Annotated in this window: 52 protein-coding genes and 1 pseudogene; 29 read left to right on the top strand and 24 right to left on the bottom strand. The window is 46.0% G+C overall.

Annotated elements, in window-relative coordinates; translation table 11 throughout:
* Positions 1 to 124 precede the first annotated feature (124 nt).
* From QUA77_RS09705 to QUA77_RS09685, 6 genes and pseudogenes are all read right to left on the bottom strand, one after another.
* Entirely contained in the window at positions 125 to 4,684 is a 4,560-nt protein-coding gene (locus QUA77_RS09705) for a PAS domain S-box protein (protein ID WP_333449991.1), read from the bottom strand.
* A gap of 933 nt (positions 4,685 to 5,617) precedes the next feature.
* Positions 5,618 to 5,827 (bottom strand): annotated as a pseudogene (locus QUA77_RS29285) (hypothetical protein); the annotation flags it as partial.
* Positions 5,828 to 6,088: 261 nt separating this feature from the next.
* Positions 6,089 to 7,042, bottom strand: a complete 954-nt coding sequence (mdh, locus tag QUA77_RS09700; protein WP_333449990.1) for a malate dehydrogenase — start codon at positions 7,040 to 7,042, stop codon at positions 6,089 to 6,091.
* Between the two features lie 130 nt (positions 7,043 to 7,172).
* Positions 7,173 to 7,388, bottom strand: coding sequence for an NAD(P)H-quinone oxidoreductase subunit O (locus tag QUA77_RS09695; RefSeq protein ID WP_015178120.1), 216 nt, complete (start codon positions 7,386 to 7,388; stop codon positions 7,173 to 7,175).
* Positions 7,389 to 7,699: 311 nt separating this feature from the next.
* Positions 7,700 to 8,632, bottom strand: coding sequence for a DNA-formamidopyrimidine glycosylase (locus QUA77_RS09690; protein WP_333185243.1), 933 nt, complete (start codon positions 8,630 to 8,632; stop codon positions 7,700 to 7,702).
* Positions 8,633 to 8,634: 2 nt separating this feature from the next.
* Entirely contained in the window at positions 8,635 to 9,018 is a 384-nt protein-coding gene (locus QUA77_RS09685) for a photosystem I reaction center subunit IV (protein ID WP_333037683.1), read from the bottom strand.
* Positions 9,019 to 9,304: 286 nt separating this feature from the next.
* On the opposite strand from QUA77_RS09685, the gene QUA77_RS09680 reads away from it, so the two are divergent.
* On the top strand, positions 9,305 to 10,006 hold the full coding sequence (locus QUA77_RS09680) for a RibD family protein (protein ID WP_333449989.1): 702 nt from the start codon (positions 9,305 to 9,307) through the stop codon (positions 10,004 to 10,006).
* Between the two features lie 257 nt (positions 10,007 to 10,263).
* A complete protein-coding gene (locus QUA77_RS09675; RefSeq protein ID WP_333449988.1) occupies positions 10,264 to 11,460 on the top strand; it encodes a GNAT family N-acetyltransferase in 1,197 nt (398 codons plus the stop codon).
* Positions 11,461 to 11,771: 311 nt separating this feature from the next.
* On the opposite strand, the gene QUA77_RS09670 is transcribed toward QUA77_RS09675, so the two are convergent.
* Together QUA77_RS09670 and QUA77_RS09665 are read right to left on the bottom strand one after the other, a co-directional pair.
* Positions 11,772 to 12,338 carry a hypothetical protein gene (locus QUA77_RS09670; protein ID WP_333037677.1) on the bottom strand — a complete coding sequence of 189 codons (567 nt, stop codon included), beginning with the start codon at positions 12,336 to 12,338 and terminating at the stop codon, positions 11,772 to 11,774.
* Positions 12,339 to 12,509: 171 nt separating this feature from the next.
* Positions 12,510 to 14,117 (bottom strand): HAMP domain-containing sensor histidine kinase, encoded by a 1,608-nt coding sequence (locus QUA77_RS09665; protein WP_333449987.1) that lies wholly within the window; start codon positions 14,115 to 14,117, stop codon positions 12,510 to 12,512.
* 260 nt (positions 14,118 to 14,377) lie between these two features.
* On the opposite strand from QUA77_RS09665, the gene QUA77_RS09660 reads away from it, so the two are divergent.
* From QUA77_RS09660 to QUA77_RS09635, 6 genes are all read left to right on the top strand, one after another.
* Positions 14,378 to 15,223 carry a M48 family metalloprotease gene (locus tag QUA77_RS09660; protein ID WP_333037674.1) on the top strand — a complete coding sequence of 282 codons (846 nt, stop codon included), beginning with the start codon at positions 14,378 to 14,380 and terminating at the stop codon, positions 15,221 to 15,223.
* A gap of 112 nt (positions 15,224 to 15,335) precedes the next feature.
* Entirely contained in the window at positions 15,336 to 15,809 is a 474-nt protein-coding gene (locus QUA77_RS09655) for a tryptophan-rich sensory protein (protein WP_333449986.1), read from the top strand.
* 231 nt (positions 15,810 to 16,040) lie between these two features.
* Positions 16,041 to 17,909, top strand: coding sequence for an ATP-dependent zinc metalloprotease FtsH4 (ftsH4, locus tag QUA77_RS09650; protein WP_333449985.1), 1,869 nt, complete (start codon positions 16,041 to 16,043; stop codon positions 17,907 to 17,909).
* Positions 17,910 to 18,214: 305 nt separating this feature from the next.
* Positions 18,215 to 19,768: an HNH endonuclease gene (locus tag QUA77_RS09645; RefSeq protein ID WP_333449984.1), complete on the top strand. Its 1,554-nt coding sequence runs from the start codon at positions 18,215 to 18,217 to the stop codon at positions 19,766 to 19,768.
* Between the two features lie 82 nt (positions 19,769 to 19,850).
* Positions 19,851 to 20,294, top strand: a complete 444-nt coding sequence (locus QUA77_RS09640; RefSeq protein WP_333449983.1) for a Tse2 family ADP-ribosyltransferase toxin — start codon at positions 19,851 to 19,853, stop codon at positions 20,292 to 20,294.
* Between the two features lie 30 nt (positions 20,295 to 20,324).
* Positions 20,325 to 20,966: a hypothetical protein gene (locus tag QUA77_RS09635; protein ID WP_333449982.1), complete on the top strand. Its 642-nt coding sequence runs from the start codon at positions 20,325 to 20,327 to the stop codon at positions 20,964 to 20,966.
* Positions 20,967 to 21,032: 66 nt separating this feature from the next.
* Here QUA77_RS09635 and QUA77_RS09630 read toward each other — a convergent pair whose 3' ends face one another.
* The 5 genes from QUA77_RS09630 to QUA77_RS09610 all read right to left on the bottom strand — a co-directional run bounded on the left by QUA77_RS09630 (position 21,033) and on the right by QUA77_RS09610 (position 27,670).
* Complete coding sequence (locus QUA77_RS09630; RefSeq protein WP_333449981.1) at positions 21,033 to 21,932, bottom strand: M48 family metalloprotease; 900 nt, start codon at positions 21,930 to 21,932, stop codon at positions 21,033 to 21,035.
* A gap of 304 nt (positions 21,933 to 22,236) precedes the next feature.
* Positions 22,237 to 23,829 carry a B12-binding domain-containing radical SAM protein gene (locus QUA77_RS09625; protein ID WP_333449980.1) on the bottom strand — a complete coding sequence of 531 codons (1,593 nt, stop codon included), beginning with the start codon at positions 23,827 to 23,829 and terminating at the stop codon, positions 22,237 to 22,239.
* Between the two features lie 377 nt (positions 23,830 to 24,206).
* Complete coding sequence (locus tag QUA77_RS09620; RefSeq protein ID WP_333449979.1) at positions 24,207 to 25,172, bottom strand: NAD(P)-dependent oxidoreductase; 966 nt, start codon at positions 25,170 to 25,172, stop codon at positions 24,207 to 24,209.
* A gap of 410 nt (positions 25,173 to 25,582) precedes the next feature.
* The gene (gene hemE / locus QUA77_RS09615; protein ID WP_172190091.1) at positions 25,583 to 26,647 is read right to left on the bottom strand and encodes a uroporphyrinogen decarboxylase; all 1,065 of its coding nucleotides are present in this window, start codon (positions 26,645 to 26,647) and stop codon (positions 25,583 to 25,585) included.
* A 240-nt stretch (positions 26,648 to 26,887) separates the two neighbouring features.
* Positions 26,888 to 27,670 (bottom strand): hypothetical protein, encoded by a 783-nt coding sequence (locus QUA77_RS09610; protein WP_333449978.1) that lies wholly within the window; start codon positions 27,668 to 27,670, stop codon positions 26,888 to 26,890.
* Between the two features lie 319 nt (positions 27,671 to 27,989).
* On the opposite strand from QUA77_RS09610, the gene QUA77_RS09605 reads away from it, so the two are divergent.
* Positions 27,990 to 28,535: a hypothetical protein gene (locus tag QUA77_RS09605; protein WP_333449977.1), complete on the top strand. Its 546-nt coding sequence runs from the start codon at positions 27,990 to 27,992 to the stop codon at positions 28,533 to 28,535.
* A 26-nt stretch (positions 28,536 to 28,561) separates the two neighbouring features.
* Here the strand turns inward: QUA77_RS09605 and QUA77_RS09600 are convergent, their stop codons facing one another.
* The 4 genes from QUA77_RS09600 to QUA77_RS09585 form a co-directional block, all read right to left on the bottom strand.
* The gene (locus tag QUA77_RS09600) at positions 28,562 to 29,476 is read right to left on the bottom strand and encodes an LD-carboxypeptidase (protein ID WP_333449976.1); all 915 of its coding nucleotides are present in this window, start codon (positions 29,474 to 29,476) and stop codon (positions 28,562 to 28,564) included.
* 305 nt (positions 29,477 to 29,781) lie between these two features.
* Entirely contained in the window at positions 29,782 to 30,543 is a 762-nt protein-coding gene (gene map, locus QUA77_RS09595; protein WP_006635181.1) for a type I methionyl aminopeptidase, read from the bottom strand.
* 135 nt (positions 30,544 to 30,678) lie between these two features.
* Positions 30,679 to 31,764, bottom strand: coding sequence for a glycosyltransferase family 4 protein (locus QUA77_RS09590; RefSeq protein WP_333449975.1), 1,086 nt, complete (start codon positions 31,762 to 31,764; stop codon positions 30,679 to 30,681).
* 105 nt (positions 31,765 to 31,869) lie between these two features.
* A complete protein-coding gene (locus tag QUA77_RS09585; RefSeq protein ID WP_333039789.1) occupies positions 31,870 to 33,063 on the bottom strand; it encodes a HEAT repeat domain-containing protein in 1,194 nt (397 codons plus the stop codon).
* 220 nt (positions 33,064 to 33,283) lie between these two features.
* Between QUA77_RS09585 and QUA77_RS09580 the strand changes: the two genes are divergently transcribed.
* Together QUA77_RS09580 and QUA77_RS09575 are read left to right on the top strand one after the other, a co-directional pair.
* On the top strand, positions 33,284 to 33,427 hold the full coding sequence (locus QUA77_RS09580) for a hypothetical protein (protein WP_333039792.1): 144 nt from the start codon (positions 33,284 to 33,286) through the stop codon (positions 33,425 to 33,427).
* 561 nt (positions 33,428 to 33,988) lie between these two features.
* The gene (locus QUA77_RS09575) at positions 33,989 to 35,737 is read left to right on the top strand and encodes a CapA family protein (protein ID WP_333449974.1); all 1,749 of its coding nucleotides are present in this window, start codon (positions 33,989 to 33,991) and stop codon (positions 35,735 to 35,737) included.
* 157 nt (positions 35,738 to 35,894) lie between these two features.
* On the opposite strand, the gene QUA77_RS09570 is transcribed toward QUA77_RS09575, so the two are convergent.
* Both QUA77_RS09570 and QUA77_RS09565 read right to left on the bottom strand, forming a co-directional pair.
* The gene (locus tag QUA77_RS09570; protein ID WP_333449973.1) at positions 35,895 to 36,986 is read right to left on the bottom strand and encodes a PfkB family carbohydrate kinase; all 1,092 of its coding nucleotides are present in this window, start codon (positions 36,984 to 36,986) and stop codon (positions 35,895 to 35,897) included.
* A gap of 286 nt (positions 36,987 to 37,272) precedes the next feature.
* Positions 37,273 to 37,824: a response regulator gene (locus QUA77_RS09565; protein WP_190659700.1), complete on the bottom strand. Its 552-nt coding sequence runs from the start codon at positions 37,822 to 37,824 to the stop codon at positions 37,273 to 37,275.
* A gap of 198 nt (positions 37,825 to 38,022) precedes the next feature.
* Between QUA77_RS09565 and QUA77_RS09560 the strand changes: the two genes are divergently transcribed.
* On the top strand, positions 38,023 to 38,997 hold the full coding sequence (locus QUA77_RS09560; protein WP_333449972.1) for a lipoyl synthase: 975 nt from the start codon (positions 38,023 to 38,025) through the stop codon (positions 38,995 to 38,997).
* 126 nt (positions 38,998 to 39,123) lie between these two features.
* On the top strand, positions 39,124 to 39,270 hold the full coding sequence (locus tag QUA77_RS09555; RefSeq protein ID WP_333062195.1) for a photosystem I protein PsaX: 147 nt from the start codon (positions 39,124 to 39,126) through the stop codon (positions 39,268 to 39,270).
* Positions 39,271 to 39,496: 226 nt separating this feature from the next.
* On the opposite strand, the gene QUA77_RS09550 is transcribed toward QUA77_RS09555, so the two are convergent.
* The gene (locus tag QUA77_RS09550; protein WP_333449971.1) at positions 39,497 to 39,862 is read right to left on the bottom strand and encodes a hypothetical protein; all 366 of its coding nucleotides are present in this window, start codon (positions 39,860 to 39,862) and stop codon (positions 39,497 to 39,499) included.
* Between the two features lie 77 nt (positions 39,863 to 39,939).
* Here QUA77_RS09550 and QUA77_RS09545 point away from each other — a divergent pair, with 77 nt between their 5' ends.
* A complete protein-coding gene (locus QUA77_RS09545; RefSeq protein ID WP_333449970.1) occupies positions 39,940 to 40,554 on the top strand; it encodes a DJ-1/PfpI family protein in 615 nt (204 codons plus the stop codon).
* 160 nt (positions 40,555 to 40,714) lie between these two features.
* Here QUA77_RS09545 and QUA77_RS09540 read toward each other — a convergent pair whose 3' ends face one another.
* Positions 40,715 to 41,605, bottom strand: a complete 891-nt coding sequence (locus QUA77_RS09540; RefSeq protein WP_333449969.1) for a sugar ABC transporter permease — start codon at positions 41,603 to 41,605, stop codon at positions 40,715 to 40,717.
* A gap of 59 nt (positions 41,606 to 41,664) precedes the next feature.
* Between QUA77_RS09540 and QUA77_RS09535 the strand changes: the two genes are divergently transcribed.
* From QUA77_RS09535 to QUA77_RS09525, 3 genes are all read left to right on the top strand, one after another.
* Positions 41,665 to 42,240, top strand: a complete 576-nt coding sequence (locus QUA77_RS09535; protein ID WP_333340618.1) for a GNAT family protein — start codon at positions 41,665 to 41,667, stop codon at positions 42,238 to 42,240.
* A 270-nt stretch (positions 42,241 to 42,510) separates the two neighbouring features.
* Positions 42,511 to 43,182, top strand: a complete 672-nt coding sequence (gene purN, locus QUA77_RS09530; RefSeq protein WP_333449968.1) for a phosphoribosylglycinamide formyltransferase — start codon at positions 42,511 to 42,513, stop codon at positions 43,180 to 43,182.
* Positions 43,175 to 44,284: a class I SAM-dependent methyltransferase gene (locus QUA77_RS09525; RefSeq protein WP_333449967.1), complete on the top strand. Its 1,110-nt coding sequence runs from the start codon at positions 43,175 to 43,177 to the stop codon at positions 44,282 to 44,284. The genes purN and QUA77_RS09525 overlap by 8 nt, the downstream gene beginning before the upstream one ends.
* Positions 44,285 to 44,384: 100 nt before the next feature.
* Here QUA77_RS09525 and rlmN read toward each other — a convergent pair whose 3' ends face one another.
* Positions 44,385 to 45,494, bottom strand: a complete 1,110-nt coding sequence (gene rlmN / locus QUA77_RS09520; protein ID WP_333449966.1) for a 23S rRNA (adenine(2503)-C(2))-methyltransferase RlmN — start codon at positions 45,492 to 45,494, stop codon at positions 44,385 to 44,387.
* 346 nt (positions 45,495 to 45,840) lie between these two features.
* Between rlmN and lgt the strand changes: the two genes are divergently transcribed.
* The 4 genes from lgt to QUA77_RS09500 all read left to right on the top strand — a co-directional run bounded on the left by lgt (position 45,841) and on the right by QUA77_RS09500 (position 49,306).
* Positions 45,841 to 46,734, top strand: coding sequence for a prolipoprotein diacylglyceryl transferase (gene lgt, locus QUA77_RS09515; RefSeq protein WP_333185284.1), 894 nt, complete (start codon positions 45,841 to 45,843; stop codon positions 46,732 to 46,734).
* A 120-nt stretch (positions 46,735 to 46,854) separates the two neighbouring features.
* Positions 46,855 to 47,661 (top strand): precorrin-4 C(11)-methyltransferase, encoded by an 807-nt coding sequence (gene cobM / locus QUA77_RS09510; protein WP_333449965.1) that lies wholly within the window; start codon positions 46,855 to 46,857, stop codon positions 47,659 to 47,661.
* A gap of 173 nt (positions 47,662 to 47,834) precedes the next feature.
* On the top strand, positions 47,835 to 48,671 hold the full coding sequence (locus tag QUA77_RS09505) for a dienelactone hydrolase family protein (RefSeq protein ID WP_333449964.1): 837 nt from the start codon (positions 47,835 to 47,837) through the stop codon (positions 48,669 to 48,671).
* Positions 48,672 to 48,823: 152 nt separating this feature from the next.
* The gene (locus tag QUA77_RS09500) at positions 48,824 to 49,306 is read left to right on the top strand and encodes a flavin reductase family protein (RefSeq protein ID WP_333039820.1); all 483 of its coding nucleotides are present in this window, start codon (positions 48,824 to 48,826) and stop codon (positions 49,304 to 49,306) included.
* Positions 49,307 to 49,419: 113 nt separating this feature from the next.
* Here the strand turns inward: QUA77_RS09500 and QUA77_RS09495 are convergent, their stop codons facing one another.
* The gene (locus tag QUA77_RS09495; protein WP_445242228.1) at positions 49,420 to 49,998 is read right to left on the bottom strand and encodes a pyroglutamyl-peptidase I family protein; all 579 of its coding nucleotides are present in this window, start codon (positions 49,996 to 49,998) and stop codon (positions 49,420 to 49,422) included.
* Between QUA77_RS09495 and hisH the strand changes: the two genes are divergently transcribed.
* The 8 genes from hisH (at position 49,988) to hpsP (ending at position 57,140) form a co-directional block, all read left to right on the top strand.
* Positions 49,988 to 50,623 (top strand): imidazole glycerol phosphate synthase subunit HisH, encoded by a 636-nt coding sequence (gene hisH, locus QUA77_RS09490; protein WP_333449963.1) that lies wholly within the window; start codon positions 49,988 to 49,990, stop codon positions 50,621 to 50,623. The genes QUA77_RS09495 and hisH overlap by 11 nt on opposite strands.
* Positions 50,624 to 50,723: 100 nt before the next feature.
* Positions 50,724 to 51,266 carry a 16S rRNA (guanine(966)-N(2))-methyltransferase RsmD gene (gene rsmD / locus QUA77_RS09485; RefSeq protein ID WP_333449962.1) on the top strand — a complete coding sequence of 181 codons (543 nt, stop codon included), beginning with the start codon at positions 50,724 to 50,726 and terminating at the stop codon, positions 51,264 to 51,266.
* 258 nt (positions 51,267 to 51,524) lie between these two features.
* Entirely contained in the window at positions 51,525 to 52,985 is a 1,461-nt protein-coding gene (gene glmM / locus QUA77_RS09480) for a phosphoglucosamine mutase (protein WP_333449961.1), read from the top strand.
* Positions 52,986 to 53,171: 186 nt separating this feature from the next.
* Positions 53,172 to 54,146 (top strand): hormogonium polysaccharide biosynthesis glycosyltransferase HpsN, encoded by a 975-nt coding sequence (hpsN, locus tag QUA77_RS09475; protein ID WP_333449960.1) that lies wholly within the window; start codon positions 53,172 to 53,174, stop codon positions 54,144 to 54,146.
* Between the two features lie 31 nt (positions 54,147 to 54,177).
* Complete coding sequence (gene hpsO / locus QUA77_RS09470) at positions 54,178 to 55,347, top strand: hormogonium polysaccharide biosynthesis glycosyltransferase HpsO (RefSeq protein WP_333039828.1); 1,170 nt, start codon at positions 54,178 to 54,180, stop codon at positions 55,345 to 55,347.
* A 43-nt stretch (positions 55,348 to 55,390) separates the two neighbouring features.
* Positions 55,391 to 55,738, top strand: coding sequence for a hypothetical protein (locus tag QUA77_RS09465; protein WP_333039830.1), 348 nt, complete (start codon positions 55,391 to 55,393; stop codon positions 55,736 to 55,738).
* Positions 55,735 to 55,914: a hypothetical protein gene (locus QUA77_RS09460; RefSeq protein ID WP_332977946.1), complete on the top strand. Its 180-nt coding sequence runs from the start codon at positions 55,735 to 55,737 to the stop codon at positions 55,912 to 55,914. The genes QUA77_RS09465 and QUA77_RS09460 overlap by 4 nt, the downstream gene beginning before the upstream one ends.
* Positions 55,915 to 55,961: 47 nt before the next feature.
* Entirely contained in the window at positions 55,962 to 57,140 is a 1,179-nt protein-coding gene (gene hpsP / locus QUA77_RS09455) for a hormogonium polysaccharide biosynthesis glycosyltransferase HpsP (protein ID WP_333039832.1), read from the top strand.
* On the opposite strand, the gene QUA77_RS09450 is transcribed toward hpsP, so the two are convergent.
* Positions 57,137 to 57,268, bottom strand: a complete 132-nt coding sequence (locus QUA77_RS09450; RefSeq protein WP_333039834.1) for a hypothetical protein — start codon at positions 57,266 to 57,268, stop codon at positions 57,137 to 57,139. The two genes, hpsP and QUA77_RS09450, sit on opposite strands and share 4 nt — an antisense overlap.
* Positions 57,269 to 57,671 lie beyond the last annotated feature (403 nt).

Below are 57,671 nucleotides of genomic sequence, written 5' to 3'. Positions count from 1 at the left end.
TAAATTTTACGTCCGACGACGATGCTACCGGAATTTATCTGGTTGAGAATTACAAAGCTGATGCACAGTAACACTTTCGCAATTGCCAATTGCCAATTAAAACTTACAACTTACCAATTCCCTATTAACAATTAGCTTTGAGGGGAATTTCGATCACCAATTCTGTACCCTGTCCCGGCGAAGAAGTGCATTTCAGCGACCCATTGTGTCTGTCTGTAACAATTTGATAGCTAATCGACAAGCCCATCCCAGTGCCTTTACCCACAGGTTTAGTGGTAAAAAATGGGTCAAAAAGCCGAGTGCCGACAGTCTCCGGTATTCCCGGCCCGTTGTCAGCAATCCGAATGATTACTTTGCCCGCTGGCGATATTTCAGTGCGGATGCGGATGTTGCTGGGCTTTTGCCGCATTTCCTCAGCAGAACGGCGCAGATCCCGTTCTTCCAAAGCATCCAAAGCATTGCTCAAGATGTTCATAAACACTTGATTTAACTGTCCGGCATAACATTCTACTAAGGGCAGTTGAGCGTATTCTTTAATCACCTCAATTTCTGGATGATTGTGTTTAGCTTTGAGCCGATGCTGCAAAATCATCAGGGTGCTATCTATGCCGTCGTGGATGTTGACTGCTTTCATTTCCGCTTCGTCCATGCGGGAAAATGTGCGGAGAGAAGCAACAATTTGTTGAATTCTGTCTGCACCGACTTTCATTGAAGAAAGCAACTTTGGCAAGTCTTTCATCAAAAAGTCGAGTTCAATATGGTCTACTTCCTCTTTAATTTCTGGGACTGGATCGGGATAGTGATTTTGGTAAAGTTCGATCAGGTGTAGCAAGTCTTGAGTATAGTCGTTGGCGTGGGACAGATTGCCGTAAATAAAGTTAACTGGGTTGTTGATTTCGTGGGCGACTCCTGCCACAAGTTGACCGAGACTTGACATTTTTTCATTTTGAATTAACTGTGATTGAGTGCTGGTTAATTTCTGCAAGGTTTGTTCTAATTCGAGAGCTTTATTGCGAGTTTGGGCGTAAAGATCGGCTTGGTTGAGAGCGATCGCCAATTGAACTGTAACCGCTTGCAACAATTCTACTTCGCTGTCGCTCCAAGGTCGTACAGCAGCGGAGTGGGCGCAGGTAACAACGCTCACTACTCCCGAAAGTGCCTGCATCGGAATTGCCAACACAGATCGGTAGCCCAGAGAGTTAAGAGACCTTCTCCAAACAGGGTCTGCGAGCGTTCCGACATCATCGATTTGCAGCGTTTCTAGACGCAAAAGCTCTTCTCCTATAGTGCCGAAGTCAGAAGCTTTATAGCAACCTATTAAATCGGGAAGTTCTCTTCTGCGAGATTCTTGAATAATTTCCCAAAAAGCCTCTTCTTGTTCGCGGCGGTACCAGGAAAAATAGCACCGATCGATGTGCATGAAAGCCCGAATTTCTTGGACGGCGACAGCAATAATGCTGTCGAAATCGAGGGAATTGCGGATTTGAGTAGTGAGGTTGTTGAGCAATTTTTCTCGCTCGGCTTGCTGTCTGAGTAGGGCTTCCGATCGCCTCAAGGCAATTTCTCCCCGCTTGCGATCGGTAATATCTTCAGTGACAGCTAATAGATATTGCGGTTTGCCATCAGCATCGAGTATTGTTGTTTTCTTGGTATGAAATATCCGCGTTTCTCCTTGCCTCGTTTCAATCTCTTCTTCGGCGATTTCTACAATGTGCCCGCTGTTGAGCACTTCCCTGTCTTTGGCGGTGAAAAAATCAGCTTGTTGTGTTGGGAAAAAATCGTAATCATTTTTGCCGATCACTTCTGCTGCACTGAAACCGAGTAACTGTTCAGCTACTGGGTTCCACAGAACAAACCGCAGGTCTTGGGCATCCTTGGCAACCACTCCTACGGGTATGGTTTTGAGTACGGACTCCATAAACTGTTGGGCGTGTTGGAGTTCTGCTTCTGCCTGTTTGCGATCGCTAATATCTCGGACGTTGGCAATGATGCTGAGATTCCCGTTGAGATTAATTCTGGACAGGGCCACTTCTGCATCAAAAGTTGAACCGTCGTTGGGACGCCTCGCTTTCCATTCCACGCGACCTGTTTCGCCGGCTAATACTCTTTCCCAAAGTTCTTCCATTTTCTCAATGGGATTGCTGCGTGTTGAATAGTCGTTTTTAATTGATAATTTTGTTGCTTGTTCCGGGCTCACTCCGTACATTTCTAACATTCGATTGTTGACATCGAGAATGTTTCCTTCTAAATCGTGAATGAAGATAGCATCGTAAACATTGTTAAATATCGTCCGCAGGTTTTGCTCGGAAACTTGCAGCGCTGCTTCTGCCTGTTTGCGATCGCCAATTTCTTGTTCTAATTGGGTGACTGCTTGGGAAAGTTCGGCCGTGCGATCGCTCACTCTGTCTTCTAACTCGACTGCTGCTTGCCGCAGTGCTGCTTCGGCGGTTTTTTGATCGGTAATGTCGATCACCGTACCGAACAGTTTTACCACCTTGCCGTTCACATCGGTTTCGGCTTTGCCCAGGGCGTTCACGTGTCGCAAGATGCCGTCGGGACGGTAAAGGCGAAAGTCAAACTCAAAAGGGATGCCTGTTGCGAGTCCCTGCTGCACTTGAGTTTGCCACAATTCCAAATCTTCTGGATGAATCAGAGCTACCTGTTCGGCTATGTTGGGCGCGATGGGGGCCGGTTCGAGCCCGAAGATGCGGAAAAGTTCTTCCGACCAAGTGAGGGTTTCGGTGGCTGCGTCAAGTTCCCAATTGCCGACATGGGCGAGTCTCTGGGCTTCTTTGAGCTGCCGCTGGCTGTTGCGGATGGCGGTTTCGGCAACTTTGCGATCGGTGATGTCGAGCAAAACTCCGCAAAATATTATTTCGCCGTTCTCGCTGCGGGTGGGCATGGAGTCGCCCTGCCACCAGCGAATCTCACCGTCGGGCTTGACTAACCGCCCTTCGTAGTGCCAGGGACAAAGATTTTCTACGGCTTCGTTGACGGAAGCGAGGTGGCTTTCCGAGTCTTCGGGGTGGATGCGACAAATGAATGTATTTAAGTCTCGCGTCATTTCTGCTGCTGTGACGCCCGTGAGATCGAAGATGCGATCGCTAACGTAGTCAACTTGCCAAACTCCGTCCCGGTTGCAAAACTGAAACAGAGCTCCGGGGATGGTGGCCGCGATCGTCCGGAACCGGGCTTCGCTGGCCGTGAGGGCGGCAAAAGTCTGGCGCAGTTCTGCCGTGCGTGCTTCTACTCTGCGCTCTAGTTCTGCGTTGGCGTGTTGTAAGGCTGCTTCTGCTCGCTTGCGATCGGTAATGTCGGTGGCTGTGCCCGTGGTGCCGAGGAAGTTTCCGGTTTCGTCGTAGAGGCCGATGGCGTTAAACATCAAATGTTTCATGCTACCGTCTTTGGCGATTTGGGTGGTTTCGTACTGGAAAATTGATTCTCCGGCAAACAGGCGGGCGAACACTTCTAAATCTTTCTGGCTTTGTTCTGGTGTCACAAAGTCGGAGAAGGGCCGACCGATCATTTCTTCTGGTTCGTAACCGTAGATGTACTTAACTGCTGGGTTGACGAAGGTATAGCGCCCGATCGCATCGACCGACCAAATCATGTCTTGGGAGGTTTCTACCAGGCTGCGGTATTTGGTTTCGCTGGCTTTGACCGCTTCTTCTGTTTTTTTGCGTTCCGTCATGTCGCGGGAGACGCCGATAGTCATTACGATTGCGCCGTCTGCGTTGCGGATCGGTGTTTTGACGGTGCTGAACAGCCGCACTTCTCCGTCGTAGCGCGTCACCGGTTCTTCGGAAATTTGCAGAGTCTGTCCGCTTTCAAATACGAAGGCGTCATCTCTGACGTACTGGAGAGTATTGTCGGGATCGGCGAAAGGTGCGTCTACGATGCCTTGAAGTTCCTCTTCAGTCATGCCGTAATAGTTGCGGAATGCTTGATTTGCCCAAACAATTTTGGATTTGGGGCCTTTGACTAATACCATATCGCCGATCGAATCGAGAATTTGGTGATATTTTTGCTCACTGTCGCGGAGTTTCTGCTGCGCGGATTCGATTTCTGCTATTTGCCTCTGGGTTTGCAAGTGCAGTTCGGCTTGGTAGATGGCAACTGCTAAATGGTCGCCTACTTGTCTGGCAAATTCGATTTCGTCTTCTTGCCACTGGCGGGGTTGACCGCAGGAGTGAATGCACAGCAATCCCCACAAATGTTGCCCTTGCAGTAGCGGTACGACTAAGTTTGCCCGGATTTGAAACCGCTTGAGGATTTTGAGGTGACAAGAGCTCAACCGGGCTTTGTAGATGTCCGTGACTGCTTGAACGTAACCTTTGGTGTAGTTGGCTGCAAATTGTTCGCCGAAGCAATTGTCGCGGACTCTGGTTCCCAAAGAGGGGCTGTATTGGGGCAGTACGTCTTCGGACACTACTTCGCCCTCATTCCATTCGGATTCGGGAAAGAAGCGGTAGATGGCGACTCGATCGGCATTTAGGAGTTGCCGAACTTCGGTGGCTGTGATTTTGAATATTGTTTCTAAGTCTAGGGATTCACGAATTTTGCTAATAACTCCCATCAGCGCCTGCAGCTTTTTGAACCAGGTTTGAGACTGCGTTTCTCTTTCTAGGTGAGCTAGTTTCTCGCGCAGGTTGCTGACTTCGTGATACAGGTATTCATGAAACATAATGATTTTTATTTAGTTATTTTGCGGTTGGTTATCGAGGTTGATGGCATCTCAATAGCGCTCTGCAAGTTGAGCCTGGTAACTCAAAAAGGCAAAGAACATATTCTCCTCATTCTGCTAGCACTTAGCAGCTACTCACACTGCATTTCCGTATTTTTTCGAGATTTGGAGGTCTAGCGACCATCTTAGCTCCCGTATATTTACTGAAAAAGTTGCATAATTTGCTACTACATTAATTGTCAATTAGTGGGAATAATGCCAACAAAACTTACACATAAACCCGGTTTCTTAACGTAATTAACTCAGGAGAACTCCGAAAGTGGAAACAAGAAACCCGGTTCCATTTCGCGAGCGGGAGGAGCGTCTCTGACTAATTTTGACATTTTTTTGTTCGCATTGGGTTGCAATTGTCACCTTTTTATTATTACCCCAAACTCGATTAATGGTTTCCTTGTTATGGCGAGAAAATATCCTGTTGGTAACGCCTTTATTTGAATTTGTTTAAACTTACGCGATCGCCTTTTCTAAATTTTTAAGTAATGCTCGATTTATCTCTCCTAAATTAGATTTTTTACAATCTTTAGGATCAGCCGAAATTTTAGATATTTTTCCTGGCCTTCTCGTTATTTCATGCGAGGGATGGGATTTTTTAAACTGATTAAAATTCACCGAATCAGAGGTTAGTTTTCGGTCAAACAGTTGAGGTAGTTGCAGGCTGTGGTTAAATGGGTTCAACTCAAGGGTGATTCCCTACCGCAACGAGCCCGCACGCGCGTTCGGGATAGCTTCCGCACGCGCGGAGACTTTTTGCCCGATCTTTGCGATTTTTGACAAGTGTAATAATTTTAGATAATACAAATATTTAGGGTATCACATTTTGGGCTAAAGTAAAGGTATTTCAAGCTTGATCAATAGAAATGGCGATCGCGAGTATTAAAGTTTGGGCAAAGTAAGGAGAAATTCCGTAGAAACTCGCATTTCGCTTTCTACCTTTAAAGTGCTACGGTGTTGTTGGACAATGCGAGCGCGAGTGAGAGATAATCCTAAACCGACTGCTTCTGCTGTTGGTTTAGTAGTAAAGAAAATATGGCAGATTTTTCCTTTAATTTCTAGAGAAACTCTGAGAGTATTGTCGCGCAGACCAAGTTCAACTGCTTTTGCTTGCCAGTTTTTGCGTTTTTAGCAAGTTTTTGAGAGTAAATTTTATATTTATCGATCGGTTCCTTGCTGCCATTTTTGGGCTTGTGAAATATAGCCTAACAAACATGATCAATAATATTAATCAAAGCGCGGTTGAAATCCGATAAGGCAACTTCCGACAGAGCGATCGCACTTTCATACTCAATATAAATTATTATATTGAAGTGGCCAGCAGACTGCTGTGATCAACGAATTGCTACAAGCTTAAGAAGCAGTTTTCAGCATCGCCCTGGCTTCCTCAATATTTTCGGCAACCAATTTGCCCGACTCGATAAAGGCTGCTCTTTCGGTATCGCTGAGTTCGAGTTCGACTACTTGTTCGACTCCCTGAGATCCCAAGCGGCAGGGAACTCCTAAAAAGATATCTTGCACACCGTATTCGCCGTGCAAATAAACGCAGCAAGGCAAGAGTCGCGACTGATTAAATAAAATAGATTCCACCATCAAACAGGCAGAAGATGCGGGTGCAAAATAAGCACTACTAATCTTCATCAATTCGACAATTTCTGCGCCGCCGTGGCGAGTCCGCTGTACGAGTCGATCGATCGCCCCAGCATCCATAAGTTGATTGATGGGAATACCGTTGACAGTGGAATAGCGAGGCAAAGGAACCATCAAATCGCCATGAGAACCGATGACAGTTGCATTGATTTCAGCAATTGAAACGCCCAATTCCATGGCAATAAAAGTTTCAAAGCGGGCGGAGTCGAGAACTCCCCCCATCCCCATGACTCGGTGTTTGGGCAAATCCGCAGCTTCCCAAGCTAAATAAGTCATGATATCTAGGGGATTGGTGATGACGATTAAGATTGCTTCGGGAGAATGCTCGATCGCCTGTTTTGAGGCTTCGGTGACAATTCGAGCATTGATTTTAATTAAATCTTCCCGATTGATACCGGGTTTGCGTGGCACTCCGGCGGCAATTACGATGATATTTGAGTTGGCCGTATCTGTATAATCATTTGTACCGACAATTTGGCGATCGTGGCGTTCCACTCCCCTAGCTTCCATCAAATCCAAAGCAACGCCCTGCGGCCAACCCTCCACAATATCTAGCAATACTACATCTGCCAGATTTTTCTCAGCAATTCGCTGGGCTAACGTACTGCCGACTTTGCCTGCACCAATAATTGATACGCGGTTTGATGGAGAATTCATTGGATTTTAGATTTTAGGTTTTAGATTTTAGATTTTAGATTTTAGATTTTAGCAATCAGCTTAATTGGGGAAAGGTGCGCGGTGTGCACCCTTCGCTAAATTAAGAACAGTGATGTTTAGTTTTGGTGAGTTACTTAAAATCTTCGAGTTGGTCTACCCGCAGCCAAATATTGGGGGTGGGTACTTTGCCAAATTTGACGAAGGCATAGTCGCCGCGAACATCCATCACTTCGCCCTTTGTTTCAAATATATACGAGGAAAAGCGCTGGTCGCTGGCTTTGGCTTCTAGACTGTTTTCCAATTTTTCGCGTACAGCGCGAACTATACTGCCTTTCTTGATTGCCATAACTTGCTTTGTTTAGTTTAAAAAACTATACAAATTTTAATCTAGATTTGGCTGGAAAGGACTTCTTCTTTCTTCTGACATCGGGCACCATTCTCGCTTAACAGGATTTCCGGCCTGTTCCACAATAGTTCAATATTCTTGGGCGCTGGCTGTCCCACCCGCCCCTGAAAACCTTATTGACAAGGGTACAAGATATCAGTTCTTCCTTCTTCCTTCTTTCCTCTCCCGCCTTCTTCCGTCTTATTCCTTCTTCCTTCTTCCTGACATCCGTTACATCCGTCGAGCGAATCCGTTGCCGAACTTCCTTCTGCTTATTGCTGACACGCGGGGCAAAAATGAGTCGATCGCCCTGCTAATTTTATACGTTCGATGGTTGTGGAGCAAGTGCGACAGGGTTGACCGGCGCGATTGTACACCCAAGCGACGCCGCCGTAGTTGCCGTTGACACCTTGGACGTTGAGAAAATTGCTAAAAGTGGTGCCCCCGGATTCGATCGCCTTCTGTAAAACTTGAATAATAGCTGTATGGATGCGCCCAATTTGCTCTGCGGTCAAATCCGCGCACAGAGTTGTGGGCATCACTCCCGACAAAAACAAAGTTTCGTCTGCGTAAATATTGCCCAAACCAGCTATCAGTGCCTGGTCTAGCAAAGCTGTTTTTATGGGTCGCGCCCGCCGGTGCAGCTTGCGGGCCAAATATTCTGTTGTAAACTCCTCGGAAAATGGTTCGGGCCCTAAAAGTTTCAGACCGATGACTGTGCTGGAAACCTCGGTTTCTGCAGGCACGTACCACATTTGCCCGAAGGTGCGCTGGTCTACAAACCGCAATTCTTGGTTTCCTTCAAAGAATAGCCGCACTCGCGCGTGTTTTTGCAGGGGTTCGGATCGGTTCACCCACAGCAGTTGTCCAGTCATCCGCAGGTGAACGCCCAACCAGCCGGCTTTTGAAGGAAGGAGGAAGGAAGAAGGAAGAGGGGAAGAGCTTGGAGTTTGATCCCTAAATTCTCCCCCTTTCCCTTTCTCTCTTTCTCCTTCTGGGAATTGAGATAGTTCTGCCAGGAGGTATTTGCCGCGTCTGTACCAGCGGGCGATCGACTTTCCTTTGAGTTTCGTCAAAAAATCGGTCGCAGAGATTGAGCGGGCGATCGTGCTGTTTAGCAACACGTCCCCGTCCAAAATTTCTCGATCGAGGGTTGCTTGATTCAAACCCCGGCAAATAGTTTCAACTTCTGGCAGTTCTGGCACAATTAGCGTTGTTCTGTTCCTTGACCTTGAGGCGAACCTTCGACGGTGCCGGGCACTTCGGCGCCCGGTTTGCTGTCCGTCGAAGTTTTCGGCTGCGAGGGGGCTCCTCCGCTGCCGGTTTTCCGAGTTTTCTCGTCGAGCGTGGTTTGTTTGCCGCCGGAAGCTACAGCAGTCGCTGTTTTCGCTTTTGCTTTGGGTGCTGCCACTTCCACTAATTCGCTTTCGGCGTAGTTGTTGGTGTTGACGCCTGCATAATTTACGGTGTTAAAGCGAACGATAACTGGGTATTTAATGCCGCTTTGGTCTACCGTAGCAACGGTGCCCACTTCTTGATACCAGTAGGATTCTTTGCGGAGAATCCGGACTGTTGAACCGCGTTGAACCATGAGCTTTTTTTCCTTTGCGATGAATAAACGGATCAAGCCATTTTTTTTACTCTAGTCGATCGCGCGGCGCATTTAAAGTCTGCAACGAATTTTTTACCTCCCGCGCCGTTTTTTGTCTGCTGTTTGTAAAGAAAAGTAAATACTTTGGTAGGGCGATCGCTACCGTTGCAAAATAAATAAACTCACATTATCCGTCAAATAAAAGCAGTGCGATCGAGTTGAAAAAAAACTTTACAAATAGTTGTGAATTGCTACAGTTAAAAGTTCTGCGAAATTCTGATAAGTAATGACTGAACCTCACGCAACAGTAATACTCGCGATCAGCGCTGACGGTAAAATAGCAGATGCAGTACGATCGCCCGCGAGATTCGGTTCTGCCAACGACAAAGCCCACCTCGAACAGCAAGTAGCAGCAAGCGACGCCGTTTTGTTCGGCAACGGCACGTTACAGGCTTATGGGACGACGATGAGAGTGATTTCGCCGGAATTGCTCAAACAGAGGGAACTGCAAGGGAATCTCCCACAACCGGTGCAAATTGTGTGTTCGCGATCGTCCCAATTTGACCCCAACTTGCGATTTTTCCAGCAACCGATACCTCGCTGGCTGCTGACGGGGCAAGACAGTAGGGAAACGGCATTGCCATCTCCCTACCCGATGACAAACAGTAAGTTTGATCGAATTATCTATGCGAAAACCGCAGGTGGAGAGATTGATTGGATTGATGCGTTTCAACAGCTAGCAAGCTTCGGTATCAAACGCTTGGCGATTCTGGGAGGGGGAAAACTCGTAGCGTCTGTGCTGGCTGCAGGCTTGGTAGACGAACTGTGGCTGACGGTGTGCCCGTTAATTTTGGGCGGGGCTGATGCACCGACACCAGTGGAGGGAGAGGGTTTTTTGGCAGATTTAGCTCCGAAATTGGAGCTTTTGGCGGTTAAACAGGTGGGACAAGAGGTATTTTTGCATTATCGGGTTGATCGAACTAACTGAAGCTCAAACGTAATCGGAGACTAGGGTTTGACGATTAAGCCCTCCGATCCCCCCTAGCCCCCCTTAAGAAGGGGGGAACCGGAGGCGATCAAAGTCCCCCTTCTTAAGGGGGATTTAGGGGGATCGGGTTTTGGACAAAAGCGAGATTTGTCAGGTTTCAAGGTTCAGTTGACACCAGTTGCCATTCAGCTTTCCCAGCGATCGAAGAATTGTATTAACTTAAATGAAGTTCGATCGCTCTACGCTCAAATCTCCCTATGCTGAAACAGCCAAAACCTGAATATTCTGTAGCCTGGATTAGCAAAATAGGCGAAATCCCGCAAGCGTCGTGGGATGCCTTGGCGATGCCACTAAAAACTCCATTTCTGGAATGGGATTGGCTGAACAATCTCGAAGTATCGGGCAGTGCAACAGGTAAAACCGGTTGGCTACCGCATCACTTAACAGTCTGGCGAGACAAACAGTTGATTGCTTGCGCGCCACTTTATGTCAAAAGTCACAGTTACGGGGAATTTGTATTCGATAATCAGTGGGCGGATTTAGCCCAACGTTTGGGTGTTCACTATTATCCCAAATTGATGGGAATGACGCCGTTTACTCCGGCTGAAGGCTATCGGTTTTTGATTGCCGAGGGGGAAGATGAAGATGAGTTAACGGGAGTAATGGTAAGCGCGATCGACCATTTTTGCGATCGCCACAATATCTCCGGCTGCAATTTCCTTTATGTCGATCCCGAATGGCGGCAGCGCATGGAACGCCACGGTTTCAGCAGTTGGCTGCACCACAGTTATATTTGGCAAAATCAAGGCTATCAAAATTTTGACAATTATTTAGGCGCATTTAATGCCAACCAGCGCCGCAATATCAAACGCGAACGCAAAGCAGTCGATCAAGCTGGTTTGTTGATAAAAACGCTGACGGGCGATGAAATTCCCCAAGCCATGTTTGCTCAAATGTATGCTTTTTATGAGAATACTTGCGACAAATTTGGTTGGTGGGGAAGCAAGTATCTGACTAAGCGATTTTTTGAACAGTTGCACCACAATTATCGCGATCGAGTTTTATTTGTAGCCGCCTACGACAAGGAAGATGACAGACAGCCTGTGGGTATGTCTTTTTGTTTGTATAAGGGCGATCGACTGTACGGGCGTTATTGGGGAAGTTTGCAGGAAATCGACTGCTTGCACTTCGATGCTTGTTACTATACGCCGATCAAATGGGCGATCGATCGGGGCATCCAAAGCTTCGATCCGGGTGCCGGCGGGCGGCACAAAAAACGGCGCGGCTTTCCAGCTACGCCAAATTATAGTTTGCACCGATTTTATAACAACCGTCTGGCCCAAATTCTCAAGTCTTATATCGGTCAAATTAACGAAAGAGAACAGCAAGAAATTGATGCAGTAAACGAGGATTTACCTTTTACTAAGTTACCTCCTTTGTTACTCGGCGAGTGACGGCTAACTGGGAATTTGGAATTGGAAATTGGGAATTAGTAACAGCCCATCGGTGTCAACATAATACTAAAACCCTGTGTATATCTCGTTTGTATCGAAGTTTCGATACCCCTAAATTCCCCTTAAGAAGCGGGACTTTGAAGGCTCTTTCCCCTTTATTAATGGGAGTTAGATGGGAGGTAAGAATAGTCTTATCCCCCCCCTTATTAAGAGGGGTTAGGGGGGATCGCAACTAAACTATAAACGATATTTATTATGGATTTGAGTCTTAAGTTGACACGAATGGTAACAGTCAACAGTCAACAGTTAAACTAATTCAAAATTACCTTGCCATCTTCCTGAATTTGCAACGATTTTGTATCAGCGTCCAACTCAGTTGTCGCGCCGAAACTGACTTGCAACATTCCCGGCATCGCGGTTGCTTGGGGGCGAACTAGCACCAATCCGCCGTCTGGGCGCTGATAAGTGAGGGTGATTGGCACTTTGAGGGCTTGAAGCAAAATTTCAGATTGTTCGCCCAGAGTGCGCGGCTGGGTCACGCCTACGATTTGATAATTGATGACAGCATTGGTGGTATTCACCAGTTTAATTACTATCATGCCTTCGGCAGGCGTAACTCGCGCACTGGGCATGGGGAAGCGGGCAGGCGCGTCTGTTGGTGTAGAGGGCATCCCGCTGAGGCCCGGACTCGCAGCCGGAGTTGGTTCGCTGACGGGCTCTTCAGTGGCTGCGGGAGTCTCTGCGGGTTGGGAAACGGGTTTTCCTTGTTGGGGCGGGGGGCCGCCGGCTTGGGAAAGTGTTGCGAGACTAACGAGTAAACCTCCGCAGGTGGCTGCTAGCAAGCTGATTTTTTTTAACGGTAGATTGTGGCGAAACATAAATAACTCCTCACAAGTTTGATCGAGGTTTTCCAACAAAGTTCATGTTAATCTATGCGGGAATTGAATTTTAACAGCTTGCTTGGGGCCAGAGGTAAGAAGAATCAGGCTTGAGGGGGAGATTTTTTTTACCGCAGAGGGCGCAGAGGGCGCAGAGGAAGAGGGGAAGTTTTAGACGCGAGATGCTTCGGATTTGTGGGCGGGGAGGGTGACGGTAACGGCTGTACCTCGATCGACTTGGCTGTCAATGCGGATTTGGCCACGGTGATTTTCGACAATTGCCTTGGCGATGGCTAATCCTAAACCGGAACCAGCGGCGCTGCGGTGGGTTCGGGCGGGATCTGCGCGGTAGAATCGATCGAACAAATGCGGCAGGGCTTCTGCGGAAATTCCGATGCCGGTGTCTGTTACTTTTATTTGCAGCGCTGGATTTAAGATCGGCGAATTTCTTTTGTGTTTACCTGCGAGTTGCAATTCTACTTCAATTTGACCGCCAGAGGGCGTGTACTGCACGGCGTTGCTGACGAGATTGGTAAACAGTCGGGCTAGTTGATCCCAGTCGCCCAACAGTGTAAAGTTGTCCTCAGCGTTGGGCAGATCGACAATTTCCAAAGAAAGAGAGAGATTTTGGGTTGTGGCGATCGCCTGTTGTTCTTCAATTACCTCCATCAGCAAAGCATCGAGGGGAACTTCAATCCACTGCTGTTGCACGATACCGCTGTCTTGTCTGGCTAAAAACAGCAAATCGTCCACCAAGCGCCCCAAACGGCGGGTAAGGCGTTCGATAACTTGTAGCTGTTGATGTTGCTGAGGTTCGATATCCGGTTCCGCCAAAGCTACTTGGACGTTAGTTTGAATAGTGGCGATCGGATTTCTGAGTTCGTGAGAAGCATCAGCAGTAAACTGTTTGAGACGCTGATAAGATTCCCGCACAGGTTTCATAGCCAATCCCGACAGCAGCCAGCCAATAGTCGCCACGCAAATTAGAGTTAAACTCGCGCCCAAAATCAAATCGAGAATTAATTGGCGGATGGGTTTTGTCACTTCAAACCAAGGATGGCTAACTCGCAAATATCCCAGAACTTGGCGGCCGATTTGTACTCGCTGCGTTACTTGTCTGAGGGAATAGTTTTGAGTTGTCCGAATGCTAATTGGTTTGGTAGAAACGCGATTTGTATTTTGTGCGATCGACTTTTCACTACCTAAATTTAGATTTTCCTGCCCACCTGCATTCAAACCGCCATCAAAATCTCTTCTTTCTCCCCTCTGCGCCCTCTGCGTCTCTGCGGTTAAATCCCTCTTCCCTCTACCCATTAAATCCGTGACATCCCGTACATGGCCTGTTGCCAAACTTTTTTCGACCTGATTTATACCCTCAAACTGCAACTTATTATTAATTATCCAAACTGTTTCGCCGGTGCGGTTAGCATGAATGGGAATATTCAGGGGTTCCGATAAAGTAGACCACAGCAATTCGCCCGTAGGACTGAACCATTCTAAATCAATGTGGTCGTCTTCTACAGCATCGGTGCTATCTCGAAAACTGGCTTGAATATTAACTTGCAATTTATTTTTTTTATCGTGGGTATTAGGCAAACTTAGCGGCTCTATAACGAGAGTTCGCTCTATTACTTCTACAACATGATTGAGGGTGTCATCAATGCGATCGATCAAAGTAGTGCGGACGTAGAAATAGAAACCCGTGGCAAATACAAGTAACAATACAGCAGTAACGGCAGTGTACCAAATAGCGAGGCGGCGGCGGGTAGCTTGAAACATATTGCGAAGGAAGTTCGGCAACGAATTGTGTAATAGATTCAACAGATTTAACCGATTTAATAACTATAACCTTCTTCTATTATTTTCTTCTCTTCTTCTCTTCCTGCGTGTTCTTTGCGCCTTCCCGGTTCTTAAAAAAAGCCTTGCTCGCAAAATATTCCAAAAAACTCTAACAACTTTCCATTTTTGATACTTCAGGCAGATGTGGAGGTAGCTGTCAGTGTAGTAGTCTAATCGCGAAACTTTTTAGGTAAAAGCCTGTGAACAAATTTTTATTTCGAGCCGCGATCGGACTATTAATGGCATTTTTTGGGGCAATTACCTATTTTACAAACGACGTACAAAATCCCGTAACAGGAGAGAGACAGCGGGTGCAGCTTTCTCCCCGCCAGGAGATAGTTTTGGGATTGCAGGCGCGAGATCAAATGGCAGCCAAGCACGGGGGGCTTTATCCCAGCCAAAGTATTCAGCAGTATATCGATCAAGTAGGAGCACGAGTTGTCAACGGTTCGGCGGCGAAACAAGCAGGTTATCCGTTTGAATTCCACCTGCTGCGAGATGCCCAAACTGTCAATGCTTTTGCTTTACCGGGGGGACAAGTTTTCATTACTGCGGGGCTGCTGCGCCGGCTAAATTCCGAGGCTCAGTTGGCCGCTATACTAGGGCACGAAAGCGGTCACGTTGTGGCGCGCCACGGTGCGGAACACTTGGCAAAACAGCAGTTGGGCAGGGCTTTGGTAACGGCGGTTGGGGTGGCTACTAGCGACGATCGCGGGGGTGGTCAGCAGGCAGCATTAATTGCTCAAGCTGTCAATCAAGTTGTCGGTTTGCGGTACGGTAGGTCTGACGAACTTGAGAGCGATCAGCTCGGTTTTCGGTTTATGACGGAAGCGGGTTACGATCCTAGAGGAATTGTTGAGGTAATGCAAATCCTCGGTGCTGCTAGGAAGGGCGAAGCGCCGCCGGAGTTTTTGAGTTCTCACCCCAACCCTGAAAACCGAGTTCAAAAGTTGCAAGCTTTAATCGCGCAAAATTACCCTAACGGCGTTCCAGCTAATTTGGTGTCTGGACGCGAGGAGTTTGCTAAGAATTTGTCTGGCGGTTAGCAATAATTGCATAGGGCTTTACAAAAGTTATTACTAAAGGCGGATCTAAGTTCGGCTGGGAGTTGGCACGATCGACTTAATGAGCGATCGAGCAATTGGAAAGTTGAAAACCATGATTCAATCTTGGATGATTATCGGCGGCGTGACTTTCTCAGTCGCGTTCGGTACTCTGTTTTTTAAACTGCGCGATATTAACTGGGCAGTCAAACTTGAAAGACCGGATTGGATGTTTTTTGAGCCTGCTATTCCGTTAATTTGGACGGTGATTTTTGCTTGCGGGGCCGGCAGCGCTACTTTCGTGTGGGAACAGGAGCCAGGGAGCATTAAAACATGGTTGTTGATGGCTTTGTACTTGCTTTTAGAAATTGTCACAGTTGCTTATATTCCCGCTACTCTCAGAGCCAAAAGTCTCAAAGTAGGGACAATTTTGGGAGGGGCTGGCGAGATTGTGGGAGCTGTGTTGACGTTGGCTGTTTTGCCGATTTCTCAAACCGCAGCTTTGTTACTTTTGCCTTACGTGATTTGGGGTGCGATCGGCACTTATACTACTTGGGAAATGATTCAATTAAACCCAGAAGCTGCATAAATATTCGGTGTTCTTCGGCGCACCCTACAGACTATAACCCTCTTCTCTTCTCTCCCTTTGTGTCCTTAGCGTCTTCGCGGTTCGTAAAAAAAAACATTGTTAATAATAGCAAATCCGTGCTAGCGGGTTAACCCACCCGAAAAAGTGAGGAAATCCGCTTAACAGTGTGTGGGTATTTGATGAGAAAATAGATGAATAAAACAGCGTTAAATCAAAGGATGACAGTTATCAATGGCCATTAAAGACCAGCCCCAAGCACCTCGTTTTCGACAAATTAGCAATGTCTTGTTATTGCTCTCAAGTTTGTTTTTGCTGGCAAACATCTTTTTACCCAATTTGTTCGGCCCCCAAATTCCGCAAGTGCCTTACAGCTTGTTCGTCCATCAAGTACAAGAACAAGATGTAGTCAGAGCTTCAGTAGGTCAAAATGAAATTCGCTACCAACTCAAAGGCGAAGGTGACAAACCCGGTCAAGTGCTGTCAACTACGCCAATTTTTGACCTGGAACTGCCTAAACTTTTGCAAGAAAAAGGCGTTGAATTTGCGGCAACTCCGCCGGCTAAAAATGGCTGGATCGGCAGTGTTTTAAGCTGGGTGGTTCCGCCGCTGATTTTTGTGGCGATTTTTCAATTTTTTATGAACAGACAGGGTGGCGGACCGCAGGGTGCGCTGTCGCTCGGCAAAAGCAAGGCTAAGGTCTATGTAGAAGGCGAATCGGCTAAAATTACTTTTGCTGATGTGGCTGGAGTAGAAGAAGCTAAAACTGAATTAGTCGAAGTTGTTGAATTCCTGAAAACTCCTGACAGGTTTACGGCAATTGGCGCGCGAATTCCGAAAGGCGTGCTGTTAGTCGGGCCTCCGGGAACTGGCAAAACTCTGTTAGCTAAAGCAGTAGCTGGTGAAGCTGGCGTGCCGTTTTTTAGCATATCGGGTTCGGAGTTTGTGGAACTGTTTGTAGGTGTTGGTTCTGCAAGAGTTAGAGATTTATTCGAGCAGGCTAAGAAACAGGCTCCTTGTATTATTTTCATTGATGAATTGGACGCGATCGGCAAATCTCGTAGCAGTAACGCTAGCTTCGGTGGGAATGATGAACGCGAACAAACTCTCAATCAATTATTAACTGAAATGGATGGTTTTGCGGCGGGCAATACTACGGTAATTGTGCTGGCTGCAACTAACCGCCCGGAAAGTTTGGATGCTGCTTTGTTGCGCCCTGGTCGTTTCGATCGCCAAGTTTTAGTCGATCGTCCGGATTTATCCGGCCGCGAAGCAATTTTGAACATTCACTCTCAAAAAGTGAAGTTGGGCCCGGATATTGACTTGAAGGCGGTCGCCACTCGCACCCCCGGTTTTTCGGGCGCAGATTTGGCAAATTTGGTCAATGAAGCTGCCTTGCTAGCTGCTCGCAACAAGCGCCTAACTGTAGCTCAGGAAGACTTTTATGAGGCGTTTGAGCGCGTTGTCGCTGGCTTGGAAAAGAAAAGCCGGGTGCTCAACGAAAAAGAGAAAAAGATTGTGGCTTACCACGAAGTCGGCCACGCGATGGTGGGTGCTGCGATGACTGGCGGCGGCGAAGTGTCAAAAATCTCGATCGTCCCGCGCGGTATGGCTGCACTGGGTTACACGTTGCAAGTACCGACTGAAGACCGTTTCTTGTTGGATGAATCGGAACTGCGCGGTCAAATTGCGACTTTGTTGGGCGGGCGATCGGCTGAGGAGGTCGTGTTTGGTAGCATTACTACTGGGGCTTCAAATGATTTGCAAAGGGCGACCGATCTAGCTGAACGGATGGTGACAACTTACGGGATGAGTAAGGTTTTGGGGCCTCTAGCTTACGATCGAGGCCAGCAAGCAATGTTCCTCAACGACGGTATGGGAAATGCCCGCCGCGCGGTAAGTGCTCAAACTGCGGAGGCGATCGACCAAGAAGTGAAGGAAATTGTCGAAACTGCACATCAGCAAGCTTTGGATATTCTGAAAGCAAATCGAGAATTGTTGGAAACAATTACGCAGAAACTGTTGGAAACTGAGGTGGTGGAAGGTGACGCGCTTCGCGAATTCCTCCGTCAAGTGCGGCCTTTAGATAAGGTTGCGGCTTGAGTTTAATAGGGTTTAATCGGACTTACGCATGAGGTCCAGAAACCGGGTTTTTTCGAGAAGACTCCGCTGTAGTCGGCAGATTCGAGAAAAACCCGGTTTCTTTGTTCGGAGTGCGTCCAAGACTGTTCATAAAGATGTATGATTATTCGAGGGCGGTTGTAAAAAAAATTTCACAGTTGTGAGTTACTTCTACCCACGAGATGTGTCCCTTGGTGTAAGCGCCTCCCTTGAGCGAAATTACATAGCCTTTTACTTACTCAGTGTTTGGCTGATAGCTCATTAATCCAAATATATATAAAAACATCATGGCTAAAGTTAATCTAGATGCTCTGATTCCACGACAAGATTTTGAAGTAGAAGAAAATATCAATCCAGGTAAGAAAAAAGAAACAATTTCTATTGAAGACATCAAAACCGATTCATTTTTCTTTTCAAACCTCCGAAAGCCCGATTTCCAAAGAGAAACTAATGAATGGGATAGCCAAAAGATTTGCGAATTAATCAAAAGTTTTATCGAAGGTGATTTGATACCCGCCATCATTTTGTGGCGAAGTACAGGTGGATTCTTATTCGTGATTGATGGGAGTCATAGATTGAGTGCATTGTCTGCTTGGGTTAACGATGATTACGGTGATGGACAAATCTCCAAACTATTTTATGACGGTGTAATTCCTGATGAACAATTAAAGATTGCTGAAGAAACACGCAAACTGATACACAAAAAAGTTGGCTCGTACAACGATTTTAGATTAGCTCTCACATATCCGGACAAAGTTAAGCCAGAAATTGTAAAATCTGCAAAAAGTTTAGCAGCATTGGCAATTCAGCTTCAATGGGTTGAAGGAGATGTAAGTAAAGCAGAAAATTCATTTTTAAAAATCAATCAGCAAGCTGCCCCCATTGATAAAACTGAGCTCAAACTTCTTGAATCCAGAAAGAAACCTAATAGTATCGCAGCACGCGCAATAATAAGAAGCGGCAAAGGTCATAAATATTGGTCGTTCTTGTTAAAGGAAATACAGGATCAAATTCAAGAAATAGCTAAAGAAATTAATGAGATACTTTTTGAACCGAAGTTGCAGACTCCCATAAAAACTCTAGATCTACCTGTGGGCGGAAAATTGTATTCCGCTCAAACTTTACCATTAATTTTAGACTTTGTAAATATTGTTAACAAAATAGATTTTAACAATAAGGGAGTTAATGATGATCTCACAGGTGAAACAACAATAAAGATTTTAAAAAAGGTGAGAAAACTTGCATATATATTAAATAGCAATCATTCATCATCTTTGGGGCTACATCCCATTCTATATTTCTATTCACAAAATGGACAACACAGAACAGTCTCTTTCTTTGCTGTTGTTGATTTTGTCATGAAACTAGATGAAAGAAAAAAGTTAAATGACTTCATAGATGTTAGAGAAAAATTTGAATATTTTCTTCAAAATTACGACTACTTAATTAAACAGATTTATGAAAAGCATAGGGATGTTCAGAAAAGCTACAAACACATATCGAATTTTTTTGAGCAAGTTGTGATTCATTTAAAAGCTGGAAAAACTCTTGATGACACTATAAACCAAATTATATCGAGCGATGATTTTAAGTATTTAAATATTCGTAATAAAGAGAAGTCAATTACTTCATCCACAAAAGAATTCAATACAAATAAAAAAAGTGAGATTTTTATAAAAGGAGCATTGCTGAGTGTACCGCGCTGTAAAATATGCAACGGATTAATTCACAGAAACTCAATTTCTATCGATCACATACAGCGGAAAGAAGATGGTGGCTTGGCAACTTTAGATAATGGGCAGATAACTCATCCATATTGCAATACAGGATATAAAAATTAAGCTTTAAAAAATATCGCATCCAACCAATGCAGCAATTACATTATGATTGGTCTGGCGATCGAGTTGGGCTGATAAAAGGCTAATGGCAAAACTCTATTATCGAGGCATGGCAGAAGAAAACGGTAAACCCAAAATGGGACGCAACGCGAGGCTACTGGGAGTCAGACCCAGTATTGACATTGATGTTGAGCAAGTGCCCAAAGACTGGTTGGATGAACAAGGTTATTTACTACCAGAAACAGAGCGCAAGTCTTCAGAGGAGTCTGTCACTGTAGCCATTAGAAACACAAAAGGAATGTCTGTATCCCTCTCTATCGAAGGCTTACCACCATTCCGCAAACCCCCAAAATTTGGCGGAACAGGAAAAGATCCTCTTTGGCAGATTGACGACAGCAAGATCCTCGGAGATATTGAAGCTGTGCAAGATAGTCCAACTCATGTCAGTATTTTGCCAAGCGCTACAATGCTTTTAGAGAAATATGAAGCAGCCCTGGCCCAGACACAGAGCGAATGGGAGAAAGTTTGATAGTTTAATTTAGTCAACGGGAGAACAGCAATGGCATGGGTGTTTAGCTTATCGGCTGAATGTGGCACAAAGCAATCTGAAGCACAGCAATTTGCTCAATATTTCAATAAAAGTTTCTGGGTGCTCTCAAACGGTAGAGTTTCCCAATGTCGGGCAGAAATTTTTCAGGATATAGAAGAAAATTGGTGGTGTCGAGTTTGTCCAAGTGGCATCAGTGAGATTGGAATTAACACTCCAGAAAGTGCTTATTTAATGACGGAAATAGGTAGATTTCTGTATCTGCGTTTGCGGTTTGCTCCACCGTTTCGGTATGCTTTAGTTGGTATGGAAGTAGATGAGTTTAGAACCTACAGCGAATTGATTGAAGAGCCTGGCTTGGCTTTTCCTGGATTGGTTTTAGCTGAAGCTGTTTGGCAAGCAACGGGAGCATCTTCGGTTTTTCAATCGTTCAGTCTGGGATATGTTTGGAAGCCCTATGAAGGTGAAGTTTATAAACCACTACTAGCATCACCGGACTTAAAGAACAAGCCTGATGAATTGCTGCGTGGGGTAAATTTTTTCAAGGGAGCCATCACCCCTCACAGTAACTCCAAAACTGTGCGATATTTACGGAGAAAGCGATCGGCCTCTACCTCTCGAAGAATTAGTCCCTCCATAAAGCGATCGTTATAAACAAACAGAAACCCGGCTGCTTCAAACACCCGGGTTTCTAAATATTGTTGCTGCATTTTCGAGCGATCAAATTCCGGGCACGTAGGCCATAACTGGAGTACCTTGCTGCTGCTGCTGCGCGATTTCCAATAGCCGTTGAATGCGATCCTCTGTCGGCGGGTGAGTGCGGAAAAGTGACTGCAAACCTTTAGTCGAAAAAGGATTCACAATCAGCAGCGGCGACATCGCAGGATTGCCGTGCATGGGAATTTCATGACCCAGTTTTTCCAATTTTTGCAGGGCGTTTGCTAAGCCGATCGGGTTATTGGTAATTTCCACCGCACCGCTGTCGGCTGCAAATTCCCTCGTCCGAGAAATCGCCAATTGAATTACGGTTGCTGATAGCGGTGCCAAAATGATTAAAAACAGCAAACCAAACGGATTCGCGCCTTGTCTGCTATCCCGCGTTACCGGGCCGTAAAGCGCTCCAAAAGTCAGAATTCGCCCGACAAATGTAATCGCGCCGGCAATTGTGCCTGCAACTGCTTGAGTGAGTGTGTCGCGGTTGCGGATGTGCGTGAGTTCGTGGGCTAAAACGCCTTCCAATTCTTCGCGGGAAAGCAGCTTGATGATGCCTTCAGTAACTGCTATTGTCGCGTGTTCCGGGTCTCTTCCTGTTGCGAATGCGTTCGGAGATTGAGTGGGAACTAGAAATATTTTCGGCACCGGAATTTGGGCTTTTGCGCTCAGCGATGCTACCATATCGTAGATTTCTGGTGCTTCGCTGCGGGCGATCGGCTGAGCGCGGTAAGCCATTAACGCGGCCGTGTCTGAATAGTACCAAGAGCTAAAACTTGAGAAGGCTGCTAGCGCTAAACCGATGTAAAGTCCTTGCTCGTTGCCGATTAAATAATAACTTCCTAAAACGAGAAGGCCGCTTAGGAGTCCTAAGAGAGCGGCTGTTCTGAGTTGATTTGTTCCTAGCATGGCGGGTTGAGGGCGATCGCTATTTTGATATTTTTTATCTTGTAATTATATTTTCATATTTGCGGGCGATCGCGCCTCTATCTGCCGAAATAACTGCTACAGCCAATAGTAGTATTTCAAGTTTTCTGTCAGAAACTGGGAATCCCTCGGGAGGCTCTCTCGCCTGCTCTCAAAAGGTGGCATAGCGGCAGGATATGACATTTCCAGCCCGAACCTGGAACCCAGATTAAAAACAAAATAAACGCAGACAATCTTACATTCATCTGCGTTTGTCTGCGTTCATCTGCGGTTGAATTCTTCAACCCTAAACCGCTTGCACTTGCTTTTCCTCAACAGGAACAGGTTCTTGATAGACGGTTTGAGACTCATTAGCCAAAAACTCGGCTAATTGAGCTTCGATTTCATCCCGCACAATCTGGCGGTATTCCAGGAAATGCTCGTTGTGAGCACACACTGTTAAATAATGATCCCAAACCGCTGGATTGCGCTTGAGAATGCTGAACAAATGATGCCAAAACTTCCAGCGAGTTTTGCGCTTGACTCCCTGCCGCCAAACCACAGTTAACAGTGCTCGCAAATCGATCCAACTGGGAACTCTCGCAGGTATCTTTGCTGTAGGTGCACCCAACATTAAGAAATGGCGATAAGTCCGGTCTAAATATTTCTCAGCATCGTACACTTCGCAGAATGCCTCGACATATTCGCGGGCAATATCTTCGAGAGGCCGCGTCGGGATAAAGTTCATCAAGGTAGTCTGGTTGAGGTTGCCAGATTTGTCGCGCAACCGCCCTTCTTTTGCTAGTCTGTGGGACAATGCAGTGTGCGGCAAAGCTTGCAGCATTCCAAAGGTTGTGCTCGGAATTGCTGCTGCTTCGGCAAACTGGACAATCCGCTGGCCGGCACCGGGTTTTTCGCCGTCAAATCCGATGATGAATCCGGCCATTACTCGCAAACCGGATTTGGCAATTAACTCTACGGATTCTATCAGAGAATTGCGGGTATTTTGGAATTTTTTGGTCATTTGCAGGCTTTCTTCGTCGGGAGTTTCAATCCCTAGAAATACTGCATTAAAATTGCACGCTACCATCATATCCATCAATTCTTGGTCTTGGGCTAAATCGATGGAGGCTTCTGTGTTGAAAGTAAACGGAAATTTGTGTTCTTCTTGCCAGACTTGTAAGTCTTTTAGCAACAGTTTGACGCTGCGTTTGTTGCCGATAAAATTGTCGTCTACCATGAACACGCCGCGCCGCCAGCCCAAGTTGTAGAGATAGTCTAATTCTGCTATCAATTGTTGGGGGTTTTTGGTGCGGGGTTTGCGGCCGTAGAGGACGATGATGTCGCAGAATTCGCACTGGAAGGGACAACCTCGGGAAAATTGAATCGACATCGAATCGTAGGCATCTAATTCCAGCAAATCGAAGCGGGGGACAGGAGTTGTCGTAACATCGGGTTTTACGCCATCCGATCGATAAATTCCGCTTTTTTCGCCGCGCGCTATTGCTTCGACGAACATCGGCAAGGTGATTTCGCCTTCGTCTAGAATCAGGTAATCTATGCCCGCTGCTTGAGGTTCTTCGGGTACGGAAGTGGGGTAAGGGCCGCCGCAAGCTACGGATTTACCGCGCCGTTTTGCTTCGCGAATGATGTCTAGCAAATCTTCTTTTTGAACAATCATTGCAGACAGAATAACGAGCTCTGCCCATTCCCATTCTGCTTCGGTGATTTGTCTGATATTGCGATCGACTAACTTAAATTCCCATTCTTGGGGTAAAATAGCTGCTACTGTTACCAAACCCAGCGGTGGCAGCAGAACTTTCCGATCAACTAATTCTAAGATTTTCTCGTAAGACCAAAATGTTTTCGGAAACAGCGGGTAAACTAGAAGAACTCGCATTATATGTTAAACCTCACATCAGTAAACAACTTGCGATCGGGCTGGCGTGTTTGAGAGTTCGATCGACTCTCAAGACTTCATGTTAAGGCTAAAATTACGATCTTGCACTCGATCGAATATCTGGCGATGGGTCACACCCCCTAAGCCACACACAATGAGCGCAATTTTTAGCTTGCAGTTCCCTGTTAAAGTTTGCAAATGCTGATATCTTATCGTATTTGACCCTTAATTGACGATAATCGCATTTAAAAAGCATGGGACTAAGACAAAAAAGAATTTGAAAAACTTACATTATTCGTAAAATACGCCTCGGCGCACCCTACATATATCTCGTAAGGTGCATATTCCCTCTTCCCTCTTCCCTTTTCCTTCTACTTCTAATTTGAATTTTTGCCTGGAATCCCGCTAGTTCTTAACATATCGGCAACTGTGCCGCAGTAACTCGGCATTCCTATGCTTTCGGGATTCACAAGATTTTGATAGGTAAAATGGCGGTAGCTGATGCAAAATCTATCCCAAGCAGCCACCTGAATTCGGAACAGCCAAATAAAGAAATCAGCCAGCAAAGGTGACAGAGTAATCCGAAAAAATATGTTTTTATTCAAATACTTGCAAGCTTGTTCTACCACTTCATTAGCTGTAATCGCCGGATTTCCTAGCACAAAATGTCGCGGTTCCTCGGAAGCGGGCGGATGTTCAACTAAATAATTAACTACTTTAGCAATATCTGCACCGTGGATGAAGTGAAAACTGCCATCTGCCTTAAACCAGCGAATCAAACCAATCCATTTGGCGACAAGTGGTAGGCCAGATGACAAGTGAGAGACTGGTTTTTCTGCGTCTCCTCCCAATACTAATGTCGGGTAAAGTGCCGTAATCGGAGGCACATTTGTCAAGGCTGATAAATGCACCATGCAGTTGTATTTTGAGCTAATATAATCTGTCCCCAGTTCCCCGGCTTCTTTGAGCAAATTGTTGTCTCTACCGAGAATACTGGCTGTTGAAAAATAAATTACTTGTTGGCAAGCCTGTGGCGAAAGTAGTTGAATTAAGCGGAGAGTTTTGGTTACGTTAACGTCAAACACTTCTTGAGTTCCTCCCCAAGCAGTGGCAGCTAAAATTGCGACATTAATTGTTTGGAGAAGTTCGGCGTGTTGATCGATATCTCGCATATCGCCTTGTATTATATGGATGCCGGGGCGGGCTTTCCAGTCAAATTTTAATTTTTCCGGGTTGCGAACTAAGAGGTAAAGTTCGTGGTTTGTCTCTTGAATCAAAGTTTCGGCCATGTAGTGACCGATACAGCCACTTGCACCCGTCACAAAAATTTTTTTGGAGTTCATTTTGCCGCAGGGGAAGAGGGAGGATTTGAGGATTTTTTGACGGTAGGGAGACGGCATGACCTATTAGTGCCAACTTAAACCTCAAGTCCATGAGGAATATCCCTTTTATTCGAGCCCAGATCCCCCTAAATCCCCCTTAAGAAGGGGGACTTTGAGTGCTTCATATCCCCCCCTTATTAAGGGGGGTTAGGGGGGATCTAGACTTTGATACAAACAACAGAGACAGTCGGTTTTACGTTAAGTTGACACCAATGGGCTCTTGGAGTGTCCTACAAATATCAGATGCAATTAACCGGATTCGCTCCGATTATATTATCTTTTTCCACCGTAGGGATACGCCATTGCCGTATCCCTACAAATATGAGTTGCAATTAACCGGATTCGATCGGATTCTACAATCGCAATCAATTTCAAGCAGCAACTGCAAGCAATTTGTCGGCTTGTTTTGCGGTTTCAAAGAAGAAACGCACGTTGTCTTCGGGAGTACCCGGTAATACGCCGTGTCCCAAATTGAGGATGTGTCCGCGATGACCGGCTTTGCGAATTGTATCAAGAATTCGATCGCGAATAAACGGTTGAGAACCAAACAACACGCCCGGATCGAGATTTCCCTGAACGTTCATATTCGGGCCCAAACGTCGGCGCGCGTCTGCCATATCCACAGTCCAATCGACGCTGACGATATCGGCGCCGGATGTTGCCATGCGTTCGAGGATGCCGGCACTTCCGGTGACTAAGAGAATTAGCGGGGTGTCGGGATGGGTTTTTTTGACTTGCTCGAACACCTGTTTCTGGTAAGGTAGAGCGAAGGTGTCGTAGTCTTGCGGGGACAGTTGGCCGGCCCATGAGTCGAACATTTGCACTACTTGCGCGCCGCAGTCGATTTGATAGCGCACGTAAACGGCGATCGCATCGGCGAATTTCGACAGCAACTGATGCAGTAAAGTTGGATCGGAAAATGCCATGTTTTTGATGATGGCATAATCCTTAGAACCTTTGCCCTCAACCGCATAGGCCGCCAGCGTCCACGGCGCGCCCACAAAACCGAGCACGGTGGATTTGTTGCCGACTTCCTCGCGCAGGGATTTCAGGATTGTTTTGATAAACGGCAAGCTTTCTTCCGGGTTCAGCGGTTGCAGGTTGTCGATTTGCTGCTGAGTGCGGATGGGTGCGTGGATAATCGGGCCTTTGCCTTCGGCGATGTCCATGTCGATGCCCAAACCGGGCATGGGGGTGACAATATCGGAAAACAGAATTACGCCGTCGGGTTGAAACGCGCGCCACGGCTGAAGCGAAACTTCGATCGCAACTTCGGGAATTTCGGAACGTTCGCGAAACGAGGGATACTTTTCTCGCAAATCTCGATAAGCCTTCATGTAGCGGCCGGCTTGACGCATCATCCACACGGGCGGGCGGTCTAGGGTTTCGCCGCGGGCTGCCCGCAACAACAAGGGAACTTCATTTAATGCCGACATTTTAACTTTTCTCTACCTTAGATATTTCAATGCCTTTGGTAGCTTACCACTGTGCGATCGTCCTTTTTGACAAAATCGTTGTGTGTACAAATGTGTATTTTGTCATTGCCAAAGAAAGTGAGGCAATAGCCAGAGATCAACTCCTATATAAAGGACTGGTATAAATCCGGTGTATAGGGTCAGAAACCCGGTTTCTACGAAGAAACCGGGTTTCTGATTCGGCGCTACAGTTTGACCTACTTACCTCGTCACGCAGACTCCGCCCACCACTACCCGACATTGATCTTGGCCCGCATCGAATCTACTATCATTCCGCCTCGCCGAGTCTAAATTTCTAGTCCGCGAATTGTAGTAATAATCTCCCGCCGGAAAAGCTCTATTCGGCACAGCGCAGTAAGTCGAGTCTTGATTTCCCTCATCAAACCTGACTCTCACCATAGAACGTCTCTCGCGACAATCAACAGACCGCAAGCCAAAATCATCTTGCAGAAGCTGTGCTCTGTCATATTGACCGTCATATCGATCGTTATCTCGTCTCGTGTACCAATCGTCCCGCGAATTGCGAGATTGTCTGCCGCCCCCATCAATTCCCGCAACTTCCAGCGTGTAGCTACCGCCTCTGGCAGCATCTTTTGCTAACACTAACAGTTTGTAATCGCCACTACGGGGAATTTGATAATTAAAAGAACGGTCTTGCGTAAAAGCGACTTGTTTGTTGTTCCCGTAAAACAGCACCATGACGGGAGTAAAACCGCGACTTCTATCTGTGTCTAAAAACACTTCAATGTTATCGCCTTCCCGAGCGCTGAATGTGTATTCTTGACCACGCAATTCTTCCGTCGGAGAGCCCGGGACCCACATATTCCGGAAACGGTAGATGGGGGAAGTGCGGCGAATTACTCCATCTATGCGATCGTTATTCTGTATCTGTTCGCCAACTGCACTAGACGAAATGCCAGTGAGTGCCAATCCTGCAACTAGCACAGCGGCAGCAATACTGTTTAACAAGTTGTGTGTTCTCATATCAACCTCTTTGCGAAAGTTTTAAAATCTTTTTGCTGTGTTGGCAGCAACATTTGCACATATAATCCATTTTAAATGTAATTTTAGCTATCTAGTGTTAGCCTCACCCGACAGGAATATTTTGTTGCTGTAAACTATTATTGGGCAGGATTTACGCCACCCCTCTACATATAGCGTGAACGTATGGGCAAACCTGCCGCGATTCGCGATCGCACAATGTCGATCGCCAAAAACCTCAGTAGATTTACTTATAGTGGTTGGAGTTTGAAAACTTTGATAGAATGAAACATCCCTGCTTAGAATTAGGTAGTGGCAATTGATGCAATTCACGATCGTGTTTTTTGCGATGCCATTTAATTTAAATCCGTTCTTCAAACTATTGTACTCGCTCTTGCCCTACCGGGAAGCAACCATTCATCTACCATTTTCCAAAGAAGTAGTCCGCCAACGGCTTGCTGCCAAAGTTCCTACAGGTTTAATTGTTCACAAACCTATAATTTGGGGGAGGCGAATTCTTTACTGCTACCAAATCGAGCTTGATGGTGATTTCCTCCGCGCGACAATTACTGGCGGAGATTGGAGAGGGCTTTTGGTGGCGACAGGACAAATTCAAGACATTCCAGGCGGTTCGGTGTTGCCATTGAAGATGCGTCTTCCCACTTTATCTATTGTCTTTTTACTGCCTTTGGGATTGGGTTGGTTTGCATTTTTTGTCACCGAAAAACCACCCTTAGAAATCCTCCCATTTTTCCTGATAATTTTACTATTATCCTATGCTTTATTTGTGTATCTTTTTCGCTACCATGCAGAACGCACCTTAAATATTCTGAAATCGACAATTCTTTTACAGAACTCTGCTGAATGATTTTCATGCTATCTAAAAAGTAGTTTTTACCCGCAAATCAGCAATCCCGATTCAGCATCGAGACTCGCCATAATTCCCATGGGTAAAGCAGCGTTAACTCCCTCGTGCCCGAATGGCAAATCCGAGACAATCGGAATATTCAAATCCCCCAGCCGATCGCGCAAAACCTCTTCAATGCTAAAACTGGGAATACTCGGCTCAATCTCGCAACGACTGAAGCGCCCCAAAGCAATGCCCCGCACCCCAGCGAAAGCCCCCGCCATCCGCCACAAAGTCAGCATTCGATCGACCCTGTAAGGAGCCTCGGAAACATCCTCAAATGCGAGAATAACCCCGGTCAAATCCGGTTGATACGGGGTTCCGAGCAAATGAGAAGCAACCGTCAGATTCGCCGGAAACAGCCGCCCGGTGGCTTGTCCGCTGCCCCATCCTTTACCTTGCAAAGATTGTAAGGGACGACCTTCTATGCAGTCAAAAAGTCGATCGACAGACCAATCCGGTTCAGCAGCCAAAGTAGTCAGCATCGGCCCGTGAACACCCCAAACACCCAATTTAGCCTGATTCCACAGCAAAGCAGTAATATCTGAAAAGCCGATTAACCATTTCGGCGAATGGGAATCGGGAGTTGGAAATTGGGAATTTTCCGCATTTCCCACATTTCCTTTTTCCAAAAGTCGAGTGCTGCCGAAACCGCCTCGAACACAGAGAATACCGCGACAATCCGGGTCATTGAGGGCATCTGCCAACTGTCGGACGCGGTTTTCATCGGAACCGGCCAAATAGCCCCAGCGATCGTCAAAACCCGGTGTTAATTCAAGTCGATAGCCGCGGGATTTCCAAATTTCTACACCCTTTTCAAAGTTGGTTGATTCTCGCAAAGTGCCACTAGGGGCAATTACTTTGAGCAAATCTCCTGGTTGCAGAAATTTTATGTCAGTCATTAGTTATTAGTTATTATTTATATCGTGTTTGGTGAATCGATCGTAATTCCGTATGGGCGGGTTTTACAGACAATTTCTGACTGAAACAGACAATCTCGAAAACCCGCCCCCACCCACCCATAAATACAAACCTACATTTTCGGATTCGATGCAAATTTCAGGTTGATGTGGGTTATCGGTTGTGACGGGGCGGGTTTATCTATATTGTTTATAATCGTTAGATATTGTCGGTGAAACCCGCCCCTACGGGATATGATGGATTATTGATTTAGGAGCGAATTTTTCAGATTTTTTGTTAATGATTGCTACGGCAAAGTCAGAATTTCCACCCCAGAATCAGTCACCGCCAGAGTGTGTTCAAATTGAGCCGAAAGCTTTCCATCCTTGGTGATAGATGTCCAACCATCGGCGAGAATTTCCACTTCCCAAGTGCCCTCATTAATCATCGGCTCGATCGTAAAAACCATGCCTTGTCTGAGCTTTTTTCCCGTACCCCGCTTGCCGTAGTGCAGAATTTCCGGTTCAGTGTGAAAGACTCGGTGAATCCCGTGTCCCGCAAAATTTCTCACTACCGAAAAACCTTGTGCTTCAGCATATTCTTGAATCGCGGCACCTATGTCGCCAGTACGAGCACCCGGTTTGACTTCCGCAATTCCTCTTCTTAAACATTCCTCGGTTACTTCAACTAACTTTTTCGCTACAGGGGAAGGTTGACCCACAAAAAAAGTTTTAGAAGTATCGCCATGATAACCATCAACTAAAGGCGTTACATCAATATTAATAATGTCACCTTCTTTGAGAATTTGTTTCGCATTGGGGATGCCGTGACAGACTACTTCATTGACGCTAGCACACAGAGATTTGGGAAATCCTTTATAGCCTAGCGGAGCGCTTTTTGCTCCGTGTGCCAAAGTCCAGCGTTCGGCTTCGTCGTTAATTTCTAGAGTGCTGACACCAGGTTTTACCATTGGTTCGAGATGTAGCAGAAGTTCGGCCGCTAAACGGCCTGCTTGGCGCATTTTTTCTATTTCTCTACTGGATAAAAGCACTAAACGTTCGGTTGCCATAGTTTTTTGACTTTTCTTTTTTTGTGGTCGATTAAGAGTTTATTTAACTCAATTTTAGAATAGATTTGAATTGCTGTTCAATAAACTTGTAAGGTGCGTCAGTCAGCGGATATTTCTAAAAATTGGCCAGTATTATTACTGACGCACCCTACTAGCAGTGATAGATTTAAACCAGTGTTCACAACGATCGCCCAAAGCTGCTGAAGAATATTCTACCTCTGCTTGTCGCCTGCAAGCGCTGCGGTCAATTTCGTCTAAGCGGGCGATCGCACCTACCAAGCCATTTACACTATCAGGCTCCACTAAAAAGCCCGTCAGTCCGTCTCTAACAATTTCCGCCGGCCCCCCGCGCTCGTAAGCAATCACGGGCACACCGCACGCTAAAGCCTCGATCGCGACATTTCCGAAAGCTTCCACCCAACGTGGCGTCATCAACAATGCTCGGCACTGACGGACTTGCTCTTGCATTTCGGTTGTTGTTAGAAACCCTAAATATTCTACCGGAGCATCCGGGTAATCTGCACAAATTTTTTGCCAATAATCCTCATCTTGCATTTTGCCCATAATTTTCAGGGGAATGCCTGTAATTTTCGCTGCTGCTACTGCATCTTCTAAGCCTTTCTCCGGGGCGATGCGGCCTAGCCAAGCTAATTTAGACTGCGGTTGGTTGCAAAATTCGTACAGGGATAAATCTATGCCATTTCCCAACAACTGACATTGATCGGCAAAGGCGAATGTTTTGGCTTGAGAAGCGGTGTGAACTCCGATCGTACCAGGAAACTGGACGGCGGTTTGTCCGGCTATGCGATCGAGGGCGGCGGAAAGGGAGCCCATGCTGATCAAATGTGCGATCGGAGTCCTAAAAAATGGTGTCAAATAAAACGGCAGCCAATCGTAGGCAAAATTAACAATGACATCCCATTCATCCTGAACTTGGCGAGCATATTCCCACATATTCGCCAGCACAGAATCGGCGGGCATCACAATAGGATCATTGTAATCTTGTGTTTGGGCGGTTACTTGCAAATCACCCGTTATTTCGATTACTGGAATTGATTCTAAAATTGAACCTATCGGTGCTACAACTGCTATTTTATGACCGCGACTCTGTAATTCTTTAGCGATGTTAAGGACTGTAAGTTCGACTCCGCCGCCCAACCCAGAACCGAGTTGACCGACCGAAGTTGAGAGGAACAATAGTTTTAAATGGTTATTAGTCATTAGTCCTTAGTCATTAGTCAGCATTCACTAATTTTAACATAATCTAAATTATAAATTTCCAATTTCAAATCTCAAGTTCAAATTATTTGAAAATTGCTACATTTATTAATCCATCCCAGAACGCGGACGGAGGCGGTTCAACTGATTGATTGCCCAGCGAGCAGTTTCCTGAACTTCTGGATCTGGATCGTCCGTCGCACGGTGCAACAAGTAACTGATTTGATTCACCAATTCGTAAATCCGCGTCAAGTCGCGAATTGCATTTTTACGCACTTCGGGATTTTCATTTTGCAGCGAAATTGACCACGCATTATTCATGGGTTTGAGCGTGCGGATGCCAATTTCCGAGAGACTTGCCAAAATTAGACTGTACTGCTTGGAGTCGGAATTTGCGAGCAAATCGAGCAACGGTTCAACTGCTCTGGAATCTCCCCGCTGGCCTAGTTCCCAAATTGCTTTGCCTCTCTTGGCCGGATTTAGCTGCTGCAAATCTTCAATCAGTGCTTCAATAATATCAACTTTAGGTCTACCATCCGTTTCGGGAAGGGCAATACCTTTCTTCTTCGCTAGGGAATCCGTTTGATTAGTGGTTTCGGGAATGTTGAAACCTGTGTTGCTGTATCCGTTGCTGTGAGTTTCCAAGGGCGAGGTGTCGGAGTTAATTCGCTCGCCCTCGACTGCTGCATCCTTGGATTCTGGTTCCCCGGATTCCCTGATAAACGGTAAAGGTCGATCGCTGCTCTCGATACTGTGGCCTTTTGGCAAATCAAAAGGGTAGGGCAAGGCTGGCAGCGACTGTCGCCCCGAAGAAGTCTCTTTCGGTCTACTTTCGTGCGAGTTTGTAGGAGAATCAGGATTAGTAAATTGAGAGTTTCTTTGGTTGTGGCGATCAAATCTTCCTCGTCTTCGCTTAGAATAATTTGACTCGTCACTGCTAACTAATTTGATCATGATAAATACTGCCGCTGCCGTGACGACAACTGCTGCCAAACCCAACATTAAGAACCCCCGCTGACGAGACAAAATGACGATCAAATTGGATACCGATTTCGGGATCTTAGAATTAGATTTGGACGTTTTGGACGGCTGAGATTTGTTTTTATCGGGCGCTGGAGACGGTTTTGGAGGCTTGGAATCCTGGCGATCGTCCGGGGGAGAGTTTGCCTGAGCAATTTCTTGGGAAACAGCACGCGCAGAGGCATTGAGTACCTGTTGCCCTCCGTCGGCACTTGGACTGAACGCAGCGCCCAGACAGGCAATGCAGGTGAACAAACATACAGAGGAGCGGTAATGCGCCATAAGACTCAATCCGGGTTTTGAGAGGCAACGCCGCATGACGAGCTTTAGTTTAACCTTGAGTTAGCTCGATCCTAGCTGCTATGGGCTTAACTAACTCGCTAATAGCACCAGACTAACGAAAAACCCTGGTTTGAGAGGGCACCGAGCCAGCTCTCATAAGCACAATTGTGTCATTGACGTGCAACTCCTTTAAATAATTAGTTTAAAACGAACAACTACATTGGCGGCCGCGACTTTAGCAGCGGCATCCCGAAAGTTGATTGCAGCTAATCTCACCTACGTGCAGTGTGCAGTGCAGGCCCCGCAGCGCAGCACTGCGGGGGCGCTAGCAGACGATTTTGGGTCGCCGTCGATTTCTCACTAATAGCGTGGCATGACCAAGAGTTTAACAAGCTTCCGAGCCTGCAGGTTGATCGTTTTTGTGTGAATTTGGGCGGAAGTGGGACAGGGGCATTGGCACTCGTAACGAGAAACCCGGTTTTTTCGTTAATTCTTCGCTGCTAAACCGCATATTTTCAGTACATTCCACGACGCACTCTCGACGCTCATAAACCAGTTTTATTTACCCAAAATACTGTAATAAAGAGAGCACTGATTTGACCGATGTTAAGTTGAAGGGGGCAATTATGCCGGATAGAAGTGTTTGGGCGATCGGCTAAGATAACCGTTAGGAAATATTGTATTCAGCTAGCAAGCGCCAAAAATCATAATATCTTATAAAAGTAGGGTCGGATTTAGTTAGGAGCTAGAGTGAGAGCGAGTAGACCCTTTCACGCAGGCGTCCTCTGCCAACGTTTTGTTTATTGGTACCCACTTAGTTAAGTTAAATCAATCGGTATTTAATGCTGTGCCGCCAAATTTGATATAAGCCGCCAAATTTGATATAAGATCGAGCTAAATTTCTAGTGTGAGAGTAGAGGCGTTTGTGAGCCAACAAGATATTTTAAATTTAGCAAAAGAAGGCGATGCCAGGGCGATCGCATTTCTGATCGGCCAAGCACTCCAAAGCTTCGGCGTCACGGCTAAAGCCAGCCGGGAAAATGACGCCCTGCACCTGCTGCTGGAAGCAGAACAATTGCCCGCAGAAGAAGCCTGTCTCCGAGTCGCAGTCAAAGGGTTGCAGCGGCTGCAACCAAATAACCTTTACTCAGTGACAATTTACGGGCGGCAGGGCGGCCAGCAATTGCCCGCTTGGACTCAGACGGTAGAATTAAAAAAACGCTTGACTTCCGAACCCGTGAGTGCATTAGTTGCCGTGAATGCAGCAGTAGCCGCGAGTGCAGCAGTAGCCGCGAGTCTACCCGCTTCTCCCATTCCTGTCACTTTGCCCAAGCTAGAAAAACCTCAAAATGTCACAACTGCGCCCCCTCCAACACCAGAACAATCTCCGCCCCAACCCCCGAAAATCCCAACTCCAAAACCCACAAACCAACGGCAGCAAAAGCCATCACCGCAGCCAGAGTTAGCCCGCACTAAAACTAAAAAATCTGGGCTGTCAGTAGGTGCTCTGAGTCTGATTCTCGTACCGATATCCGGCTTGGTTCTGGCTTCTCAACTTTACAAATCCTCAACCACCGCTACTAATAACCCTCTAACGTCCAAGCCTGCGGTACAAGAAGTGAGCTCGACACCAGCAGCCGCAGCCAAACCCCTTCCAGATCCAAAATCGCCCTCCCCTGCTGCCAAAAAACCTGCCACTGTGCCCGCAACTGTCAGTATCAAAGCAGTTGGCGACATGGTTCCCGGTACAAATTATCCCTACAACAAACTGCCGGCAAAAAAAGAGATGTTATTAGAGTCGGTAAAACCGTACCTCAAAGGAGCTGATATTCTGTTTGGCAATTTTGAAAGCACGATGACCGATTATCCTTACAGTTCCAAAGCAGGCGGCGGACGAATGCTGATTGCCTTTCGGACGCCTCCGAGTTATGCCAAAATCTTCAAAGATGTTGGTTTTGATATTTTGAGTATTGCCAACAATCACTCTTACGATTTTCACGAGCAGGGATTTAATGACACGATTAAAAACATCGACAGCAATGGCATGAAGGCTGTTGGCAAAAGAAATCAAATTGTTTATAAAAATGTCAAGGGCGTGAATTTTGCCTTTATCGGTTTCAGCAACTACGGCGACGTTCACAATTCTTTGCTGGAACTGAAAGCAGGCTCAGAAGTTGTCAAAAAAGCTAAGGAAAAAGCTGATATTGTAGTGATATCAGTTCATGCTGGCTCTGAAGGAACGGGAGCTCTGAATGTGAGAAATAAAACTGAGTTCTTTTACGGAGAAAACCGGGGAAATATGGTTTTGTTTTCGCGGACGATGATTGATGCGGGAGCAGATTTGATTTTGGGACATGGCCCGCACGTTCCCAGAGCTATGGAACTTTATAAAGGGAAATTGGTTGCTTATTCGCTGGGCAATTTTTTGGGTTATCGCACTTTGTCCTCAGCAGGAGCACTCGGTAAATCTCTAATTTTGGATGTGAAAATGACTCCGCAAGGGGATTTTGTTTCTGGTAAGATTATCCCCGTCCAACTTGACGGGCGAGGTGTGCCGGCTGTTGATAACAATTTTAGGACTGTGGGGTTGATTGACCGTTTGACAAAGAGCGATTTTCCCAATAGCGGTTTGACAATTGATGACAAGGGACAAATTTTGAAAAAGAGTAAGTAGTTATTGGGAATTGGGCATGGGGCATGGGGCATGGGGCATGGGGCATGGGGCATGGGTAACGAGTAACTAATAATCAATAACCCATAACCAATAACTAATCACAAATAACCAATTCCCCATTCCCCATTCCCCATTCCCGATTCCCCATTACCAATAATTAGTAATCAATCATTGCTTTCAAAGCTTCTTTCATTTCGTCTACAGTCGTCGTTGCCGTACCGAATTGACGCACGACAATGCTAGCCGCTAAATTTCCCAAAACTGCCGCTTCCCAACCGGATGCACCGACGCACAAAGCTAAAGTCATTGCTGCTACCACTGTATCTCCAGCACCGGTTACGTCGAATACATCAGTCTTGTTAAAAGGGGGAATGTCCCAACTTTGAATTGCAAATTCCCCCTTTTCACAAATGGATGTTGGAGGGGGTGAATTTTTGATTTCTTCGCCGATCGCCCTTTCAAACAAAGTCATCCCTTCTTCGCCGCGAGTAATCAGGATTTTTTGAGCTTGAGTTAAGTTCAACAAATCCCGTCCTGCTTGCATTAAAGTTTCAGGGTTTTTGATAGCATATCCGACGGCTTGCTCGGCTTCGGGCAAGTTCGGAGTAAATAACATTGCTCCAGAATATCGCTGCAAATTTGTTTGAGCGTCTACTATTGTTTTGCCGGGAACCACTGCCGATTCGATCGCCAAATTCGTCAAAACTCCGTCGCCGTAGTCGGAACAAACCACTGCATCTACTGTCGGTATTTGCTGCCGGATGTAGTCTGCCAGTTGCAACTGCAAATCTAAATCCGGCAACTCGTCCGATTTGCGATCGACTCGGACAATTTGCTGAGTCACCGACTGCCGCGCGTGCCCGGAAATTCGAGTTTTGGTGACAGTTGGACGCTGCGAATCGATTAAAATCCCACCCGTATCAATTCCCGCCGCCTCAAAAATACCGCACAAAGCCTTTCCCTGGTCGTCTTTTCCCACCAAACCAGCAACTTTTACTTTGCCTCCCAGTTTGGCTAAATTATAGACCGCATTTGCGCCACCTCCGGGTACTTGCTGAGTATTTTCGTAGCGCAAAATCAACACAGGTGCTTCGCGGGAAATTCGCTCTACTTGTCCGGTAAGAAACTCGTCCAAGGTCAAATCTCCTATCGCTAATACCTGCGCTCGATCGAAGCAGTCTAATCTTTTCAATAATTGCTCTGTTGAGGCACGCAGTTGAGGCAAAAAATCGGAATAGTCGTTAGTCATTAACCAAAAAAATGAGACTGAGGAGTTAATAATTGAGTGTGGAACGAGCGGGAATTAAAAATCCTAATATTAATTAATAATTAATTTCCTCCCTTGTTTTATTTTTAACTTTTAATTGATTTTCTCACTGGGATTTTGAGAAACCAGTTGCAGGCTATTGGCGATCGCACTCGCTCCAACAATTTGGCAAAAAAATGCAGATAAAATCGCAGCCTTTGAGACTCAACTGAAAGTTTCACGGTGTGGAAGTTTCCTTCTACATAAGTGCCTTCAAAAAACAGCAGAATTATTTCAATTTCTGCTTGATGATCGTAATCACCTGAGTCATTTGTTTTTTGAGTGCATCAATTTCCGCTTGCATTTTCGCCATTTTCGCAGTCATCGCTTGAATTTCGGCGGCGCCCGCTCCAGAGCTGGGTGCAGCGGCGGCTGCTGGGGCTTCCGGCACTGGTTTCTTTTTGGCCAGTACCATCGCCGATTTGATCGCCTCGGTTAGCTGCTTCTTCTCAAACGGTTTGGCGATGAATGCAAAAAAATGCTTCTCAAAGGGTTTCGGAATTTTTTCCATCACCTCTTCTTCGCGGCCCGACATGATCACCAAAGGTATCTTAGAAAGCTCAGGATGGGCTTGCACTTTTTGATACACTTCCCAACCGCTGACTTTGGGCAGTAGGAAATCTAACATAATTAGATTTGGCCGGGCTTGACGGATCAGTTTGAGTCCCTCTTCGCCGTCTTTTGCTTCTAGAACTTCAAAGTTACCCTGAGGCAACATCTCTCGGACTCGGACGCGGATGACTTTACTGTCATCGATTACCAAGATTTTTTGACCAGCCACGACTGACTCCTTCAGTAATGAATGAGTGATGATTTGCAACCTTCAGTATATCCCTAACAGAATTCTACCCATAATTCTGGGCGAGTTTAGTTTTGTTGCACCTCGGCGCGATCCTGATTTCGGGTGATACTCCTACAAGTTCAGGGGCTTTGATTTCGGATACGATCGAAGGAATTAACTCAATCGCCACTTAATTTTATGTCGCCCCAAACTCCTAAAACTCCTACTGTCAAAGCAGTTGCCGCCCAAATGCGGGGTGAAATCGAGGCGATGCCGGAATGGTTGCGTAGGCCCGTTGGCAAAGCTAGCGAACTTTCCCAAGTGCAAAAAATTATCAAACAGCGGCAAATTCACACGATTTGTGAGGAGGGGAGATGCCCCAACCGGGGCGAGTGCTACGCGCAAAAAACGGCGACTTTTTTGTTGATGGGGCCGACTTGCACCCGCGCTTGTGCTTTTTGTCAAGTAGATAAAGGTCATTCTCCGATGCCGCTCGACCCGGAGGAACCGAAAAAGGTGGCCGAGGCTGTGCAGTTGTTGGGTTTGCGCTATGCGGTGCTGACTTCGGTGGCGAGGGATGATTTGCCGGATGGGGGTGCGGGTTGGTTTGCTAGGACGATCGCCCAAATCCGCCTCTTAAACCCGGATACTGAAGTGGAGGTACTGACGCCGGATTTTTGGGGGGGAACAGGTAGGGGCGGTGCCCCCGTGCCCGCCCCCGACGGGGAGAATTATGGGCTCGATGAGTTGCAGCGAGATCGGATTCGCACGGTGGTGGAGGCTAAACCGGCTTGTTACAACCACAATATTGAGACGGTGCGTCGCTTGCAAGGGCCGGTGCGGAGGGGGGCCAAGTACGATCGCTCGATCGACGTTCTGCGTATTGTTAAGCAATATGACCCAACTATTCCCACCAAATCCGGTTTGATGTTGGGGCACGGGGAAACCGAAGCCGAGATAGTCGAAGCGATGAGCGATTTGCGGGACGCCAAGTGCGATCGGCTCACACTCGGTCAATACATGAGACCATCTCTAGAGCACCTCCCAGTGCGTAAATATTGGACGCCGGCGGAATTTGACCGTTTTGGGTCGATCGCCCGGGAGATGGGGTTTGAGCGCGTGCGATCGGGGCCTCTCGTCCGCAGTTCCTACCACGCCGGAGAGAGCGATTGAAACTAATTTGAAATCAACTCGGTATAAACTCCTTGTTACAAAAAATAACTCTAGAGGATTGTGCATAAGTGCGACGCTCTCTGCTATTTGTAAATAGAGTGACATTATGAATTAGGAGCTTTACCTATGCCAGAGATAGCGAAGAACCAATTAAAATCCGACTCCGTGATGAAAACGGGCAAATTCCCTTACACATTTCGCGCAGGCTGGTTTCTCTTGCTGTTAGCAATCAATTTTGTGGTTGCAGGCTTTTATTTCCATATCATTGAATAGTTCTGCAAGTTAACTTTTAGCAGACCCTGCTGTTTTCGACCTCAACGTCAGAGAATGGGAGAGTGGGAGAGGGGGAGAGGGGGAGAGTTTTGAGTTTTGAGTTGGGGAGAATATGACTTCATTCTTCTAACTAATGACTACTGACTTCTTCCCTCTTCCCTCTTCCTTCTGACTAATGACTAATGGCTAATGACCAATGACTAATGACTAATGACTAATGACTTCTCTAGCGATTTCTCGACGCTTCTAGCTTTGACAACCGCTCTTGAATTTTAATAACATCTTGCTTAGTTTCAATTGCCAAAGTTGCTAAATTATCAAACATCGGGTCTCCAGACAGCGTTCTAGGATTTTTGCGATCAGAACCTGAAGGGGAAGAAGACTGAGGCCGGTTAACTCTAGAACCTTGATTCTGCAAACTGTAGATTTGTCCTCTGAGTTCAGAAATTTGACGTTCTAATTGAATAATGCGAAATTCTAATTGAGTTGTGGATTGAGCGGGTGTAAAAATTGGCGCCACAGCAATTGCTAAGGCACAAGCCAGACACAAAATACATAGTTTCAGGGCGCGATGGCGAATATTTTTCGGCATAGCTTTAATGATTTAAATTATACCAATTCTACGATAACAAATCGCCGATATTTTGGTCTCTATCAGAAGTATGTCTTATGGCAACTAGGAAGGTAGCTATTTTAATGTTCGATGATGTTGAGGTACTTGACTTTGCAGGCCCTTTTGAAGTGTTTTCGGTGGCATCAGAATTAAATAAGGGCGATTCCCTTCGGGATAGCTTCGCTTCACGACCTTTTGCCGTCTCTACCGTAGCCGAACATCCGGGTTCTGTAAACGCCCGCAACGGTTTGAGCGTAAATCCCGACTGCACGATTTCCGATTGTCCGCCACCGGATATTTTAATTGTACCGGGAGGACAAGGTACAAGAAAGTTAATCAATAATTCAGCAGTTATTAATTGGATAAAAGATTGTGCGCGAACAGCAGAATTAGTGCTTTCTGTCTGTACGGGTTCGCTGCTTTTGGCAAAAGCTGGGTTATTGGAAGGTTTGGAAGCAACTACCCACCATCAGGCATTGGATTTATTGAGAGAATTAGCGCCCAACACAACTATTATCGAAAATCAGCGATTTGTAGATAACGGCAAAATCATCACCTCTGGGGGAATTGCTGCGGGAATTGATATGTCTTTGCACGTTGTCGGCAAGCTTTTGGGAACAGCACAAGCTGAACAAACAGCAGAGCACATGGAATATAAAATTGGGAATTAGTAATTGGGCCTTGGGCATCGGGCCTTGGGCATCGGGCATCGGGCATTCTTAATTGTATAATTGGCGCGTTGGGGCGGGTTTTACAAACCATAATTGCCTACAACAAACAATTCGGTAAACCGGCCCCGCCCATACACGAAGGATGCTACTGGAGGTGATATCAACCATCTTCGCCCCAAACTTTTAGTTGTAAATAGACTAATAGCAAAGCTACAGCCATCAGGAAAGTTGCCGCCGCGGCTGCATAGCCAAAATCAAATTGCGAAAAAGCTTGCTCGTAAATATAATAAACTAGCAAATTAGTAGAGTTCAAAGGGCCGCCGCCGGTGATGACGTAAACTTGCTCGAAACTCCGCAGAGTAAAAATAGCAGTAGTGACGGTAGCAAATACTAAAGTCGGCCGCAAACCGGGTAAAGTGATGTACAAAAATTGCTGCCAAGCATTAGCTCCATCCAATTCTGCGGCTTCGTAACGATTTACCGGAATTGCTTGCAATCCTGCTAAAAATACTACCATATTAAAGCCTAATTGTTTCCAAATACTGAGCAGAATTATCACTGGCATTGCCCAAACTGTGCTGCTAAGCCAAGGAATTGGATTTAAGCCGATCGCACTTAGGGCATTATTCACCGGGCCTTCGGTTTGAAACAACCACCGCCAACCCAAGCCCACTGCAACTAAAGAGGTAATCGAAGGAATAAAATAAGCGGTACGGAGAGCTCCTCGCCAAGCAAACGAGCGATTTAGCAAAACTGCTAAGCCCAATGGAATCACTAAACTGGGAATGACTGTTGCAGTAGTAAAATAGAGCGTATTTTGGAGAATTTGCCAGAAATCCGGGTTTGTGACTAGACGCCAGTAGTTGTTGAAGCCAATCCAACGCACTCCCGACTGGGTAAAGCTGCCGCTGGTAAAGCTGAGGTAAAATAAATAGGCGATCGGCCAAATCAAAAAAGTACCCAGAAACAGCAAAGCCGGGGCCAGAAAAGTCCAAGCTGCGATCGCATCATTATCCAACCAGTTAAAACGCCCAAATTTAATCCGAACCATTGGCTTGTAAATTTTAGCTTTTAGTTTTAAATGGTATCACAATATAGGTCAATGTCAAAATGAACCTTCTCGATATATTAGCTCATTTACCCACTATAGAAACTGAAAGGCTCCTGCTCCGAAAAATAACTTTAAATGATGCCAGCGATATGTTTGAGTATGCCTCAAACCCCGAAGTATCACAATACACAATGTGGTCAACTCACACCTCGCTCGAAGACACTAAATACTTTCTCAGGTCACTTACTAAAATGTACAAAAGACGAGAGCTTGTAGATTGGGGAATTGTCCACAAAGCTGAGAAAAAGTTTATCGGGACTTGCGGATTTGTGGAATGGAGCATGACGCACAGCCGCGCGGAAATTGGCTACGCACTTTCTAGGAGGTATTGGGGCGAAGGATACATGAGCGAGGCTGTTAATGCAGTGATTGAATTCGGCTTTCGGGAGATGTTGCTGAATCGAATTATGGCTCGATGTGAGGTTAACAATATTGCTTCGGCTCGGGTGATGGAAAAAGTGGGGATGCAAAGGGAAGGGATATTGCGACAGCACCTATTTGTGAAAGACAGATATTGGGATCTAAAAATTTATTCGATTCTCAGGGAAGAGTTTTTTGAGAATATTGTAGAATAGAATTGAATCAGTAGGTCAGCGAAAAAAAATAATATACTTAGGACTTACACAATATCTCCATGTAGACTGGGCCGAAGCACACATTACCCTTTACCTGTATTGTAGAAGACGAGTGAATAGTTTTTATCTTTATGACCAAGAATTTCTTCATGGTACCCGCCACGTGATTGATCCGTGGAATCAATCCAAAATCTAAAATCTAAAATCTTCACGCCCCCGAATTGATCCGTGGGGTCAATCCAAAATCTAAAATCTAAAATCTAAAATCGAATGACCGCTAATCCAGTATCTGTTAATTCCAATGCCTGCCTGATTTCTCCTGAGATTGGCAAAAGTGGGATCGATCCGGCCCATCCTCCATTAAAATTAGGAGTTTTAGCATCAGGAAGCGGCAGCAACTTCGAGGTAATTGCCCAAGCGATCCAAAACAAAGATCTCAACGCTAAAATCCCAGTATTAATTTACAACAACCCCGAAGCCAAAGCCGCAGCCCGAGCCGAAAAATACGGCATTCCCTCGATTCTGCTCAATCACCGCGACTGCAAAAGCCGCGAAGAATTAGATACAAAAATTGTCAAAACTTTCCAAGAATATGATGTAGAATGGGTAGTGATGGCGGGTTGGATGCGAATTGTTACCAAAGTTTTGTTGGATGCTTTTCCCGATCGCGTTATTAACATTCACCCCAGCTTACTGCCGAGTTTCCCAGGAATTCGCGCCGTCGAGCAAGCACTAGCCGCTAAGGTTAAAATCACCGGATGTACGGTGCATATCGCCCGTTTAGAAGTAGACAGCGGGCCTATTTTAATGCAGGCTGCGGTGCCGGTATTGCCTGATGATACCGCAGAAACACTGCACGCTCGAATTCAGGTGCAAGAGCACAAGATTATGCTCGGTGCGATCGCACTTATTGCCGAATCTAATCGAAAATATTGTGACTAAAAACCTCACCAGTGCCGCATCTATCCCTGCATTGCCCGTCAGCGAATCACCCGAAACAGGCCCGCCGTTGACAGACTGCAATCGCCTGAAATTAATTCTCAAAGAAAGGCTCAAAAGGAGCATCGGCCTCAAGGGAGAATTCTATCTGCCTTGCTTGCCATCGATGCTAGATGACTATCTTAAATTACTGTCAGACTTCTTAAACATTCTCGGACAAAACATCGACGCTGCCCAAGCCGAAAACTTGCGAACATTAATCGCCAACGCATTAGCAGAAGGATTCAAAAATTCCCCCCACGCTAATCTAATAGTCTCATATTTTCCCGCTAATTCCCAAAGCGGTTTAGCCGGTGGCATTACTCTGAATACCAAGATTCAAGTCGAATCGATGGCCCAGAAATATCATAGCTGGCCGGATATTCGCCCCGAACCTTTATTCGGCAGCCATCCCGATGCCAAAGTCACCGCCATTGCTGCCGAATTAGGCGAACCCGGAAAAGCACCTATTTTAGATGTCGGTGCGGGCCCAGGACGCAATAGTTTGCCTTTAGCAAGGTTAGGCCATTCCGTGGATGCGATCGAACTAACACCGATATTTGCCGAGAAACTATCAGCAGCAGCCACCGCCGAAAACTTGCCGATCAATGTCACCCAAGGCGACGTTTTAGATCCATTATTGAGGATGAAAACTTATCGGTACAAATTAGCCATTGCTACCGAAGTTCTCTCTCATTTCCGCTACCCCGAACAAATTCGTCTTTTCCTCGGCAAAATGTCAGATGCTGTTTTAAGCGGCGGGTTTATCTTATTCAGTGCTTTCTTAGCTGTAGATGGGTACGAACCCGATGAAATGGCAAAACAAATGTCTGAATTGTGTTGGTCTTATCTGATTACCCGACAAGAATTGCAAGCAGCAATAGAGGGTTTGCCGTTAGAAATTATTTCTGATGAATCTGTGATTGAATACGAACAAAAACATTTGCCTGACTCTGCGTGGCCGCCGACACCTTGGTTTGTCAGTTGGGCTAGCGGGCGGGATTTATTTTCTGTGCAACAAACACCGCCGTTAGAGTTGCGGTGGATACTTGTTAAACGCTTGTAGATAAAATAGTAGGGTGCGTCAGGATGTAGTTTCTCAATAATTGATAAAATAATGCACTCTGACGCACCTCGGACAATTTTTAACGGTTAAAAATCCAATTCTAAACCTCGGATGCCCGCAATTGTCCGCAGGCTGCATCTGCTTCTAAGCCGCGAGAATACCGCACGCTAACTGCAATTTTCTTTTCCTTCAAAGTCGCAACAAAACTGTTAATTCGATTTGGAGTCGGTCGCTTATATTCAGCTTCCTGAATCGGATTGTAAGGAATCAAATTGACGTGACACTGAAAACCGCGCAAGTGAGTTGCTAACTCGGCTGCGTGTTCCGGTAAGTCATTCACACCTGCTAAAAGCACGTATTCAAAACTCAATCTGCGCCCCGTCGATCGCACATATTCCCGACATTCTGCGATTAACTCACCCAAAGGATAAGGGCGGGCGCTAGGAATTAACTCTTCGCGCAATCTTTGATTGGAAGCGTGGAGGCTGACGGCGAGGGTAACTTGCAGTTGATGTTCGGCTAGTTGGCTGATGCGATTGCGAATTCCTACTGTAGAAATGGTGATATTTCGCTGTCCAATTCCTACGTCTTGATTCAAACACTTGACAGCAGCTACAACATTATCGAAATTCAGCAGGGGTTCGCCCATTCCCATAAATACGATGTGGCTGACTCGGCGGCCGAAATCTTGCTGTACTGTCAAGACTTGATCCACGATTTCGTGTTTTTCTAAATTGCGCTTGAAACCGCCTTTTCCGGTAGCGCAAAAGTCGCAGCCCATCGCGCAGCCAACTTGGGCTGAGACGCAGACAGTCAGCCGTTTATCGGTGGGAATGCCGACTGTTTCAATGATTTGACCGTCTGCCAATTTTAAGAGATACTTTACCGTGGCGTCTGGTGCGACCGATCGATAGTGAATGGTCGATCGCCCGATCGGGATTTTAGCAACAGTCTCGCGCCACTGTTTCGAGAATACAGAAATGTCAGAGATCGATCGCGCACCTTTCTCATAAATCCACTGGTACAACTGCTTTCCGCGATAAGCAGGTTGCCCGTTTTGCTGCACCCACTCCGTTAACTCAGCCAAACTCGCCCCCAACAGAGGCGGAATTTTACCCGACTCAACAGCCAAAGCAGCAGTCTTGCGAGACTGATTCGCGCCCTTGGAATTACCAGAAGAGTACACCTGAGAAACGGAAGTAGGAGACATAGGTCATCAGAAAATTTAAAGCCACCCTCTATATTAAAACTTCTCGACCAAAGCTGCCGTTAATCCTCCAAAAGGTGAAGTCTCCATCCCCCTAAATCCCTCTTAATCTGGGAGACTTTAAGAATAATCCGGTTCCCCCCTTTAAAAAAGGGGGTTAGGGGTCTCTTATTGTGGACTCACAAAGAAAACTCAAGACAGAAATCTGCACAATCAAGAATCCAGTTAATTTTTGGTAAAATTCCCCAAATATTGCGTGTAAATGACCACAGCCCCCTAAAATAAACTCTGGAGTTTGTTAAAGGGTATGCAAATTTGACAGCTTTCCATCACAATTAATGCAACTTTTATGGTGCTAAATATTCTTGCGTTGCCCTTAGCGTTTCAATTTACATCGCCCGGCCCAATTATCTTTCAACTTGGCCCCGTAGCCATTCGCTGGTACGGGCTGTTGATAGCTTCTGCCGTCTTGATTGGGGTGAGTCTGTCCCAATACTTGGCCCAAAAACGCCGCGTCAACCCGGAATTGCTGGGTGATTTGGCAATTTGGCTGGTTCTGGGCGCTATTCCCTGTGCTCGAATTTATTACGTGGCTTTCGAGTGGCAGCAATACGCCCAGAGGCCTGAAGATATTATTGCGATTTGGAAAGGCGGAATTGCCATTCACGGGGCGATTTTGGGTGGCACGATCGCAGCTTTAATTTTTGCGAAAATTCAGCGAGTTTCTTTTTGGCAATTGGCAGATTTAATCGCGCCTTCGGCAATTCTCGGTCAGGCGATCGGACGCTGGGGAAATTTCTTTAACTCGGAAGCTTTTGGCAGTCCTACGGATTTGCCTTGGAAACTCTATATTCCGCCAAACAGCCGCCCGCCCGCCTACGCTAATTTTGAATACTTCCACCCCACATTTCTCTACGAATCCCTGTGGAATTTGACAGTATTTGGGTTGCTTCTAACTTTATTTTTCCGCGATTTGCAGGGCAAAATTCGCTTGAAAACTGGTGCTTTGTTTTTGGTTTACATCGCAGCTTACAGTTCCGGTAGAGTCTGGATTGAAGGGTTGCGGACTGATAGTTTGATGTTCGGGCCGCTGCGGACGGCACAGATGGTAAGCTTGACTGGGATTGTTTTAGGGTTAGGCGGTTTGGCTTGGCTTTATTTGCTAGATCGACCTTTGCCCGATGTTGTCTCCCCCAATAGCGATCGGGCAAAGATCGCTCCGAAATTGCCAGAGGATCAATAAAAAACCCCAGAGAGGTTAGTCTCTAGGGTTCAAAACCAGGGTGCATCTACCATCTATTACTTCCAACTAAAATAGGTACATCCGGAAGCGTCCGTAAATTTAGCAAATTTTTTAGCAGCCATGAGTTTCACAGAGATTGAAGCCCTAATTCCAGGGGTATACATTGTAGGTGCAGGCCCGGGAGACCCGGATTTGTTGACTGTTAAGGCTCAAAAATTACTGGCTGCGGCTGATGTCATATTATTTGCTGATTCCTTAGTCCCAAAGCAAATTTTGCAGGGGGTGCGCGCGGATGCTGAAGTGATCCAAACTGCGGATAAGACCCTCGAAGAGATTGTACCTTTGATGGTGGAACGAGTGCAGGACGGAAAAAGCGTCGTCCGCCTCCATTCGGGCGATCCCTGTCTCTACGGGGCCGTCGGCGAACAAATGCAAGCTTTGGCTTCCGAGGGAATTGCTTTTGAGGTAATCCCGGGAATTAGCGCTTTCCAACTTGCGGCGGCTAAACTTAAAATTGAGTTGACAGTTCCGGGAGTTGTGCAGACAATTATTTTGACGCGAATTAGCGGCCGAACAGAAGTACCGGAACGCGAAGAATTGGCGAGTTTAGCGGCTCATCAAGCGAGTTTGTGCCTGTATTTGAGCGCTCGCCATGTCGAACAAGCTCAAGCTAAATTGATGGAACATTACCCATCGGATTTGCCTGTAGCGATTTGTTATCGGTTGGGCTGGCCGGATGAAAAAATTGTGCTAGTTCCCCTTGACAAAATGGCAGTTGCTACGCGCGAAAATAATTTGCTCAGAACGACAATGTACGTTATTAGTCCGGCCTTGGGAAAATCTGCAGAAGGGCGATCGCGCTTGTACCATCCAGAGCACGATCGGCTTTTCCGACCCTCGAAGGAAGTTCGGCAACGGATTTTGTAACGGATGTCAGGAAGAAGAAAGTTCGGCAACGGATTCTGTAACGGATGTAACGGATGTAACGGATGTCAGTCCGATGGAAGTCGGAAGAGGGAATAAGGAGCAATTATGAAATAACCAATTAGCAATTCCCCATTCCCCATTACCCAATCTAAAATCTAAAATCTAAAATCGCCATGACTGATTTAACTCGCAGACAATTTATCATTGTCACCGCATTAAGCGCCGGATTTACCTTAGCAGTTCATCCTATTGCCACTGCCGTTATCAATACGGATGCTGCTGGTTTAATAGCAGGTGAGGTAAAAATTCCTGTAAAAGACGGCTCAATTCCAGCATACAGAGCTATGCCAGCCAGCGGCAGCAATTTTCCAGTAATTTTAGTAATTCAAGAAATCTTCGGAGTTCACGCGCACCTTCAAGATATTTGCCGCCGTTTGGCAAAATTAGGTTATTTAGCGATCGCCCCAGAAATGTTTGCCCGTCAAGGCGATGTTTCTAAACTCACCGAGGTTCAAGAAATTATTAGTAAAGTTGTCTCGAAAGTTCCTGACGCTCAAGTTATGTCCGATTTAGATGCAACCGTAGAGTGGGCACAAAAGTCAGGAAAAGGCAATACTAATAAGTTGGGAATTACAGGATTTTGCTGGGGTGGCAGAATTGTTTGGCTGTACTCTTCCCACAACCCTAAAGTCAAAGCTGGAGTGGCTTGGTACGGGCGGGTGGTTGGCAATTCTACGGATTTAACTCCCAAACAGCCGATCGACATTGCAGCCAGTTTGAAAGTACCCGTATTGGGGCTTTACGGGGGCAAAGACCAGTCAATTCCCAACGATACAGTCGAGAAAATGCGGGAAGTTCTCAAAACTGGCAGCAGCGGTTCCGAAATTGTGCTTTATCCAGATGCGCCGCACGCTTTTAACGCCGACTATCGCCCCAGTTACCGGAAAAAAGAAGCTGAGGATGGTTGGAAACGGATGCAAGATTGGTTTAAAAAGTATGGAGTTTCATAATAGTTTTGAGTTGTTAATTTTCACTTAAAACTGGTGTCAAGTTTGGGATCGGAAAAGGCAATATTAGCGAATAGCCCTTAAGACAGGTGGGTTTGTGGGCCCGACATTGGTAAACTGAGCGGTGTAGAATTATCGATCGAACAGGTAAGCCCGTGCTAGACGAACAAGCTAAAAAGACCATCTTGCGGAAAATCCCTCACGGATTGTACATCTGCGGTGTCAAAGACGGGGAGGAAGTCAACGGTTTCACCGCTAGCTGGGTGATGCAATCTTCCTTTACTCCTCCGTTAGTTGTCAACTGCGTCAAGCAAGACTCCAAATCCCACGCCATGATCAAAGCTAGCGGTGTCTTTGCTTTGAGTTTCCTAGAAGCAGAACAGAAAGACTTAGCCCAGAAATTCTTCAAGCAGCAGCGCCGCGTTGGCAATAAATTTGAGGATGTAGAATTTTATCCCGGCGCGGAAACTGGTTGTCCGATTATCTCGGATTCTCTGGGTTACGTCGAGTGCAAAGTTGTCGGTGCTGTGGAACACGGGGATCACACGGTTTATGTGGGAGAAGTTGTGGCTGCAGGCGTCCACCGAGAAGGCAATCCGTTGCTGCTAGAAAGCACGGGTTGGAATTACGGCGGCTAATGACTTGGCAGTTGGCAGTTGTTAGTAAAAAAAACTAACACTGAGAAACCCGGTTGCTTTAAAAGTCCGGGTTTCTGAATACTAAACAAATTTTTAAGTTGAATTAGAGCGACCTATTTCTTACTTGCGAGAGTTAGGCGTCGCATAACTAATAAAAAATCATCGACCATTCTGTCAGCATTGTCTGGAGTTAAAACTGGTACGTGAACGAAAATACATTTAGCGGCTATTTGAGAATCGCAAATATGTTTTAAAACTGCATAATACAGGGCTTCGCAAACAAATTTTCCGGCTTCGTGACTGATTTCTGTTGCAGCTAAATCAGCGACTAGCGGTTCGAGATTAACTGCTGTTTTCCGAATGTCGCTATCGCAGCAAGCGCAAGATTCTACGGTTAATTTTTGCCGACTTTCGGCCATGCCACAGCAGATAATAGTATCGGGTTGGAGTTGGTTGATTTTGGCGATCGCTAAATTAGGTGCTAGCTGAAAATCTACTGGCAGTTTCCGCAAAAAAGTCAGGGAATCAGGCAAAGATTTGATTTGGGAAATCTTGGCTAATAAGTCGTCCGAAGAGTTGGATTGCTGATGGGGAAGCCAAGTATCAAATGAGGTTAGCAGGATTTTCGCCGTCATATTTGTGCAATAATACTGATATTGATAATATAAGGCAAGTAAGTCAATGTCTGTCATTGCAGTAGTGGACTATGACATGGGCAATCTGCACTCAGTCTGTAAAGGCTTGGAAAATGTGGGTGCAGTGCCAAAAATTACAGATTCTCCTGCTATAATCGAGCAGGCTGATGCGGTGGTTTTGCCAGGAGTTGGTTCGTTTGACCCGGCAATGCAGAATTTACGATCGCGCAATTTGATAGAACCGATAAAAAGTGCGATCGCCTCTGGAAAACCTTTTTTAGGCATTTGTTTGGGTTTGCAAATTCTGTTTGAAAGTTCCGAAGAAGGCATAGAACCGGGATTGGGCGTTATTGCCGGAAAAGTGCGCCGATTTCGCTCGGAACCGGGTTTGACAATTCCCCACATGGGATGGAATCAATTGCAATTTACTCAGACGAATTTGTCGTTGTGGGAAAAATTACCGTCCGCTCCTTGGGTTTATTTCGTGCATTCTTATTATGTCGATCCAGTTGATTTGGAAGTGCGATCGGCAATTGTGACTCACGGTAGTCAAAACGTGACGGCGGCTATAGCTAAAGACAATCTGATGGCCGTGCAATTTCACCCGGAAAAGTCTTCGAGTACGGGATTGCAAATGCTGTCAAATTTTGTCAGTCTGGTGAGGGAAAAAGTACCTGCTTAGGTGGCATGAATATTGAAAAACCCGGTAGATTGCCGAAACCGGGTTTGACATTTTTAACAGTCTTATTCCTTATTCCTTCTTTCTTATTCCTTCTTCCTAAATGAGTTTAAGAATCTCTGGCAACCGCCAAATAAAAACCCTGCCGGGACTCGCAACTCGGCCTACACCTTCGCGAGTCAGAGAAGCTTTATTTAATATTTGGCAAGGGACGATCGCAGATTGCAGATGGCTTGACATTTGTACCGGCAGTGGTTCGATGGGTGCAGAAGCTTTGTGTCGGCAAGCCGCGAGTGTCACTGGCATCGAACAGTCGGCGAAAGCTTGTGCGATTATCCGCGAAAACTGGGAGCAAGTAGCAGACTCATCCCAAACATTCCAAATACTGCGGGGAAACGCGACGGCGAAATTGGCGACATTAGCGGGGCAGCAGTTCGATCGCATTTATTTCGATCCGCCCTACGCCAGCGACTTGTACGAACCTGTGTTAAACACGATCGCCAGCCAAGAAATGCTAGCACCAAACGGCGAAATCGCGATCGAACACAGCCCGGAGCGATCTGCACAACCGATTTCCGGCCTAGAAATTTGCCGCCATAAAATATACGGCAATACAGCATTAACCTTCTACACACGCAGTGGCTAACAGGCTCAAACAGCAGCAGCGTCACGCCTGGAGGCAGAAAGAAACCGGGTTTCGTGGCGTGGGCGCGCCCCCGGTACTAAAACTTTTTTCCTTGGATACAATACAAATTTTTCCGATGAAGTTAAGCTTTGTGCGTAGGTTGTCAGAGCAAGTTGCTTCAGCAATTGACGAAATAAATGGAGTTTAGGCTGAAAATAAAGACTTTCAGTTGTAACATGAACCCAAAGTGTGAGTGTGAATATTCCTAAAGGAGTGAATATGGTTCAGACACCTTCGCGCCCTCGTGGCAGCGAGTTTCCGGCGGCTAACTCGGTACAGCCAGTCAAACGCGATACGATTTTGTTGGGAGATAGCCTCCCCCTGCCCAATACCAAACTCTTCGGCACAGACGGCATTCGCGGGAAAGTTGGAGAATTGCTGAATGCACCCTTAGCCCTGCAAGTGGGCTTCTGGGCTGGACAAGTTCTACGCCAAAATTCCCCCAACCAGGGGCCTGTGATTTTGGGCCAAGACAGCAGGAATTCCAGCGATATGCTGGCAATGGCACTGTCAGCGGGTTTGACGGCCGCCGGTTTGGAAGTGTGGAATTTGGGATTGTGTCCCACTCCCTGCGTTGCTTATCTGGCAAGCGTTTCGGAGTCGGTCGGCGGAGTGATGATTTCGGCTTCTCACAATCCCCCAGAAGACAACGGCATTAAGTTTTTCGACTCAAACGGCTCGAAGCTGTCGCAGCAGTTGCAGGAACAAATCGAAGCGGGAATCCGGGGGACAAAGGTTCCAATTGCTAGCTTGGGTTGGGGACACCACTACCATCGGTCTGAGTTGGTTAAAGATTATGCCACTTCGCTCTGTGATTCGCTGCAAAAGATGAATTTGGAGGGAATGCGGATAGTTTTGGATTTGGCTTGGGGGGCCGCTGCGGGTTTGGGGCCGGCGGTGTTCGCGCAAATGGGGGCGGAGGTGATCTGTTTGCACGACTCTCCTGATGGATCTCGTATTAATGTTAACTGCGGTTCTACTCATCTCGACAGTTTGCAAGCGGCTGTTTTGGAACACAATGCCGATTTGGGATTTGCTTTTGACGGCGATGCCGATCGAGTTTTGTGTGTTGACAACAAAGGTCGAGCGATTGACGGCGATTACATTCTTTATCTGTGGGGTCGGCAGTTGCGCGACTCGGAACAGTTACCGTCCAATTTAATTATTTCTACTGTAATGGCTAACCTGGGCTTTGAGCGAGCTTGGGAAGAATTGGGCGGCAAACTAACTAGAACCAACGTCGGAGATCAGTATGTTCACGCTGAAATGCAGCGCACCGGTGCGATGTTGGGCGGCGAACAGTCTGGACACATTCTTTGCCCGCATTACGGTGTCAGCGGCGACGGTTTGCTGACCGCTTTGCATTTGGCTTCGCTGGTGCGCCAGTCCGGGCAATCTTTGGCACAATTGGTAAGTGGCAGTTTCCAAACTTATCCGCAGTTGCTGCGAAATATTCGGGTGGACGATCGCGAAAAACGCCTGAAATGGCAGGAGTGCGAGGCAATGCAAAGTGCGATCGATCGTGCTACAACAGCAATGGGCGAACAGGGACGGGTTTTGGTGCGCGCTTCTGGCACTGAACCGCTAATTCGAGTTATGGTGGAAGCTGCCAGCGCCGAATTAGCTAATTTCTGGACTGAAAATTTAGTTTTAGCCGTTCAGCAACACATAGCTCTCTGATGGAAATGGGGACTTGCTAAAAGTTGTGAATTTTGAGTGTTGAGTTTTGAGTTAAAATCCTTTGATTCAAAATTCATAAATCAAAATTTATAACTATTAATTTCGAGTTTTAATCAACTTCTCCAAAAATAACGAGTGGGGCAGGCATCTTGCCTGCCCTTAACTTTATTTTCACTCAATTGTGTGATGATGATTTCTGTTGTGATACCCACCTACAACCGCGAGCAACCTCTGCGAGAGACATTGGCTGATGTGATTCGGCAAAATTACCCGAATTTTGAAGTGCTTGTAATTGATCAAACTCGCACCCACGAATCGGAAACTCAAGTTTATTTAGAGCAATTGGCAAATGCTGGCCAAATTCGCTGGTTTAGAGTAGATTGGGCGAGTTTACCTGCGGCTCGAAATTATGCAGTGCGACGCGCAGTTGGAGAGATTATTTTATTTATTGATGATGATGTAAAATTGCCAGAGGGTTTTTTGGCGGCTCACGCTGACAACTATTTAGAAAAACCTGATGTGGGATGTGTGGCGGGCAGGGTTTTTGACAGAATGAAACTGGATAATTCAGGAGGGGATTTGGCGATCGAATATTTGCCCTCAGAAGCGATGGATGCCGGGATTGCCTGGTATTTTATCGATTTGGTGCATACAGTCAAACCGCAGCAGGTGCTCTCGGCTAGAGGCTGTAATATGTCTTTTCGCCGGCAGGTTTTTGCTGAATGCGGGCTGAGGTTTGACGAGCGGTTTGCAGGGAGTGCGGTGCGGGAGGAGTCGGATTTTTGTTTGAGATTGCGATCGACGGGCATGAAAATTTGGTACGATCCCAATGCGTGTTTAGTTCACTTGGGGGAAGAAAGCGGCGGGTGTCACGATGTCAGCACGCGATCGATCGAATATCAAGTCACATTTTATCACAATCATTTTCTAATGGGATTGAAAAATTTAACAGCTTTTCAATGCCTGCGATTTTTTGCCAAACTATTTGACTGCCACGTTTTGGGAAATCCGCCTTGCTATAAAAGTGGCTCCCCCATTAAAATTATAACTAGATTTGCTTTTTATATCTTGGGTTTTCTCAGTGCTATAAATACAGTAATTCAATCTCTGTGGAATGATGGACAAAGTTATAGCCATCAAGACAAGATTAACGCTCAATAATTACCTATTCCCCATTCGCCCTTCCCAATAAATGAGAATTCTCGTTGCCAGCCACACATATATTGTGGACATTAATCGGGAAAAATTCAAGATATTAGCCAACCTAGAACCCGATATTGAAGTAACACTGGTAGTGCCGCAGCGTTGGAAACCCGGAGGCGTACAAAATAAAATTATAGAAACCCAATTTTATCAAAAAGGATCTTTTAAAGTAGTTCCCCTCTCCAACTTTAGTCAAAACAATCAAGGATTGCTAACTTTTGGTACAGATATAATTGAACTCTTGCAGAAAATCCAGCCCCAAATAATTCAAGTTGAACAAGGTTCAAAATCTATTGCTTGCGCTCAGTTAATCTTACTAAACAAACTGCTAAGACTGCAAGCAAAAAATATATTATTTACTTGGTGGAACCTGCCTTATAAATTGAATTGGCCGGTTTCAGTATTAGAAAATTACAATCTTCAGCACACCGACGGAATTATTGCAGGAAACCTAGATGGATCTAAAATTTTGCGGCAGCGGGGCTATCAAGGTGCGGTAAAAGTAATGCCACAACTCGGAGTAGATGAAACTTTGTTTTGTCGCACTGGTAAAGACGCTGATTTATCGCGCCGATTCGGCATTGAACCGACCGATTTTGTTGTAGGATTTGTAGGGCGATTTGTCGAAGAAAAAGGACTGTTAACTTTAGCTGAAGCCTTGGCAGGGTTGAAAAAACTTCCTTGGAAGTGGCTGTTAGTAGGACAAGGAAAATTGCGGGCGCACCTCGCTGAAAAATGTATTGAATGGGGAATCAGCGACCGAATAATCTGGGTAGAAAGCGTTTCCCACGAAGAGATTCCCCCCTACATTAACTTAATGAACTGTTTGGTATTGCCTTCGCAAACCAGCTATAAATTCAAAACTTTGACCGCTGTGGGCTGGAAAGAACAATTCGGTCACGTTTTAATTGAAGCGATGGCCTGTCACATTCCGGTTATTGGTTCCGACTGCGGCGAAATTCCCCACGTCGTCGGCGATGCGGGTTTATTATTCCCAGAAGGGAATGTAGGGGTTTTGCGAGAGTGTTTGCAGAAATTGATGGAGCGGCAGGAGTTGGCGGCCGATTTGGGCGATCGGGGTTATCATAGAGCGATGAGCAATTATACAAATAAAGCTTTAGCTGAGCAGTTATTGGAATTCTACAAAGAATTGTTGTAACTTTTAGCAGTATAATGCAAGTGTTAAATAAAAACTGTAGTAAATGTCTATTCCTTCCGACATACGCTCTTTGGTTGACGAACTCTACCAGGTACTAGACGATAGCGAGCGCCAAGCAACGCAGGGACTTTTTGCACTTAGAAGAGCAATGTCTCTTTTTCCCCAAAATGAAATACTGATGCAATACTTTTCTTCTATCACCAATTTTCAATTCAACGTAGCAGGTACTCGTTTACAAGCAGAGCACATTGTGGGCAATGTATTGATGGCTGGTGTGCCCGATGAAGATGTTCAAAAAGCAGGAGATTATTTAGCAGGGTTGCTACATATGGCTCCAGAATCGAAAATTATGATTGACAAAGTAGTTGAGAGATTAGAAGCATTGCCATGAAACAATTACCAGATGAAAGCCTACTCCTGGAAATCCTTGAAATTGTGAAAGCTGCGGAAGCAAAAGCCAGTGAAATGTATGAATTTTCCAAGACAATGGCTCACAATACCCAAATTACAGCAACAAAAAGAGAGGAAGCTGAACAGCTAGACGGGCAACCTTTTGCAGATAATTAAATTTGTAATGGGAGATGTTGGTATGTTGATTTAAATAACTATCCCCCATGCGGATTCTCCAAATTATCCCCTCAATTTCCTTGGTATACGGCGGGCCAAGTCAAATGGTACTTGGACTTTCAGCGGCCCTGGCTTCCCGATGTATTGATGTCACAATTATCACCACAGATTCTAACGGAGATATCGGTCAACATCCCTTAGATGTCCCCTTAAATCAATCACTAAAACAAAACGGTTATCAAATTATTTATTTCCGCTGTTCTCCGTTTCGTAGATATAAGTTTTCTCTGAGTTTATTGCAGTGGTTAAATGAAAATGCGCGACAATTTGACCTGGCTCACATTCACGCTCTTTTCTCACCAGTAACTACCTTTGCCGCCACAATTGCTAGATATCATCATTTGCCATATATTATGCGTCCCTGCGGTATGCTTGACCCCGCCGATTTGCAGAAAAAAAAGCGCTTGAAACAGATTTATGCCACGCTTTTAGAACGCCCTAATTTAGCAGGGGCAGCCGCAATTCATTTCACAAGTAAAGAAGAGGCTAAAATCTCAGAAAGATTTGGTTTGGACTTCACAGACAAGATGCCTGTGCCACGGGATTTGGTGATTCCATTGGGGGTGACAGCAGGTTTGTTTCCTAAGAGATTGCGGAACTCTCAAGTGCCAATCATCTTATTTATGTCGCGAATTGAACCTAAAAAAGGGCTTGATTTGTTAATTCTAGCATTAGAAAGTATTTTAGGAGCGGGTATAGAGTTTCACTTTATTTTAGCTGGTTCAAATCCCCAAGATGCTGATTATGAAACAAAAATTAAAGTGCAAATTCAGAATTCAAGCTTAGCAAAATACACAACAATAATGGGCTTTGTGAGCGGTGATTTTAAAGCTGAACTGTTGACCAAAGCCGACTTATTTGTATTGCCTTCTTATTACGAAAACTTTGGCATTGCTGTAGCAGAAGCGATGGCTGCCGGTCTACCTGTCGCCATTTCCGATCGCATACATATTGCCGAAGACATACAGCAAGCAGAGGCTGGTTGGGTGGGGCCTTTGGAAGTAGGGGCGATCGCCAATTCAATCAAATCAGCACTTCTGAATCCACAGGAGCGTCAACGCCGGGGATTGAACGGCCAAGAGTATGCCAAAAAGCATTATAACTGGGAGGCGATCGCCCAACAAACCATCGATGCTTACCAGCAGATTTTGTCATCTATTAATTAGTGCAATAGCCGTTTACCTTTTACTTCTTCTCCTGCTGCGAGTTGTTGTGCTGCTGCTATCTGAATTTTCAGGCGAGATTTTGTCGGCGTTGCTGAATTAAGGGATGAAGCGCGCGGGTACAGGGACATCACCAAACTTGAGGTAATGAATAAATATAGCAATCCTAAATGATTTGTAAAAATTTATAAGTTATAATAGTTAGGTCGTATGTTAATATTTAGATGGGGAATATAGGCTGAATAGAAAAATATGTCTGAGCAGCAAAATCTCAAAGAATTAAGTGATTTTATCGATAGCAACCCCGAGCCTAGAGAACAGAAGCGAGCCAGGGAGCATCCCGGTTTTGTAAATGGTTAAAAGTATGATAAGAGCCAAAAGTTTTCGCCCTGCGCTATATGATATAACGCAAAAGTTTCGCCCGCGCGCTAAGCGCACTGGCTTTGAGGAGCATCTAATACCATTTTTTTAAAGATGTGATAGAGATAAAGAATGTAAAATCCAAGGCCATCCGGTGAGAAAACCAATAACGCG

Origin of the sequence: Microcoleus sp. K5-D4 (assembly GCF_036704575.1) — a bacterium.
In the GTDB taxonomy this organism is placed as follows: domain Bacteria; phylum Cyanobacteriota; class Cyanobacteriia; order Cyanobacteriales; family Microcoleaceae; genus Microcoleus.
This window is presented reverse-complemented; position numbering and strand designations above follow the sequence as displayed.

Bases quoted from the DNA above. Each gene is read 5' to 3' on its own strand.
- QUA77_RS09705 (WP_333449991.1), bottom strand. From the start codon at position 4,684: ATGTTTCATGAATACCTGTATCACGAAGTCAGCAACCTGCGCGAGAAA.
- mdh (WP_333449990.1), bottom strand. From the start codon at position 7,042: ATGAATTCTCCATCAAACCGCGTATCAATTATTGGTGCAGGCAAAGTC.
- QUA77_RS09695 (WP_015178120.1), bottom strand. From the start codon at position 7,388: ATGGCAATCAAGAAAGGCAGTATAGTTCGCGCTGTACGCGAAAAATTG.
- QUA77_RS09685 (WP_333037683.1), bottom strand. From the start codon at position 9,018: ATGGTTCAACGCGGTTCAACAGTCCGGATTCTCCGCAAAGAATCCTAC.
- QUA77_RS09680 (WP_333449989.1), top strand. From the start codon at position 9,305: ATGACTGAACCTCACGCAACAGTAATACTCGCGATCAGCGCTGACGGT.
- QUA77_RS09675 (WP_333449988.1), top strand. From the start codon at position 10,264: ATGCTGAAACAGCCAAAACCTGAATATTCTGTAGCCTGGATTAGCAAA.
- QUA77_RS09670 (WP_333037677.1), bottom strand. From the start codon at position 12,338: ATGTTTCGCCACAATCTACCGTTAAAAAAAATCAGCTTGCTAGCAGCC.
- QUA77_RS09665 (WP_333449987.1), bottom strand. From the start codon at position 14,117: ATGTTTCAAGCTACCCGCCGCCGCCTCGCTATTTGGTACACTGCCGTT.
- QUA77_RS09655 (WP_333449986.1), top strand. From the start codon at position 15,336: ATGATTCAATCTTGGATGATTATCGGCGGCGTGACTTTCTCAGTCGCG.
- ftsH4 (WP_333449985.1), top strand. From the start codon at position 16,041: ATGGCCATTAAAGACCAGCCCCAAGCACCTCGTTTTCGACAAATTAGC.
- QUA77_RS09645 (WP_333449984.1), top strand. From the start codon at position 18,215: ATGGCTAAAGTTAATCTAGATGCTCTGATTCCACGACAAGATTTTGAA.
- QUA77_RS09640 (WP_333449983.1), top strand. From the start codon at position 19,851: ATGGCAAAACTCTATTATCGAGGCATGGCAGAAGAAAACGGTAAACCC.
- QUA77_RS09635 (WP_333449982.1), top strand. From the start codon at position 20,325: ATGGCATGGGTGTTTAGCTTATCGGCTGAATGTGGCACAAAGCAATCT.
- QUA77_RS09630 (WP_333449981.1), bottom strand. From the start codon at position 21,932: ATGCTAGGAACAAATCAACTCAGAACAGCCGCTCTCTTAGGACTCCTA.
- QUA77_RS09625 (WP_333449980.1), bottom strand. From the start codon at position 23,829: ATGCGAGTTCTTCTAGTTTACCCGCTGTTTCCGAAAACATTTTGGTCT.
- QUA77_RS09620 (WP_333449979.1), bottom strand. From the start codon at position 25,172: ATGAACTCCAAAAAAATTTTTGTGACGGGTGCAAGTGGCTGTATCGGT.
- hemE (WP_172190091.1), bottom strand. From the start codon at position 26,647: ATGTCGGCATTAAATGAAGTTCCCTTGTTGTTGCGGGCAGCCCGCGGC.
- QUA77_RS09610 (WP_333449978.1), bottom strand. From the start codon at position 27,670: ATGAGAACACACAACTTGTTAAACAGTATTGCTGCCGCTGTGCTAGTT.
- QUA77_RS09605 (WP_333449977.1), top strand. From the start codon at position 27,990: ATGCAATTCACGATCGTGTTTTTTGCGATGCCATTTAATTTAAATCCG.
- QUA77_RS09600 (WP_333449976.1), bottom strand. From the start codon at position 29,476: ATGACTGACATAAAATTTCTGCAACCAGGAGATTTGCTCAAAGTAATT.
- map (WP_006635181.1), bottom strand. From the start codon at position 30,543: ATGGCAACCGAACGTTTAGTGCTTTTATCCAGTAGAGAAATAGAAAAA.
- QUA77_RS09590 (WP_333449975.1), bottom strand. From the start codon at position 31,764: ATGACTAATAACCATTTAAAACTATTGTTCCTCTCAACTTCGGTCGGT.
- QUA77_RS09585 (WP_333039789.1), bottom strand. From the start codon at position 33,063: ATGGCGCATTACCGCTCCTCTGTATGTTTGTTCACCTGCATTGCCTGT.
- QUA77_RS09570 (WP_333449973.1), bottom strand. From the start codon at position 36,986: ATGACTAACGACTATTCCGATTTTTTGCCTCAACTGCGTGCCTCAACA.
- QUA77_RS09560 (WP_333449972.1), top strand. From the start codon at position 38,023: ATGTCGCCCCAAACTCCTAAAACTCCTACTGTCAAAGCAGTTGCCGCC.
- QUA77_RS09555 (WP_333062195.1), top strand. From the start codon at position 39,124: ATGCCAGAGATAGCGAAGAACCAATTAAAATCCGACTCCGTGATGAAA.
- QUA77_RS09550 (WP_333449971.1), bottom strand. From the start codon at position 39,862: ATGCCGAAAAATATTCGCCATCGCGCCCTGAAACTATGTATTTTGTGT.
- QUA77_RS09545 (WP_333449970.1), top strand. From the start codon at position 39,940: ATGGCAACTAGGAAGGTAGCTATTTTAATGTTCGATGATGTTGAGGTA.
- QUA77_RS09540 (WP_333449969.1), bottom strand. From the start codon at position 41,605: ATGGTTCGGATTAAATTTGGGCGTTTTAACTGGTTGGATAATGATGCG.
- QUA77_RS09535 (WP_333340618.1), top strand. From the start codon at position 41,665: ATGAACCTTCTCGATATATTAGCTCATTTACCCACTATAGAAACTGAA.
- purN (WP_333449968.1), top strand. From the start codon at position 42,511: ATGACCGCTAATCCAGTATCTGTTAATTCCAATGCCTGCCTGATTTCT.
- rlmN (WP_333449966.1), bottom strand. From the start codon at position 45,494: ATGTCTCCTACTTCCGTTTCTCAGGTGTACTCTTCTGGTAATTCCAAG.
- lgt (WP_333185284.1), top strand. From the start codon at position 45,841: ATGGTGCTAAATATTCTTGCGTTGCCCTTAGCGTTTCAATTTACATCG.
- cobM (WP_333449965.1), top strand. From the start codon at position 46,855: ATGAGTTTCACAGAGATTGAAGCCCTAATTCCAGGGGTATACATTGTA.
- QUA77_RS09505 (WP_333449964.1), top strand. From the start codon at position 47,835: ATGACTGATTTAACTCGCAGACAATTTATCATTGTCACCGCATTAAGC.
- hisH (WP_333449963.1), top strand. From the start codon at position 49,988: ATGTCTGTCATTGCAGTAGTGGACTATGACATGGGCAATCTGCACTCA.
- QUA77_RS09495 (WP_445242228.1), bottom strand. From the start codon at position 49,998: ATGACAGACATTGACTTACTTGCCTTATATTATCAATATCAGTATTAT.
- rsmD (WP_333449962.1), top strand. From the start codon at position 50,724: ATGAGTTTAAGAATCTCTGGCAACCGCCAAATAAAAACCCTGCCGGGA.
- glmM (WP_333449961.1), top strand. From the start codon at position 51,525: ATGGTTCAGACACCTTCGCGCCCTCGTGGCAGCGAGTTTCCGGCGGCT.
- hpsN (WP_333449960.1), top strand. From the start codon at position 53,172: ATGATGATTTCTGTTGTGATACCCACCTACAACCGCGAGCAACCTCTG.
- hpsO (WP_333039828.1), top strand. From the start codon at position 54,178: ATGAGAATTCTCGTTGCCAGCCACACATATATTGTGGACATTAATCGG.
- QUA77_RS09465 (WP_333039830.1), top strand. From the start codon at position 55,391: ATGTCTATTCCTTCCGACATACGCTCTTTGGTTGACGAACTCTACCAG.
- QUA77_RS09460 (WP_332977946.1), top strand. From the start codon at position 55,735: ATGAAACAATTACCAGATGAAAGCCTACTCCTGGAAATCCTTGAAATT.
- hpsP (WP_333039832.1), top strand. From the start codon at position 55,962: ATGCGGATTCTCCAAATTATCCCCTCAATTTCCTTGGTATACGGCGGG.
- QUA77_RS09450 (WP_333039834.1), bottom strand. From the start codon at position 57,268: ATGTCCCTGTACCCGCGCGCTTCATCCCTTAATTCAGCAACGCCGACA.